This is a genomic window from Mesorhizobium sp. WSM4983 (assembly GCF_029625765.1).
In the GTDB taxonomy this organism is placed as follows: Bacteria; Pseudomonadota; Alphaproteobacteria; order Rhizobiales; family Rhizobiaceae; genus Mesorhizobium.
Map to the genome: position 1 here is coordinate 386,643 of NZ_JARTVM010000004.1, position 55,518 is coordinate 442,160.

A 55,518-nucleotide genomic window follows, 5' to 3' on the forward strand; every position below is an offset into this window, starting at 1 on the left:
CTGGGCCGGCCGCAAGCGATTCGTCGATGTCGGTGGCCTCGACCTCGCCTATGTCGAGGTCGCCGGCTCGGAACCGCCGCTCGTCCTGGTGCACGGCTTCACCGACACCAGCCGCAGTTTCTCGTTGCTGGCGCCGCATCTTTCCGCGCGGCGGCTGGTCATGCCGGACCTGCGCGGCCATGGCGCCTCGCAGGCGGGCAGGGGCTTTGGCATCGCCGATTTCGCCGACGATGTCGCCGGGCTGATCCGCAACCTGCGGCTCGCCCGGCCGGTCGTTCTCGGCCATTCGCTGGGTGGCATGGTCGCCATGCAGGTGGCCGCGCGGCATCCGGAACTGGTCGGCGGGCTGGTCATCCTGGCCGGGGCGCTGAAGGCAGATTTCGCGCCGGACCATCCGTTGGTTGACGGGGTGGCGGAACTGCGCGACCCGATCTCGCCGACTGATCCGTTCTACGACTGGTGGCACGCCTGCGGGTCCGGCGTGCCGCGGGCCCTTCTTGCCGGCCTGGCGGCGGACGCTTCGGCGATGCCGGCGGCGCGCTGGCGCGCCATTCTCGAAGAAATCCGCCGGACGGATCTGACCGCGGCGGCGCGGGCCGTGCGGGTCCGGACGTTGATCATTGCCGGCGCCTGCGATCCGCTCTTCGGCGAAGCGCACCAGGAGGCTTTGGCCGAGGCGCTTGCCGGATCGCGTCTCGTCTGGGCGCAGGACTGCGGCCACAATCCGCACTGGGAAGACCCGGCCTTCGTCGCCAAGGCAATAGCCGACGTGCTGCCAGCCGAGTGACTACCGCAACAGCGATCGGGCCGTCGGCGTGAGGCGCAACGTCTCTGCCGGCTGCGTCGAAGCAGCCTGCATGGTTTGGCGAACCGCCTGCCATGCCGGAGAAGCGCCAAGGCCGGACCGATAGTTCGCATGGGCGTCGCCATCGTCGAAACCGATGACTGCGATGAAGACATTTTCGCCGGCTCGCACCGGCAGCCGCGAAAAAGTGTTTTCGGCATGCTCGCTGACGAAGGCGCCGAGCAGCCGGCCCCCGCTGGCCGTCAGTTGCGGAACCATTTCCGCCCGGAAACGCTCGGCAAAGCCGGTTTCCATGCCGTGGCGCAAATGATGAATCGAAATCTCAACAATGCCGTCTAAGTGAGGCTGCGCACTTTTGTTTTCGCCTTCGCTCACGGTCGACCGCTCCCGCCTCGACAGGTCGAAGCCGGCGTCCGGCCACGCGGGCTTCAGCAACAGCACGTCGTCGGAATCGATCATCGTCGCATTGGCGGCGTCGCGATGCTCGGCCCACACCGGGCCCTCATAGAAGGCGGTGAGCGCTTTCCTCCTGGCCTCCATGTCGGCGAAGCCGCGCAGCCAGACGAACATGTCGGGACGATCGAGGTCGCGGAACTGGCCGATAACGGTCATGCCCACGGCTTCCTGGCTCTCGATGAACTCCCGGTCGAACAGCGCGATAAGCGTTTCGCGATCGCCGGGTTTCAATGTGTATTGCCTGAGCTCCACGATCGGCGACGCAAGGCGGGAAGGTCTGTTCATGGCTAGACTCTCGAAAACAGGGTGTTCATCCTGTTTATAAACAGACCGGTTGTCCTGTTTTGTCAATATGCTACGTTCTTCCCCTTCTCTCCGACGGGGAAAGGTGGAGGTGGCGATGCGCAAGAAGCGCACCAACGATCCGCAGGGCATGCGGCGGCGCGTGCTCGACGTGGCGGAAGATTGCTTCCAGGCGCGCGGCTATCACGCCTCGAGCCTCGGCGACCTGATGGCGGCGGCCGGCGTCACCGGCGGCGCGCTGCACCATCATTTCCCGACCAAGAAGGCGCTGGCGCTGGCGGTGATCGAGGAGCGGGTGGCGGCCGCGGTTGAGGAGACCTGGATCGAGCCGGTGCGGGCGGCGCCTTCGGCGCGCAAGGGCGTGCGCGCCGTGTTCGAGGCGGTGGCGGCCGCGCTCGAGCAGCAGGGCTATGTGCGCGGCTGCCCGCTCAACAATCTGGCGCATGAGCTGTCGCTCGCCGATCCCGACTTCCGTATGGCGTTGGCCGATATCTTCGCCGGCTGGCGGCGGGTGATCGCCGACAAGGTGCGCGCCGATCAGGAGGCCGGCGGGGAGGGTGGAACCGATCCCGACCGCTTTGCCGCGCTGACGGTGGCGGCTTACTCCGGCGCCATGTCGATGGCCAAGGCCGAGCAGGATGCCGGTGTGTTGCGGCAGTGCCTGGAGGGTTTGGAGCGGGTCGAGCCCCCGCCATCACAGAACGGTTCGCCCGCCAGACGACGCCGCAGGGTGGTGCGGCAGCAGGCAATCCGCTGATGCCGGTATGAGGATCATCGTAAGTCCCTGACTGAAAGGCAGCCTTCACTCCCTCAGCGGCTTGATCGTCTCGAACCCCACTTCGCTCTGCGCGCTCGTCCCCTCGTCGTAGCGCCGCGCCAGCACCGCTTGCAGGTCGGGCGAATAGAGCGCGGTGAAGCTGTCGATCACCGTGCCGGAATCGCCGGTCAGCGTCTCTTTCACCGTCAGCACCGTGTATTTGCAGTCGCCCAGCTTGTAGGTGTCCTTGCCCTTGACGCTTAAAGCCAGTGTTTCGGTGCCCTTCGGCGCCTTCTTCGCCGAAAGCCGCACGAACTCGGTCTTGCTCTTGGCACCGGCCTTCAGCGGGAAGAGCTTTTTGAGGTCGCCGAGCGGGATCATTGACAGCCGGCCCGTGTCGCTATCGCGGAAAATCTCGATCAGCCCGGCGTAGCGATATTGCGTCTGCGGCGATTGCGACTGGTAGTTGTTGGCGACCGCGACCATGCCGCCCGGCGCCGGCCGGAACTCGCTGCGGATGCCGGGCTTCTCCAGCACGAAGCCGGCCTTGGCGGATTTGGCGTCCACGCAGTCGGCCGCCTCGGCGGTGCCGGCGAGGGCAAGCATGGAGAGGGCCACACAGGTCGTCACGGGTTTCATGCCTTCTCCCCTGGAAATGTGTTCTGGAAGGAATGACAGACCCTCTCTGCGCTGTCGACCCAAAGTGCCCTTCACGAATTCAACCAATGCTTGAAAAGAGCCGCCAATCTGGACGATCCGGCGCTGAAAATGTTCCAATGGCGCGATGATGAATCGCTTATCCTCAGCATTCTTGTCCCGGCGCGATTTCCTGGCCCGGGCGGCCGGCCTTGCCGCGACCTGCGCCCTGCCGGACACCACTTTCGCCCAGACCGGCCAGCCTATCCAGCCGATTGACGCCACCTTCCTGTTCATCGCCGATATCCATGCCTGCCGCATGGCGACCGGGCTCAGCCCGCATTGCGAGCAGGAGGGCAAGACCGACGCGGCATTGCTGCGCAATGTGGCCGTGCTCAACGCAATCGACGACAAAGAGTGGCCGGCCGAGATCAGCGGCGCTGCCACCGGCCTGCGCTCGGCCGGCACACGCATCGCCACGCCGCTCGGCCTCGTCACCGGCGGCGACATCACCGATGACGGCGGCGGCCAGATCACTGAGCCGAGCGAAGGCACACAGCTTCTGCAGTTCAGCCAGCGTTACCAGCAAGGGATCGGCCCTGATCGCGTGCATGTTCCGGTCTATGTCGGGCTCGGCAATCACGATCTCGACCAGAATGGACCGACGCGCCATGTCGACTGGTACCGTCGCGAGATGCGCGATTATGTCGAGGTCAACCATCGCCCCGGCGTCTTCTTCAAGCCGCCGGTGCCGGCGACCAATTACGATGTCGACACCGACTGCTATTCCTGGGACTGGGGCGGGCTGCACCTCGTCCAGACGCATCGCTTCGCCGGCGACACCGGCCATGACGCAATAGGCAGCCTGCCATGGCTGAAGCAGGATCTGGCGACCTATGCCGGCGACGGCCGTCCGGTGATTCTCTTCCAGCACTATGGTTGGGACACCTTCTCGGTCGAGCGCTGGGATCCAGTGAAGCGCACCTATGGCGACGACGGCGCCGGCCGCCCGCATTGGTGGGGCGACGCCGACCGCCAGGCGCTTGTCGCCACGCTGAAGGGTTATAATGTGATCGCCATTTTCCACGGCCATCAGCACGCAGTGCCGATGATCTACCGGCGCGACGGGCTCGACCTCGTCAAGCCGAAGGCGGCTTTCATGGGCGGCTTCGCGCTGGCGCGGGTGACCGATGACCACCTGGACGTGGTGCTGGGTGAGGCGGCCGGCGACCATGGCGAGGTCGTCTTCACCAACGCCTTCGCCAAAAGCTGGGCCACCTGAACGGAGAAAGCGCGCCAGGTAGAGTTGCGCCAGGCCCGTTGTTCGAGCTGTTCTGCGGTCTTGGCGCGGTCGACGCTCAAACGACGAGCAGGCCGGCGCGCGGGTCGGCCATTGCCCTCGCGGCTATGGGTCAGAGCGCCTTGCGAGCCTTGTCCTTCACGTCGCCATAGGCCTTGCGAACCCTGCCGGCAATTCTTTCGGACATGCCTTCCACCTGCAGGCGCCGGCTGCCGGTGGCCTTGCCGGCCGCCTGCTTCAGCCTGCCTTTTACCTGCTTGGCGATGCCGGCAACTTGATGCCTGTTCACCATATCCGCATCTCCTGGGCCTGGAATAGGAGCGGGATGCGCCAACCGCATCCGGCATGACAACGAACGGGCAATGCTTGAGTTCCGTGCAGCCTGGGCATGACAGGCAGCCCGTGCCGGGCGTTTCAGATCTGACCGCGGGGCCTGCTGGTCACATCGCCTTTTTGAGCATGGCTTTCATGTCGCCACAGGCCTTCTGCACCTGGCCTGCCGACTTGTCCGCCATGCCCCTGATTTCCATCGGCCGGTTGCCGGTGGCCTTGCCTATGGCTTGCCGGATCGAACCTTTGATCTGCTTCGCCAAGCCCACTATTTGGTCCATGTTCACCATCTCCGCATCTCCCGGAGATCCAATTCGCGAGGAGAAACGGGCCGGAGTGCTTCGCGGTTCCGTTGCGCCAAAGCACACCGGTCGAGGATAATTGACCGGCGACCGAATTCGGCATAATATGTAACCAAATGGATACGCATTATGCCGCAGGCTGAGCACGACCGTTCCGTCTTCCGCGCCATCGCCGATCCGACGCGGCGCGCCATCCTCGACCGGCTGCGGCAGGGCCCCGCGCCGGTCAACGAACTGGCGTCCGCCTTCTCGCAGAGTCGGCCGGCGATTTCCAAGCATCTGAGGATACTGCGCGAGCTCAACGTCGTTTCCGAGCAGCGGCACGGCCGCGAGCGCGTCTACCGGCTGGAGCCGGCGGAATTGAAGGATGTCGCCGACTGGATCCTGCCTTACCGAGACTTCTGGCAGCACAGCCTCGGCAATCTCAAATCCTACCTGGAGAATGAATGATGGCCAGCCAAGACAAGCCCCGCGCGATCGCCGACATTTCCGCCGGTACCATTCTTGCCACGGTGACGATCGCCGTGCCGCCGGAGCGCGTCTTCCGCGCCATTACCGCTGAGGACCAGATCCCGCTCTGGTGGGGCGCCGACAACATGTACCGGACGACGAAGCACACGGCCGATGTCCGGCCGGGCGGCGCCTGGCGCTCGGAAGGCAAGGGTGCGGACGGGCAGGACTTCCATGTCGCCGGCGAGTATCTCGAGGTCGAGCCGCCGCATCGTCTGGTGATGACCTGGAAGGCGCCCTGGGACGGCGATAACCTCACCACCGTCACCTATACGCTCGAAGCCGTCGAGAACGGCACCCGGCTGACGCTGCGCCATGACGGCTTCGGATCGCGACGGGACTCCTGCCGCGATCACGGTTCCGGTTGGGAGCGCGTGCTGGGCTGGTTGGACGAATTCCTTGCCAAGGAGACCGATGCCAGGTCGGCTTCGGTCTTCCATTGCCGGCTGATCCCGCCGCGTCCGGATTTCGCCTTCACCCTGACGGAGGAGGAGAGGGCGCTGATGAATGCGCATGCCGACTATCTGCGCGGCCTGCTTCGTGAAGGCAGAATGATGATTGCCGGCCCAGTCGCCGATCCAGCCGGACCGTGGGGGCTTCTGATCCTGCAGGTCGGCACGGAAGCCGAGGCCAAGGCCGTGACCGAAGGCGACCCGGTGGCGCTTTCCGGCCGCGGCTTCCGCTATGAAATCCTGCCGATGATGAGCACGATCATGTAAGGCGAATGGAAAACGCCTCTCGCGCTTTTTCAGGGCGCGGGAGGCGTCTTTTGTCATCAGCTTTTCTCGATACTCGTGAACTGCCGACAACAGGGACAAAACCGCCAGCCGGCAAAAGGGTTCCCGGCAAAACAAAATTTTTTGCTCGGCCGGATGCGACGCATTTCCCGGCTCCGTGCTAAAGGCACTTGCCAGCATGAGGATAGCCTTGCCGCACGACCGACCCTGCCCGACCCTGCTTGACGCATCAGCCGCCTTCGACTGTCAGAGCTGCGGCGCCTGCTGCGCCTATTCGGCGGACTGGCCGCGCTTTTCGACCGAAGAGGATGCCGAGCTCGACCGCATCCCCGACGAGCTGGTCGCGACCGACCTGTCAGGCATGCGCTGCGAGGACGGCCGCTGCGCCGCGCTTCGCGGCGAGGTGGGCAAGCAGACGGCCTGCGCGATTTACGAAGCCCGCCCGCATGTCTGCCGCGCCTGCATGCCCGGCGGCGACGACTGCCTGATGGCAAGGGCCGCCCATGGGCTGGCGGTGGAGAGCGTTATCTCCCCCCTCGAGGGGGAGATGGCCGCGAAGCGGTCAGAGGGGGTCGTCTCACATAAATCGCCAACGTGATCGCGTCGGGAAAAGGCCGCGCTCTACACGAGGCGAGCCCCCTCTGTCGCCTTCGGCGACATCTCACCGCAAGGTGACCATAAGGGGGAGATTACTCTCTCCCCCGCTTGCCCACACTCGGACCTCCCGATACCTTCCGCGCCGGGCAGGGCCGTGGAGGAAACTGTGAGCATCGAATTCCTGTTGACGTCGCTGATTATCGTCGCTTCGCCCGGCACCGGCGTTCTCTACACGCTGAGCGCCGGCCTCTCGCGCGGCGCTCGCGCCGCGATCATCGCCGCTTTCGGCTGCACGCTGGGCATCATCCCGCACATGGCGGCGGCCATCACCGGCCTTGCCGCGGTGCTGCACACAAGCGCCGTCGCCTTCGAGACGCTGAAATATCTCGGCGTCGCCTATCTGCTCTACATGGCCTGGAACACGCTGAAGGAGAAGGGCGGTCTTGCTCTCGATCAGAACGTCGCGCCACGCTCTGCCCGAAAGGTGATCACCTCCGGCATCCTGATCAACATCTTGAACCCAAAACTGTCGATCTTCTTCTTCGCCTTCCTGCCGCAATTCGTCAGCACCACCGAGCCGCACGCTTTCGCCAAGATGCTGGAGCTGTCCGGCGTCTTCATGCTGATGACCTTCCTTGTCTTCGTCGTCTACGGCGTGTTCGCGGCTTCGGTGCGCAGCCATGTCGTGTCGCGGCCGATGGTGCTGACCTGGATGCGCCGCACCTTCGCCGGCGCCTTCGTCATGCTGGGGGCCAAGCTGGCGCTGGCGGATCGGTAAGCGAACCGTGATATAGCCCATCGCCTCGACTATCGCCCGTCCGCGACGCGGATCAGGTTGACGCAGGGATGGCCGAGCGCTGGCGCTGCTGATCTCCCTCCTTGAGGGGGAGATGTCGCCGAAGGCGACAGAGGGGGTCGCCGCGCGTTGGAGCGCCAGCGCCTTCGTTGCACGGGAGGCGTCGCCGGCGCCTTACGCGCGGCGACCCCCTCTGCCCTGCCGGGCATCTCCCCCTCAAGAGGGGAGATCGGCTGTTGCCCAGGCCTTCGCCAATCGCAACAGTATGGAAGCCCGCTTTTGGACCGGCTGCCGCATGCCAAACAAAAAGGGCGACATGTCTGCCGCCCTTTCCATATTCGCTATGGGACCGGACTTCTTAGAAATCCATGCCGCCACTCAAGCCCGCTTGCGGGCTTGAGCAATGTTAGTTGATGGGCGTGCTTTATGGAGTTCTGGTTGCGAATGATCTTGTTCGAAAAGTCTGCAACTTTTCGGGATCATTCGTCAATTAGAAGTCCATGCCGCCCATGCCGCCCATGCCGCCGCCAGGCATGCCGCCCGGCATACCGCCGGCGGCTTCCTTCTTCGGAGCCTCGGCGATCATGGCTTCGGTGGTGACCAGCAGGCCGGCGACCGAGGCCGCGTCCTGGAGAGCGGTGCGAACGACCTTGACCGGGTCGACGATGCCCATGCCAATCATGTCGCCATACTCGCCGGTCTGGGCGTTGAAGCCGTAGGTCGCAGCCTTGTTCTCGAGGATCTTGCCGGCAACGATCGAAGCCTCGGCACCGGCGTTGGCCGCGATCTGGCGGGCCGGAGCCTGCAGCGCGCGACGAACGATGGCGATGCCCGCGGCCTGGTCAGCATTGACGCCGGTCGCCTTGACGGCGTGCGAAGCGCGCAGCAGCGCGACGCCGCCGCCGGGGACGATGCCTTCTTCAACGGCCGCGCGGGTCGCGTTCAGAGCGTCGTCAACGCGGTCCTTCTTTTCCTTGACCTCGACCTCGGTCGCGCCGCCGACGCGGATCACCGCGACGCCGCCCGCGAGCTTGGCCAGACGCTCCTGCAGCTTCTCCTTGTCGTAGTCCGAGGTGGTCTCCTCGATCTGCTGCTTGATCTGGGCAACGCGGCCCTGGATCTCGGCCTTCTTGCCGGCGCCGTCGACGATGGTGGTGTTCTCCTTGGAGATCGACACCTTCTTGGCGCGGCCGAGCATGTTGAGGCCGACGTTCTCGAGCTTGATGCCGAGGTCTTCCGAGATGACCTGGCCACCGGTGAGGATGGCGATGTCTTCCAGCATGGCCTTGCGGCGATCACCGAAGCCCGGCGCCTTGACGGCGGCGATCTTCAGGCCGCCACGCAGCTTGTTGACGACCAGCGTGGCCAGAGCCTCGCCTTCGACGTCTTCCGAGATGATGAGCAGCGGCTTCGAGGTCTGAACGACGGCTTCCAGGACCGGCAGCATGGCCTGCAGGTTGGAGAGCTTCTTCTCGTGCAGCAGGATGTAGGCGTCTTCCAGATCGGCGACCATCTTGTCGGCGTTGGTGACGAAGTAGGGCGAGAGATAGCCGCGGTCGAACTGCATGCCTTCGACGACTTCCAGCTCGGTCTCGGCGGTCTTGGCTTCCTCGACGGTGATGACGCCTTCGTTACCGACCTTCTGCATCGCTTCCGCGATCATCTTGCCGACCGACTCGTCGCCATTGGCCGAGATCGTGCCGACCTGGGCGACTTCCTCGGAGGTCTTGATCTTCTTGGCAGCCTTGCCGAGAGCGGTAACGACTTCGGTGACGGCGAGGTCGATGCCGCGCTTCAGATCCATCGGGTTCATGCCGGCGGCAACGGCCTTGTTGCCTTCCTGGACGATGGCCTGGGCGAGAACGGTCGCGGTGGTCGTGCCGTCGCCGGCGATGTCGTTGGTCTTCGAAGCGACCTCACGCACCATCTGCGCGCCCATGTTCTCGAACTTGTCCTCGAGCTCGATCTCCTTGGCGACGGTGACGCCGTCCTTGGTGATGCGCGGGGCGCCGAACGACTTGTCGATGACGACGTTGCGGCCCTTCGGACCGAGGGTGACCTTCACCGCGTCGGCGAGGATGTTGACGCCGCGCAGCATGCGCTCGCGGGCATCACGGGAAAACTTTACGTCTTTTGCAGCCATTGTAAGCTCCTGGCAGGGGTTCGGGTCGAACCCGCAGATTCAAGATTCAGTTGACGGTGAGGCCGATGATCAGCCGATGATGCCCATGATGTCGGATTCCTTCATGATCAGAAGGTCCTCGCCATTGAGCTTGACTTCAGTGCCCGACCACTTGCCGAACAGCACACGGTCGCCGGCCTTGACGTCCAGCGGCACGAGCTTGCCGGCTTCGTCGCGAGCGCCGGAGCCGACGGCGATGATCTCGCCTTCCTGCGGCTTCTCCTTCGCCGTATCCGGGATGATAATCCCGCCGGCGGTCTTGGATTCGGATTCGACCCGGCGAACGACCACGCGGTCATGAAGCGGGCGGAACTTGGACTTTGCCATGTTGTCTTCCTCGAATGAGAACGGTGAGAACTGTTCCTCCATCCGGCGAGGCCGGATATAAGTTAGCACTCACCTAAGGCGAGTGCTAACGTGGCGCTGAGATAGGCTGATGGCATGCGAGAGTCAAGGCGCGCGGGGAGGGGCAATGGCGCAATTTTTCTCAGGCGGAGCGCTGGGCGGAAATGCGGTGGCTGCGCGAAGCCTGGGCGAGCAATCCAGCTCGTTTAGTCCAGGCGCTTCGGCGAGCGCAACACCAGCAGCGGGCAGCGTTCGGCCAGACCGTATGTGCCGCTAGAGGTCGGCCGGAGATCGTCGAAGAAGGTCCGGGCTTCCTCGATGAGCGCTGCCGCGGGGGCGAAACCGTAGACGGCGGACGAGTTCCGGTAGACGTCTATGGTTCCGATGACCGGCAGTACCCATCCGGTTCGGGCCGACAGCTCCTCGCGATCGGGAAACGCCCTGTCGAAGTGTTCGAGGATGGCTTTGACCGGGATCGTGTAATCCGGCGCGTCGCCGATCGCGGTCATGGCCACGCGCCATTTGAGCTCATGGAAAGTCGAGACGCCGCCGCTTAGCGCAAGATCGCGGACATCCTTCGGGTTGTCCGGTGTTTCGGGAGAGGCGTAAAGCCTGATGCCGGCGCGGCCGTCGGACCTGAGCGCGCGCGCGATCGACGCAAATAGGGTGCGCCTGAGGCCGGCGGCGGCGATGACCGAGAGACATCCGTCGCCGATCAGCGCCTCGACGCTTGCATCGGCGAACGGCAGATCGAACCAGTCGCCCTGCACCGCCTTGCGCGTATCGGTGTCGCCCGGCCAGATGCCGGCGATCATGTCCGAAGACTCGTCGACCGCCGTCATCGTGGCGCCGAGCCCGGCGAGCTCGGGTGTCACGCCGAGCATTACGACATCCGACGGGGCAAGGTCGAGCTCGCGGTCGTAGGTTTCGACAACCTCCGCCGGCGGCCGCAGGGGTGAGCCGAGCAACTGCCAATGTTTGCGAATTGCATTCCAATGCTCGGTCATGCAAACCCCAGCCCGGTAGCGCGTTGTATCCGATCGAATAGTGGACGACGCTTGATAGGCCAAGTGGGGAACAATGGCACGCATCGCCGTCATCACGCATGAGTTCGACCGCTTCCAAAGCCGGCGCGGGCTGCTATGGCGCCGGGACAGCCCGTACATGCTCTTCGATCTGCTGGAGGAACTGAAGCGCCGCGGCCATTCGGTGCAGGTCCTCAGCGGCACGTCGGCGAAGCCGGCCGCCGATATCGCGGTGCTGCATGTCGACGCCACGGTTACGTCGCCCGATTATGTCGAGTATGCCCGCGCCTTTCCCTTCTGCCTCAATCTCGGCGCCGCCGACATTTCCAAGCGCCGCATCAGCGGAACCGTCGTCGGCAAGGACGACGGCTGGAAGGGACAGGTTATCGTCAAGAGCAGCCTCAACCATCGGGGAACGCCGGAACAGCAACTGAATCGGCGCGCGCGGCGCGCCGGCAAGCCGATGCCCTTCCCCGGCGTCGCATCTTTCGACCAATACCAGATCCATGCCTCGCTCGCCGACGCTCCGGCCGAGCTGTTCGGACGCGAGGACCTCATTGTGGAAAAATTTGTTCCCGAGCCTGAGCCGGATGGCTTTGCCGCCCGTTTCTGGCTGTTCTGCGGCGAGCGCGAGCGCTGCACACGCCACGTCTCGCCGCAGAGCCTGGTCAAGGGCGACGACACGATCCGTCGCGAGGCGGTTCCCGTACCGGACGAGCTTCGCGCGCTAAGGCGCAAGCTCGGCTTCGACTACGGAAAGTTCGATTTCGTCATGCATGAGGGCAGGGCGGTGCTGCTCGATGCCAACAAAACGCCCGGACGCGCCCGCAATCTGTCGAGCTTCATCGCCGCCGGCAATGCCAATCTTGCCGACGGCTTCGAAGGGTTGATCCGCCAACACGCTTAGATATTCATGCCGCCCGAGACCTCGATGCGCTGGGCGTTGACCCAGCGATTGTCCTCCGACAGCAGCGAGGCGATCATCGGCCCGATATCGTCGGCGACGCCGGCGCGGCCGAGCGCCGTCATGCCAGCCACGACGCGGTTGATCTCGGCGTCGTCGCGCACATGGCCGCCGTTGAAGTCGGTGGCGATGGCGCCGGGCGCCACGGTGTTGGCGGTGATGCGGCGCTGGCTGAGCTCCTTGGCGAGGTAGCGCGTGAACACCTCGATGCCGCCCTTCATCATCGCATAGGCGGCCGAGCCCGGAACCGAGAAGCGCGCCAGCCCGCTCGACACGTTGACGATGCGGCCGCCATCGTTGATCAGCGGCAGCAGCGCCTGGGTTAGGAAGAACACGCCTTTGAGATGGATGTTCATCAGCGTGTCGAATTCCTCTTCCGTCGTCTCGGCGATCGGCTTGCGCAGGCCGGTCCCGGCATTGTTGACGAGATAATCGAAGCGGTCGCGCTGCCAGGTTCCCTGAAGCGTCTTTCTCAATGCCGCGGCGAAAGCCGGGAAGGTGGCAACGGCGCCGGCGTCGAGCTCGAGTGCCGCGGCGCGGCCGCCGGCGGCCTCGATCTCGGCGATCGCCGCCTTCGCCTCGTCGGCGCGCGAGCGGTAGGTGAGGATGACGTCGACGCCCTTGCGGGCGAGGTTGAGCGCGGTGTTGCGGCCGAGGCCGCGGCTGCCGCCGGTGATGAGGGCAATGGGGCGAGTGGTCATGGCAAATCTCCTTTTGGCGATGGAGATCCATATACTCGCGCGGATGACCGATATAATCTGGCTCGGACTGCCAACTCTATTCAGGATTTGCGAACAATCAGCGATGGACAGGTTCGACAGCATGCGGCTCTTCACCCGCGTCGTGGAACGGCGCAGCTTCACGGCGGCCGCCGCCGATCTCGGCTTGCCGCGCTCCAGCGCCACCGCCGCGATCAAGCAGTTGGAGGAGCGGTTGGGCGTGCAGTTGCTTCGCCGCACCACGCGCCACGTCACCACCACGCTCGACGGTGAAGCCTATTACCAGCGTTGCATCGGCATCCTCGCCGACATCGAGGATGCCGAGGGCGGCTTCGGCGCGCATGAGGTGCGCGGACGCCTCAGCGTCGACGTCAACGGCCACATGGCGCGCACTTTCCTGCTGCCGGAACTGCCGGCGCTGCTCGCCCGATATCCGGGCCTGACCGTGCATATCGGCGAAGGCGACCGCCTCGTCGACCTCGTGCGTGAAGGCGTCGATTGCGTCATCCGGGCCGGCACGCTTCCCGACAGCGACATGATCGTGCGGCGTCTCGGCATCGCGCGCGAAATCACCGTGGCCAGCCCCGCCTATCTCGAACGCCACGGCGTGCCGCGCACGCCGGACGACTTGGCTGGGCACATGATGATCGGCTTCGTGTCGTCGCGCACGAGGCAGGTGATGCCGCTGGAATTCACCGTCGACGGCATGGTTCGCGAGATCGTCCTGCCGTCGCGGGTCACGGTCGCCAATTCGGACACGAGTGCTGCGCTGGTCCGGCTGGGCTTCGGGCTGTTCCAGGCGCCAAGGCTCCGATATGCGGACGACCTCGAGGCAGGCCGGCTGGTCGAAGTGCTTCCCGATTTTCCGCCGACGCCCACGCCGATCTCGGTGCTCTATCCGCCGAGCCGGCAGTTGTCGCCACGGGTCAGGGTGTTTGTCGATTGGCTGGTGGAGATCCTGGGGCCGAAGCTGGATGCGGGGTAAGTTGGCTCGCGGAGGGGATCGTATCCAGCGGTCGTCATCCTAGGGCGGAGCAAGGAGCGAAGCGACGCGCGCAGACCCTAGGATCCATGCCGTGACGCTAAGGCGTTGCAAGGATTGCAGAATTCTCCGCCGTTGCGCTCTATGACGGAGTCGCGGCATGGATCCTCGGGTCAAGCCCGAGGATGACGACCGTTAGGGCATGCCTGCAAAAACAGCCGCAACTGCGCGTGGATGATCGACTGGTAATCCTCGATCGTGCGCCGGCCTTCCGCCTCGTCCTGCGTCAGCGCCAGCCGCACGACGCCGCCGGCGAGCTGAAAGATCAGGAACACCACGCGCCCGAACGCCTCGCGCTGCTTAAGCTTCAGCATCGGCGCCACACGGTCGCAGAACATCTTCGCCTGATGCCGCGTCTCGGCGATGTCGAGATGCTGCAGCGCCTTGTCGGCCTGGATCGCGTTCTGCAGATCCTGGATCGCCGGATCCGCCGCGACACGGCCGTAGTAATCGTCGAGCAGCCGATCGGCTGCAGCGGTCACGTCATCCACTCCCCGGATATCGGCGATGATCGCGCCGAAGCGAGCCCGGCTCTCCTCCGAGAAACGCTCGTAGAGCATCGCCAAGATCGCCGACTTGCTTGGAAAATAATGGTAGACCGTGGCGATCGGCCCGCCCGCCAGCGCGCCGACTTCCTTCATCGTGACCGCGTCTATGCCCTTCTCGCCGATCAGCCGCATGGTCGTAGCGAGGATCGCGTCGATGCGCTCGCGGCTGCGCTCCTGCTTGGGCCTGCGTCTGGGTTCCGTCGCCGTTTGCCTAGTTTGCCTCATCTCGCGCGGGCAGTCGTTGATTCTCGGTTGACAGGAAACTGATCAAGTATCAGTTTCGTGAATGCTGACAACTTGTCAGCTTTTTCACCGGGCTGCAAGGGAGGGCGCCTCGTGACTGCAACCGATGCCGCGCATGCGGAAAATGGCGACTGGCTGGTCGGCAACCCGACCGGCCTGCAACTCGCCGCGGCGCTCTGGATCGGCTCGGTCGGCCTGCTCATCCTGGGCTTGCAGCCGGTGCTGCTCGGCGCGCTCTACAGCGAAGGTCATGTCACCGGTGACGAGCTGGCACTGGTCGCCACCGCCGAGATGATCGCGATCGCCATCGGCTCGGCGATCGTGGCGATGCTCCTCCCGGCCCGCAACATGCGCTGGAAGAGCGCCGCACTTTTGGTGCTGCTGGCGCTCGCCAATTTCTGGACCGCCTATGCGATGAGTTCCAATGCGCTGATCGGGGCGCGCACGCTCGCCGGGCTTGCTGAGGGTGGCTTGGTCGCCGTGGCGACCGAATTGATCGCCCGCTCGCGCCGGGCCGAGCGCATCGGCGGCTATTTCGTCACGCTGCAGACCTTGGCGCAATGCGCGCTGGCGCTGCTGCTCGCGCTTTATGCCGTGCCTGCCGCGGGCGCGGCCGGCGGCTTCGTCGCGCTTGGCGTTGTCTGCCTGTTGTCGCTCGTCGTCGCGTGGATCGTGCCGGACGACTACGCCGACCTGCCGAAGGACGAGCATTTTGCCAATGTGCTCACCGTGCCGGCGATCACGGCGCTGCTGTCGATCTTCTGCTACTTCATGTTCTTCGGCGCCGTCTGGGCATTTCTGGAGCCGCTCGGCGCCGAGTTCGGCATAGACGGCCGCACCGTCGGCCTGATGGTCTCGGCAAGCCTCGCCGCGCAGGTCATGGGCGCCATGACCGCCACCGTCTTCGAAGCGCGCATCGACTTCCGCTTCGCCATCACCGTCATCGGCGCCATCGCGACGATCAGCTCGGTGCTGCTCGCTTCCGGCCCTGGGCTTTCGGTCTTCTGGTCGGTGGCGCTGGTGATGGGCTTCATCCTGCTCTTCATCGTGCCCTACCAGATCCGGCTGGCGATCACCGCCGACGAGACGCGCAACGCGGTACTGCTTGTGCCGGCGGCGCAGCTCTTCGGCCTCGCCATCGGCCCGGTGGCCGCCTCGCTGCTGATCGACGGCCAAAATTTCCGGCCGGTGCCGGAATTCGCCGCGGCAAGCGCGTTGGCCAGCGTGGCGCTGCTCGGCGTCTTCGTGTTGGTTGCGCGCCGCCGCGTTCCAGCCTGAGCGGGAGGTGACGATGGCAAACGCCTGGAGCAACTGGTCGGGTTTCGTGAACGCCGCGCCGAAGCTGATCGCCACGCCAGCCGATGTCGGCGAACTGGCCGATCTGGTGCGTTCCGCGCCCGGTCCGCTGCGCGTCGCCGGCGCCGGCCATTCCTTCACGCCGCTGGTGCAGTCCGACGGCACCATCATCTCGCTGGCGAAGATCGAGGGGCTGGTTTCGCATCACGCCGCAGCCAATCGGGCACGCCTGAGGGCGGGGACAAGGCTTGGCGCGCTGATGCACATCCTGCAGGACATCGGCCAGGGCCTGCCCAATATGGGCGACATCGACAAGCAAGCGATCGGCGGCGCGCTGGGCACCGCGACGCATGGTTCCGGCCCGACGCTCGGCGCCTATCATACGCAGCTCGAGACGGTGCAGTTCGTCGACGGGCAAGGCAAGCTGCGCGAATACCGCCGGGCGGGCGACCAGGATATGATCCATGCCACCGGCGTCGCGCTCGGCGCTTTCGGCGTGCTCACCGAAGTGACGATGAACAACATCCCGACCTACCGGCTGCGGCGCCGCAAATGGGTGTTGCCGATCGGCGAAATGCTGCGCGACTTCGAGACGATGATGGGCGCACACCGTTCGGCAGAGTTCTATTACATCCCGTTTTCCGGCTATGCGCAGTTCATCGCCAGCGATCTCAGCGACGCAACGCCGGCGTCGCGGCCGACCGAGGATGACGAGGAGGGCCTGGCGACGTTGCGCAAGCTGCGCACCGTGCTGCGCCGGCTGCCGGCGCTCCGCCGGGCGCTGATCAAGGGTGCGGTCAAGAAGGTGCCGGCCGAGGACTATGTGCAGGACTGGCTCAACGTCTACGCCAGCGACCGTCGCACCAAATTCAACGAGATGGAGTACCACCTGCCTTACGAGGACGGTCCCCGGGCGCTGGCCGAGATCATCGCGCTGACCGAAAAGCATTTCCCGGAAGTCTATTTCCCGATGGAGGTGCGTTCGGTCGCCCCGGACGAATTCTGGCTCTCGCCCTTCCACAGGAGGCTGACCTGCTCGATCGCCATCCATCACGACGCGGCGAACGATCCGCTGCCCTTCATGCGCGCGGCCGAGCCGATCTTCCGCAAATATGGCGGGCGGCCGCATTGGGGGAAGATGCACAGCTTGACGGCGGCGGATTTCAAGAAACTCTATCCGCGCTGGGATGACGCAATGGCGGTGCGCCGCGACATCGATCCTGGGAACCGCTTCGTGTCGCCCTATATGGCCGGCCTGTTCGGCATCCAACAATGAGCGCCTATTTCGCCGAGCTGTCGAAGGCGCTCAAGGCCGCCGAAATCTTTCGGCCCTGCCTGGTGCTCGACCGCGACCGGCTGGACGCCAACATCGCGCTGGTGAAGCAGAGGCTGGCGCCGGGTCTTGCCGTGCGCCTCGTCGACAAGTCGCTGCCTTGCCTGCCGCTGCTTTCGCATATCTCCAAGTCGCTCGAAACCGGCCGCTTCATGACCTTCCATCCGCCGGTGACGCAGGCGGTGCTCGACGCCTTTCCCGCGGGCGATCTCCTCTATGGCAAGCCGATGCCGGTAGGTGCGGCGAAAGCGGCGCTGGCTAGAGGCGACGCCGGCGGGTGGTCGCGCGTCTGCTGGCTGATCGACACGCCGGAGCGCCTGTCCGAATACGGTGCGCTCGCCGCAGCGTTCGGCACCGAACTCCGCTTCGCCTTCGAGGTCGATGTCGGCCTGCATCGCGGCGGCTTTTCCGGTCCTGCCGAGATCAGGGCGCTGGCCATACCGAAGGACCTGCGCTGCGAAGGCATCATGGCCTATGAAGCGCATGCGCCGGAAATTCCCGGGCTGTTCGGCGGCGCGGCCGGCGCGCTGAAAAAGGCCGCGGCGAAGGCTGCCGAGTTCGTCGCGGCCCTCGATGCGGACCAGCGCCGCATCCTCAACATCGGCGGTTCCAAGACGGCGCTGCTGCATGGCGGCGGCGTGGCCAACGAAGTGTCGATCGGCTCGGCCTTCGTGCTGCCCAGCGATTTCGATACGCCCGGCCTCGACGGCTTCCGGCCGGCCGCTCTCATTGCGACGCCGACTCTGAAGGCGCTCGATCCGGTGCTCCCCGGCCCGGCGGCTATCTCCCGCACGCTGCAGGCGCTCGGCCTCTTCCCGAAGAAGGCCTGCTATCTCTATGGCGGCAAGTGGATGGCCGAACCGGTGTTCCCCGAAGGCATGAAGCCGAACGGCCTGATCGGGCTGTCGTCCAACCAGCAATTCATGGGGCTGCCGGCGGGCGCGGAGGTGAAGCCCGGTGACTACGCCTTCCTGCGGCCGACGCAGAGCGAGGCGGTGCTGCAGCATTTCGGCTCGCTCGCGGTGTTTGCCGGTGGGCGCATCGTCGAGTTCTGGCCGGTACTGCCGAGGGGGTAACGGGCGCCCCAACTGTCTTCGTCGCGATCCTTCGCGCCCCCTCTGTCCCGTCGGCCTAAATTTATTTGACTAAGTCAACTAATTGGTCGATCCTGTCCGCGACAGGAGGAACTCCCCATGACCATCCACGATCACCCCGGCAACAAGCGCATCGATGCCGTGCGCGCCTTCAACCGCTTCTACACCCGCCAGATCGGCCTGCTCGACGAAGGCCTCCTGAAGAGCCCGTTCTCGCTGACCGAGGCGCGCGTGCTTTACGAGCTTGCCCATCGCGACGGGCTGGTCGCCAGCGACCTGGTGCGCGACCTCGATCTCGACCCCGGCTATGTCAGCCGGCTGCTGAAAAAATTCGAGGAGCGCGGCCTGGTCGAGCGCGCCGCCACGGAGGCCGACGCGCGGCGGTCCTCGATCGCGCTGACGCCCGCGGGCAGGGAGGCGTTCGCGCCACTCAACCAGGATTCGCACGACCAGGTGCGCGCGCTGCTCGATCGCCTGGCGCCGACCGATCAGGAGCGGCTGGTCAAGGCGATGCGCACGGTGCAGGACCTGCTCGGCGACAAACCCCAACCCAAAGTGCCTTATATCCTGCGGCCGCTGCAGGTCGGCGACATCGGCTGGATCACGCATCGCCAGGGCCTCATCTACGCGCAGGACTATGGCTGGGACGAAACCTATGAGGCGCTGGTTGCCGAGATCCTCGGCGAGTTCGTCAAGAACTTCGTTCCGCAATGGGAGAGCAGCTGGATCGCCGAGCGCGAAGGCGAGGTGGTCGGCTCGGTTTTCGTCATGCGCAAGTCGCCCAAGGTGGCGAAGCTCAGGCTGCTCTATGTCGAGCCGTCGGCGCGCGGCCTCGGCATCGGCCGACGGCTGGTAGACGAGTGCATCGCGTTCTCGCGCGCCAAGGGCTACAAGACGCTGACGCTGTGGACGAACGACATTCTTGGCTCGGCCCGCCGCATCTACCAGGCGGCGGGCTTCAAGCTGGCCGAGGAAGAGCGCCACCATTCCTTCGGCAAGGATTTGGTCGGCCAGACGTGGAATTTGGAACTGTAGCGCCTTTTCCTTCTCCCCTTGTGGGAGAAGGTGGATCTCGGCGCGCAGCGCCGAGACGGATGAGGGGTGTTCCAGGGAACGCCGGCGTCTCACTCCGCTGGAACACTCCTCATCCATCGCCTTCGGCGAGACCTTCTCCCGCAAGGGGAGAAGGAGGAAGGCGTCTCAACCTTTGATCGGCACCCAGATCTCCAGCCCGCCATTGCCGCTGCGCGGATCGAATTCGGGGCCGTAACGCTCGAAGTCCGGGGCGTCGGCGATCTCATGCCCGGATGCAGGCAGCCACCTGTTCCAGATGGTATTGACCGTGCGTCGGATGGTCGAGATGTGCTCGCGATGCGCAAACACGGCGTATTTCTGCGCCGGCACTCGAACCCGGCAAAAATCCTTCGGCAGATCGGAGAACTCCGACACCTCGACGCCGGCGACATAGTCGAAATTGCCGGCATCGTCGGCATTGGTGCAAACGCCGTAGGCGACGCCGGGCACCTCGCCGGGAATGTTGCCGATATAGGGTCCGAAGCGCTGCCACAGCATTGGGATGCCGGCGCTGGTCTCGCAGCTGTAGCGCTCGCCGAGCCCGGCGATGAGAAACGCCCGGCTGGTCTCGAAGAGCGGCGGCTCGAGCGCGGTGAGAAGCGAACTGTCCATGAGGATGGGCTGCACGAGGTCGAGGTTTTGGGTCGAGCCTCCAGCGCGCACCAGTTCCGGCGTGGTGCCGAACTGGTCGCGGAAGGCCCGCGTGAAAGCCTCATGCGAGCCGTAGCCGGCATCGAGCGCGACCGCCAGGATATCGCTCGCGCCGCCCGCGAGCTTGCGCGCCGCTTCGCTGAGCCGCCGCGCCCGCATATAGCCCATGACCGACCGCCCGGTGGCGGCGCCGAAGGCGCGCGTCACATGGAAGCGGGACACGCCGCTGCTTGCCGCGACATCGTCGAGCGAAATCGCATCCGGCAGATGGCTTTCGACAAACCACAGCGCTTTCTCGGTCGGGTTCATGGCTCCTCGCATTTGGCGCGGCCACACTAGTCGGCGCGCCGACGGGCAGTTTGATCGAAATTGCGCAGTGCGCAATAATAGCCACGCGCATGCCGGGTTGAGTGGGATCGACTTGGCATTAGCGGCACGCGGAAGGGGTGTCCCGATGACGACGGCGACGGCCGATCAGGTGTTCCGATTTGGCGGGTTCACGCTCGACCTCGCCAAGGGAACGCTGCGCGGCATCAACGAGCCGCTGTTCCTGCGGCCGAAAGCCTACGCGCTGCTTTCGCATCTCGCCCGCAATATGGGCCGCGTCGTGCCGAAGTCGGAGCTGATGGATGTCGTCTGGCCCGGCGTCTATGTCACCGAGGATTCGCTCACCCAGTCGGTGCGCGAGATCCGCAAGGTGCTGGGCGAGGACATGGTGCGCACCGTCTCCAAGCGCGGCTATATGCTTGCCGCGGAAGCCGAAGCGGCGCCCGAGATCAGCAGCCAGCCGATCGTGGCGGTGGTGCGCTTCCGCAACGAGAGCGGCGATCCGGCCGACGAGGCGATGGTCGACGGCTTTGCCGAGGATCTCATCAACGGCGTGGCGCGCTTTGGCACCGTGACGGTGCTGGCGCGCAATTCAAGTTTTTCCTTCGCCTCTTTCGGCCGCGCGGAGTGGCCGCAGATCCGCGCTCGCATCGGCGCCGATTATCTGGTGGAGGGCTCGCTGCGCCGCCAGGGCGAGCATGTCGTAGTGGCCGTCAGCCTCGTCGACATCGCGAGCGCCAGCCAGCTCTGGGGCGACCGCTACCAGTCACAGGGCGCCGGCCTGTTCGCGATCGAGCGCGACATCGTCGAGCAGATCGTCAGCCGCCTGGTCACGCGGGTCACCAACGCCGGCCTCGAGCAGGCCTCGCGCAAGCCGGTGACCAGCCTTGCCGCGTACGAGCTCCTGCTGCGCGGCTTCGCGCTGCTGCGCGATCCCGCTCAGACCGACCAACGCGGCGCCGAGGCCTTGTTCGAGGCGGCGATCGCAAAAGATCCGAATTACGGGCTTGCCTATTCTTATCTCGCTTTGGCGCGCTCCCTGGACGGCGAGTTCGGGCGCGCCAGCGATGCTGTCCTGGAAAATGCGCGCGACCTTGCCGACAAAGGGCTGGCCCTGTCGCCCGACCAGCCGACCGGCCACCGCGTGCAGTCGCTGATCCGCCTCTATATGCGCGATCACGAGGCGGCCGAGCATCACATGCGCATCGCCTTGCAGCTCAACCCGTACGACGCCGACAGCATCGAGCAGATGGGCATGCTGCTCACCATGCGCGGCCGGCCGCTCGAAGCGCTGACCTGGCTGGCGCGCGGCATTCGCATCGATCCGCTGCATCCGCACTGGTACCAGTTCGACCGCGCCCTGGCGCTCTACATGATGGGCGAATATCGGCAGGCGGCGGAAGCGCTGGAGCTCGCGACGCGGCCGGCGCCCTGGATCAGGACGAGGCTGGCCGCCTGCTATGCCCAGATGGGCGACAGGGACAAGGCGCGGCGGCAGATCGCCCTCATCGAGGAGGGCGCTTCCTTCTCGCCGCTCGACTATGCGCTGCACGGCGTGCCGTTCGAAAATCCGGCCGATGCCGAGCATCTCTGCGAAGGCGTCAGGCTTGCCCTCGGCTAAATGCATGTCGCCCCGGAAGTGTGCAGCGGTTCTGGGATATCAAAACAAAAACTTAAGCGCGTCGCCCGAATCCGTTTCAGCGCGACGCGCTTTGGGCTGTGCCCGAGCCGCCTCAATCGACGACGACCACGATGTAGCGGCCTTGATAGGGCCGGTAGTAGGTCCGGCCGCAGCGCCAGACGTCGAAGCCGTTGACCTTGGTGCGAACGCAGCCTGCCGGCAGCGTGGCGACCCAGGCGGTGGTGTGCCTCAGCACACGCCATGTCGTGGCGCGCCGAGCGACGCCCGCGGCGCTGTGCGGTGTCCAGGGCGCCCCGATGCGGGCTTCGGCGGTACCGACCAGCGACAGGGCCGGCACGGCCGTGCCGACAATCTCGACGGCAGCGAGGCCGATGGCGAGCAACGCAGCGGCCGAGCGCATTTTCCTGAAAGATTTCACAGGCATTTTCGTTTCTCCTGAGGTTGGTGTTCAGTTCTAGTGGGAGGATGAAGCGGCCAGCCGGGTCGAACCCGTCAGCGCCGCCAGGTGAGCAACCACGAACAGCCAGTGCGCCGCGGTTGTTACGTAGCCGACGACGAGCACGTCGGCGGCGATGAAGAACTGCCAGAACAGAAGGTTGGCCGTTCCGAGCAGCACATGCACGGCAGCCAGCACGGCGTGCCAGTTGCGGGAGTAGGCGATGCGCCAGAGCGTCACGCCGATGATCAGGGCCAGCCCGTGCGCCTCGATGAAGCCGATGCCGGTGCCGGGTGCGTTGTTGAGCAGCACGGCTTCAGCCCCGCGCCCGAAGAACGAGCCGGCAATGTCGGTGGCGAGCCCGCCTGCGGAAGCAAGGACCAGGAAGCCGGCATTCACGCGAACGAGAAGATTTCCAAAGAAGGGTGTCATGATCGTTCCTTTCCGTTTTGGGTGATAAAGGTCGCCACGGCGGCGTTGGCCGCCGTGGCTGCTGGGAGGGCGCCGCTCAGGCCACCAGCGGCTGGGGCTCGGCTGCGGCCGCGGTCGGTTCGGCCGCGGGGGTGCTCTCAGCCGGCGCCTTGATGCCGAACCAGGTGACGTAGAGCGTCGGCAGGAAAACCAGCGTCAGCACGGTCGCCACCAAGAGGCCGCCCATCACCGCATAGGCCATCGGCCCCCAGAACACCGTCGGCGCGATCGGGATCATGCCGAGGATGGCGGCCGCCGCCGTGAGCAGGATCGGCCGCAACCGATGCGTGGTGGCGCTGATCACCGCTGCCCATGGTTCCTCGCCGGCGGCGATGTGCTGGTCGATCTGCGCGATCAGGATCACCGAGTTGCGGATCACCATGCCGATCAGCGACATCACGCCGAGGATCGCGACGAAGCCCATCGGAGCGCCCGAGAGGAGCAGCGCGCCGGCGACGCCGATGATCGCAAGCGGAGCGGTGAGCAGCACCAGCACCAGGCGCTGGAAGCTCATCAGCTGCACCATCAGGACGGTGGCCATGATGAACAGCATCAGCGGGAACACCACGAAGATCGAGGCCTGGGCCTTGGCGCTGTCCTCGATCACGCCACCCTGCTCGACGCTGTAGCGCGCCGGCAGTTCCGCCTTGAAGGCGGCGATGGCGCTCTCCAGCCGCCGCGTGACCAGCGTGGCATTTTCGCCCGGCGCGACATCGGCCTGGACGGTCACGGTCGGCAGCCGGCCGCGGCGCCAGATCAGCGGCGGCTCGGTCTGGTAGGTGAGCTTCGCCACCTGCTCGAGCGGCACCCGCCGTCCGCCGGACGCGCTGATCGTCAGGCCGCGCAGCGTGTCGATGCTGGCACGTTCGGTTTCCACCGCGCGGGCAACGATGTCGACGAGGTAGATGTCGTCGCGCATCTGCGTGATCTTCGAGCCGGAGAGCACCGCGTTGATGGTCTCCGATAGCTGCTGCGAGGAGATGCCCAGCGCGCGCGCCCGGTCCTGGTCGACATCGACCTTGATGACCTTGGCCGGCTCGTTCCAGTCGTAGTTGATGTTGCGCACCGAGGCGTCGCTGCCCAGCACCTGGGCGAACTGCTGCGCGAGGCCGCGCGTCTTGTCCGGATCCGGACCGCTGACACGGAACTTCAGCGGCCAGCCGACCGGCGGGCCGAGCTCCAGCGGCGTGACGCGGGCCATGACGTCGTCGAAGCCGGTCGACAGCTGCTTCTCCAGCCGGTCGATCACCGCCTGGCGCACGGCATGGCCCTTGGTCACGACCACCGCCTGGGCGAAGAAGTCGTTGGCGAGCTGTGCGTCGAGCGGCAGGTAGAAGCGCACCGCGCCCTGGCCGACATAGAAGCTCCAGTGGTCGATATCTGGATCGGCGGCGAGCAGCTTCTCGACGCGCTCGACCACGGCACCCGTCGACTTGATCGAAGCGGTGCGCGGCAAGGTGAGGTCGAGCATCACCTCGGGCCGGTCGGACTTCGGGAAGAACTCCTGGCCGACGAAGCCCATCGCCACGACGGAGAGCGCGAACAGTCCGGCCGTCGCCGACAGCACCAGCCACTTCGCCCGCATCGCCATCTCGAGCAGCGCCTGGAAACCGCGGCCGATGCGCGAGGGCTGATGGCTGCCACCATGACCCTTGATGCGATCGGGCAGCAGGAAGACGCCGGTGAGCGGCGTGAACAGCACCGCGACCACCCACGAGACGACGAGCGCGATCGCCACGACAGCGAACAGCGAGAAGCAGTATTCGCCGGCGCCGCTCTTGGCGAAGCCGACCGGCACGAAGCCGGCGATCGTCACCAGCGTCCCGGTGAGCATCGGGAAGGCGGTGGAGGTGTAGGCATAGGTGGCGGCCGAGATCTTGTCGTAGCCTTCCTCCATGCGCGAGATCATCATCTCGACCGCGATCATGGCATCGTCGACCAGCAGGCCGAGCGCGATGATCAGCGCGCCGAGCGAGATGCGCTGCAGCGAGATGCCGAAATACTCCATGGTGACGAAGGTGATCGCCAGCACCAGCGGGATGGCGACCGCTACGACGACGCCGGGACGCCAGCCGAGCGCCAGCAGCGAGACGGCGAGCACGATGGCGATCGCCTCGCCGAGGCTCTTGGTGAATTCGCCGACGGATTCTTCCACCACATGCGACTGGTCGGCGACCAGGCCGAGCTCGGCGCCGAGGGGCAGCTCGGCCTGCATCTCATGCATCTTCTCCTTGACGGTCTCGCCCAGCGCCAGCGCGTCGCCGCCCGAAGTCATCGAGATGGCGATGCCGACCGCAGGCTTGCCGTTGAAGCGGAACGTCGGCTGCGGCGGGTCGGAATAGGCGCGCTTGACCTCGGCGACGTCGCCCAGCCGGAAGTAATGGCCGTTGGCGTAGAAGTTGATGGCCTTGAGGCTTTCCTCGGAGGTGAAGCTGCCGGAGACGCGGATGGCGATGCGCTCGGGGCCGGCATCGACCGTGCCGCTCGGCGTCAGCGCGTTCTGCGCCTGCAGCGCCTGCGACAGCGTGCCGACATCGAGGCCGAGCGCCGCCACCTTCTGCGTCGAGAATTCGAGATAGATCTTCTCGTCCTGCTGGCCGATGAGGTCGACCTTGGCGACGTCCTTCACCGTCAGCAGCCCGGCGCGCAGGCTGGTGCCGAGATCCTTCAACTCGCGATGGCTGAGGCTGTCGGAGGTGAGCGCGTAGATCAGCGAATAAGTGTCGCCGAACTCGTCATTGTAGAACGGGCCCTGCACGCCGGACGGCAGCGTCGGCTTGATGTCGTCGAGCTTCTTGCGCACCTGGTACCAGAGCGGCTGCACCTGGTCGGCGGCCACCGTGTCCTTGAGGTTGACGAAGACGACGGATTCGCCGGGCTTGGTGTAGCTCTTGACGTAGTCGAGGTCCGGCAGCTCCTCGAGCTTCTTCTCGATGCGATCGGTGATCTGCTCCACCGTGTCGCTGGTGCTGGCGCCCGGCCACATCGTCTTCACCACCATGGTCTTGATGGTGAAGGGCGGGTCCTCCTCGCGGCCGAGGCCGCCATAGGCGTAGAGGCCGGCAAGGGCGGCCGCGATCATCAGGTAGACGATGAAGCTGCGGTGCCGCAGCGCCCATTCGGAAAGATTGAAGCTGGTCATGATGCGGTTCCTTTTCAGGGCGCGCGCAAGCGCGCTCCGCCGGCGCCTGCCGGCTGGCCAAAACAAATGACGGTTTGGGTTCGGTCAGCGCCCGCCGCTTGGCGGGCACTGTCGCAATTCAGGCCAGGCTGTGCATGGTGCCCGGCACACGGTAAGGAGCGCGCTCGGCGGTTCTCGGCCTGATGGCGAGGCCCGCGAGATAGCGCTGAAAGGCGGCTGCCTCCTGGACTGGCGAGGCGAGCGCGACATGGCCGTCCGGCCTCACCAGATAGGCTGCGTCTCGCTGCAGGCCGGCCTTCTCGGCTGCGTCTGTCCAGGCGAACGCATGCACTGCAATTCCTGTCGGTGCGAGCATCGCCCGAAAATCGCAATTGACCTCGCCATAGACATGGACCTGCCAGTCGAGCGAGCGCAGCGGCTCGAAATTGTCGCCGCCCGCGCCCATGACGTTGCCGGCGACATACGGCAGGCGGTCGCCGCCGCTGACCTTGCCCGCCATGCCCGAGCTGATCGGCCCGGCGCGGTACTCGATCGCCGTCTGCGAGATCACGCCGAAGAATGCGCGCGACCCGAACGATGTGTGGAGCCCGATGTTCATGACCTTCGGCATCACGTAACGCCGGAACAGGCCGACCAGTCGCGAGCGGTTGGTGATGAAGCGGAACACCTTGTCGGTGCTTTCGATCAGCTTGTGGGCAAAGGCGATGCGCTCCGGCTCGTAGCTGTCGAGCAGGCGCGGATCGGCACGGCCCTGCACCACGGCGCCTAGCTTCCACGCGAGGTTCACAGCATCGCCCATGCCGGTGTTCATGCCCTGGCCGCCGGCCGGGCTATGGATGTGTCCGGCATCGCCGACGAGGAACACGCGGCCGGCGCGGAAGCGCTCGGCGACGCGATGATGGACGCGATAGGTCGAGAACCAGTTGACCTCCTCGACCGTGACGCCGGTGTCGCGCTCGACATCGGCGCGGATCGCCTCGAAGCTGATCGTCTCGTCGGCCTCATGCGCCTTCGGCACGATGCCAATGAGGCGCAGCGAGCCCGACTGCCGGACCGGCATCACGATAGCGAAGCCATAGGTGCTGATGGTCGTGTCCATGCCATTGCGGGTGACGTTGCCCGTGCCCTTCACGTCGGCGACGTAGAAGGCCTGCTCGTAGGTACCGCCCGGAAAGCCGATGTTCAGCCCATGGCGCACCGTGCTGCGGGCGCCGTCGCAACCGGCAAGATAGGCTGCGCTGACGGTCTCGGTCTTGCCGTTCCGCGAAAGCGTCGCGATGACCGCGTCACCCTTGTCCTGGAAGGCAACGAGCTCCGTACCGCGCTCGACCTCGACGCCGGCGCGTTCCAGATGCGTGATCAGCACGCGTTCATGGATATCCTGCGGCAGCGCGAAGGCGAAGGAGTAGGGGCTGATGCCGCGGCCGAAATCGGAAAGCGGCAGCCGCGCTGCGACGCCGGCCGGCGTATGTAACGTAAGCCGTTCCAGCCGGATGCCCTCGGCAAGGATGTCCTCGACGATGCCGATCTGGCGATGGAACTCCAGCGTGCGCGCCTGGACGGCGAGCGCGCGCGAGGTTTCGCCTGGACCGGTGGCCTTGTCGAAGATGCGGACCGGGACCCCGAGCCTGGTCAGCCAGAGAGCGAGCGTCAGCCCGGTCGGGCCGGCGCCGGCGATCAGGACCTTTGTCTTGGACATGGTCATTTTTCCTCTCCTTCAACGATACGCACTTTTTCGCGTTCCCGCAGCCGGTTCACGCCGGCGGTGACGACCAGATCGCCCTTGGCGAGGCCGCCGCTGACCACGACACGGTCGGTCTCGTAGCGGGCAACCGTGACCGGCTTGAGCTCCACCGCCGACGAGGCGGACACGACCCACACGGCCGGCTCGCCGTCCTTGTCGAACAGCGCGCTGCCCGGCAGCACCATGACCGGCGCGCCGCCCATCTCGGCGCGGCCGGAAACACTTGCGCCGAAGCGCATCTCGTTGGGCGCATTCTCGATCGAGACCTTTACCTGGAAGGTGCGGGTCGCGGCGTCGGCCATAGGCGCGATCTCGCGGATGCTGCCGATCGCGGTGATCGCCGGATTGCTGAGCAGCGAGACAGTCACTTTTGGCGGGTGCTTCGTATCGGGTGCGTTGGCGAAGACCGCTTCGGCGATCGAGAACACGGCGTCGCGGCTCTCCGGATCGGCAACCCGCACCACCATCTGTCCGACATTGACCGACTGACCGGCTTCGGCTCCGGTGGCGGTGACGATGCCGTCGAATTCAGCATGCAGCTCGGTATAGCCGAGCTGGTCCTTGGCCATGTCGAAGGCGATGTTCGCCGACTTGAGCTTGGCCTGCGCCGAACGCAGATTCTTCAGTGTCGCGTCATAATTGGCGCGGGTGGTAAAACCCTTGGCGAGCAGCGCGCCGATGCGGGCCTCCGCGGCTTTTGCCTCGACAAGCACGGCCTGCGCCGCCGCGACATCGGCCTCGGCGCTGGCGAGCCGGTTGCGATAGTCCTGGTCTTCGATGCGGGCGAGCACCTCGCCCTTCTTCACCGTCGAGCCGATCTCGGCGACGCGTTCGAGCAGCTTGCCCGACACGCGGAAGCCGAGGTCGCTTTCTAGCCTCGGCCGTATCTCGCCGATGGCGATGCGGGTATCCGCGCTGAGCATCGGGACGGCTGCGATGGCCTTGACAAGCTTTGTCTCGGCTGCGGCGGGCTTCACGTTCGAGGCCTCGCTTCTGGCGCCGTGCCAGACCATGGCGCCACCGCAGGCAAGAACGGCGATCGATCCAGCGACAAGGCGGCGCCGCAGCGGCCTGTTATGAAAAAGTGCAATCATGTTGTCTCCATGACCAAGGTTGCGGCCGCGCTGGGAGGATGCGGCGACCGGGAAATCAGTTGGCTGGAGAGGGAGATCGGGCTTTGCGGCCTGTCTTTTCGCCAGCCCGATCTTCTTGGCGCTTCCGGCTCCGGAAATCCCGAACGGTTTCTGAAAATTTTCCGATGTTTGGGTGAGGCGGCCTTGGAATGGCGCAGGGAAGACGCCGATGCGCGGACGCTCAGACCGTCCAGAAATAGCGCACCAGGTGGAAGAAGATCGGCGCGGCGAAGACCAGGCTGTCGGTGCGGTCGAGCATGCCGCCATGGCCCTCGATCAGATGCCCCCAATCCTTGACGCCCTGGTCGCGCTTGATGGCGGAAGCGACCAACCCGCCGAGAAACCCCATCGTGCAGGCGACGAAGGCGACGGCCGAGGCCTGCAATGGCGAGAACGGCGTGATGAAGGCGAGCAGCGCGCCGAGCAGGCTCGAGGCGACGAGCCCGCCGATCAACCCCTCCCAGGTCTTCGACGGCGAGACCTTTGGCGAGAAGCGGTGCTTTCCGAACAGCTTGCCGAAGATGTACTGCAGCACGTCGCTGCCCTGCACGACGATGATCAGGAAGGCGACGAGCAGCAGGTTGCGACCCTCGAAGCCGGGCACGTTCAGCGTCAGCAGCGCAGGGACGTGGCTTACGCAATAGACCGCAATCATGATCGCCCATTGCTGCGCCGACACGCGCTCCAGGAAGCGCTCGGTATCGCCATGCAGCGCCGTGATCGCCGGCATCAGCAGGAAGCAGTAGACCGGGATGAAGATCACGAACAGTCCATACCAGGCCGTCCACACCAGCCAGTATTGGACCGGAATGACGATGCCGAACATGCCGAGCAGAACCCAATGGTCGCTGCGGCGGCTGTGCGTCAAGGTCACGAACTCGCGCAGCGCCGCGAACGAGATCAGCGCGAACAGGATGGTCATGCCGTAGCGGCCGAAGAAGAAGGCGACCGTCATCAGCGCCACCATGACCCACCAGGCATTGATGCGCTGGGTGAGGTTGGTGAGCGTCGCGCTGAGCGGCTTCGGCGCGCGCGCCGACAGCATGGCGGCGGTGGCGCTGGCGGTGGTCAGCACCACGAAAAGGCCGATGATCAGGATACTGATTTCGTGGCGCATCATTCGTCTCGATCAGGGCGGGGATTGTGCGCCAGAAGTTCGGCCCGGGCGCGTTCGAGGAAGGCGCGGCGTTCCTCGCCCGGCGCTACCGCCACCGGCGCGCCGAAGACCACGCGGCAAAGCAGCGGCACCGGCAGGAACTGGCCCTTGGGCAACACGCGCGACATGTTCTCGATCCAGCACGGGATCAGCTCCACTTCCGGCCGCGCCATCGACAGATTGTAGAGCCCGGAGCGGAACGGCAGCAGCTCGTCGCTCATGTTGCGCGTGCCTTCCGGGAAAATGATCAGCGAATGACCCCGGTCGAGAACGGAAAGCATGACGGAGATCGGGTTCTCTTCCGGGCTCGTCCACTGCCGGCTGATCAGCACGGAGGACAGCATGTCCTCGGCGATGAAGCGGCGCAGGCGCGACTTTCGCCAATATTCGGCGGCGGCGATCGCATGAGTGGTGGCGCGTTCTCTTTCGCTGAGGCAAGCCGACAAAAGGATGAAATCGCCATGGCTGGTGTGGTTGGCGAAATAGATGCGCTGCCGGTCCGATGGCTGGCAGCCGCTCCAGATCGGACGCACGCCGGTCACCGCCCGGGCCAGCGCCGACAGGCCGACCGAAGTCGCCGTCTGCAGCAGCGTGAAGGTCCGGAGCGACAGCTTGTTCATCCCGGCATCCAGAATCCGGCTGTCAGGAACGCGATGACGAAGATCGCGAAGGCGATGCGCTGCCGGGCAAGCAGGCGGCGCGTTCCGGCGATGCGGTCCTCGAGCGGGCGCGGAGACGAGGAGACAGGCTTGAGCCGCATGCGCGCCAGCACGTCGTCGACCGCGGCGCATCCCGAACGCTCATTGTCATGGCTCGCCATCAGCCGGAACAACAGCGCGTCGAAGGCGAGAAGCGCCGAAAACCCAAGCACCACGACGGCGCTTGCCGCGGCGACCAGCAGCGCCAGCACCGCGATCGGCGCCTGGAGCGCGCCGCGCGCCGAAGCGACCAAAGGCGCGAAGCCGTCGCAGACGAGCACGATCGCGGCCGGCCATGCGGCGTGCTTGATCAGCATCGCGGCAAAGGCGGCTGTCCGCTGCTGATAGGCTTCGTCCGTCATGCCGGCTCGTCCAGTCCGATCCGAAGATGCACCGGTCGTCCAGACGCGGCGAGCTGCTTGCGCGCCTGGGACGGCGTGTGCGAGCGGCCGCTCGCGACGAGCCATCCGGCGATGACGGTGGCACTGCGCTGGAAGCCGAGCGCGCAGCAGACCAGCACCGTGCCATGCCGGCGCGCCGGTTCGATCGCCGCCACCGCTTGGTCGAGCGTGTCCGCCGGCGGCGACAGCAGATCGAGCATGCCGAAGCTTTGCCAGCGGCCCGGCGCGTCGCGCGGCCGCTCAAGCTCGGCGGCGAGATCTATCACCGTGCCGAAGCCGTCAGCCTCGGCGGCGCTAGGGAACCGCCCAAGGAAGATGCCGTCGCTGACCGCCACGACCGGCGGCAGCTTGCGCGTCCATGCCCAGACATTGACCCTGGCGCCTAGGCGATAAGGCCAAAGCAGGATGCGGCTTGCCAGCGACACACGGCCATCCGCCGTCTTCTGGAACACTTTCGCGCCGGCCCCGGCATAGGCCAAGGCGACGATGGCCAGCGCCAGCGAAGGCCATAGAAGCAACAAGGCGAGGGCGGAGAAGAAGGCGCCGACCACAGCGCCCGTTAGCGCCAGAGCGGCGCCCAGCGCGTAGCATAGCGCAAGCCGCCATGCCCTGCCGTCGGCAGCCGGGCGGAAACCGGCGAACGGCAGCTCGCCCCGTGCCGGAAAGAGCCACAGGGCAAAGAAGCCGAGCAGCGCGCCGGTCGGGATGTCGATGAAATGATGCTGCCAGGTGGTCAGCACCGAGGCGCCGATCAGAAAGCACCAGCCGTGCCAGAGCCCCAGCAAAGGACCGGCGAGGCGCTGGCGCCAATGATCCCAGATGATCACCAACAGCGCGATATGCAGCGACGGCGCCTGGTTGAACGGCTTGTCGAAGCCGCCGAGGACCGCAAACAGGAAACCCGGCAGGCCGCTCGTTTCCGGCCGCACGAATGTGGCGGTCAGCGGAAACAGGATGAAGCAGGCGACGGCGACGATCTGCGCGGTGAGGTATCGGCCGGCCAGCCGGTCGACGCCCTGGCGGCTGTCGTTGAGCAGGAGCGACAGTCCGTAGAACAGGTTGATCGACCAGTAGGGCACGATGGTCCAGGCGACGAACGGTACATGGTGTTCCCAGGAGAACACGATGCTGCCGACATGATCGCGCGTCGAGGCGAGCCAATTGGCGAAGCCGTAGGTCGAATAGAAGAACGGCGCGAGGAAAGCGAGCCACAGCGCTGCGCGCAGGACGACACGCCCATAGGGCTCGGCGCTGGGTGAAAGTGGCGGGGGCTCGGCACTGGAAGGCATGCGGCGGTGGTCCTAAAGCCGCCTTGCCAGCGAGACGGTGAAGATGCCCCATTGGTCGATGCGCTGGTCGAGCTTCTCGAAGCCTGCCGCCTCGACCAGCTGATCCATCTCGCCTTGCGTGCGCCGCCGCATCACCCAGGCCTGGCCGCCGCGATGCGAGGTCAGGCTGCGCGCGATCATTTCGAGCTGCGGGTGCCAGGGCTGGTTGGTGTAGATAAGCAGGCTGCCCGGTTGCATGGCGCGGGCAAGGCCGCCGAGCGAGCGCGCAATCAGCGCATTGTCGGAGAAGAGCTCGTAAAGGCCGGAGACGATGGCGAGGTCCGGCGCCGGATCGAGCGCGGCGAGCCCATCGCCGTCGAAGGCGTCGGCGCGCTGGAACGACACGCTGGCCGGCAATTGCCGCTCGGCGATCAGCTTGCGGCCGAGCTCGACATTGAGGTCGGAATAGTCGCGCAGCCGAACGCTGGTCGGTTGCTCCCGGCTCATGTCGATCGCATCGAGGACGTAGCGGCCGTGACCAGACGCAATGTCCAGGATGTTGGTCGGCCGCCCAGCGGCCTTCAGCATTGCCAGCGCCGAGCCGATCAGCTCTTCGATGTGAAGCTTGCGCTGGCGGATGCCGCGCCAACCGATGGCGTCGAGGAAGGTCCGGTCGACCATGCGGCCGATCGGCCCCAGGCCGCGCGGCTCGTTCTCATAGACATAGTCGAGCGTCGAACCGGAATCGAAGCCGGTGGTAACGCCGACCTTCATGCCTTGCGAGAACCAACTGCCGATGCGGATGAAGGCGCGGCTCGTCGCCCAGTAGAGGCCCCTGGGCGAAAGCAGATCGAGCGGCGAGGCGAGGCGGTCGGCCTCGTCGCGCGTGTAGCCGGCGATGTCCGCCTGCTTCAGGTCTACAGCTTCCGCGGGTGCCGCGAACTGCGCTTCGAGGAACGGCCGGATCAGGTCGAGCGCCTTGGCGCGGTCGCGCTCGCCCAGCGTATCGTGGAAGAAGCCCGGCAGCACGTGGCGCTCCTTCGCGCGGCTGTCGAGATTGACGAAGAACTCGTGCTGCGGCGCGTGCCGCACCACCCAGTCGCTGCCCGACAGAAGAAGCTGCGTCGGCACGGTGATGGCGCGCGCATCGGCAACGATGCGCGCCGCGTGCTGATAGAGCTCGACCAGGATGTTCGAGGCGATCGGCCTTGTGATCAGCTTGTCGTTTTCGAAGGAAGCAATGCGCACAGGGTCATGAGTGAGAAGGTTCGCCTTGACGTAGGAATTGACGAAGAAGCGCCCCTTGATCTTTTGCCACAGCGCGATGCCTTCCTTGGCGAAAGGGACATAGAGTTTCACCGAGAAGGCGGGCGAGGCGAGCACCATGGCGCGCAGCTTGGGCGCATAGTCGTGCACCCACGCGGCCGCCAGCACCGCGCCGAAGGACTGCGCGATCAACGCGATGTCCTGCGCGGCAAAACCGTCCCTGGCGGCGATCTCGCGAATGAAACAGTCGATATCGCGCACCAGCGCGGCGAAAGACGGAGCATAGCCGCGCTCACCGGCAGAGCGGCCGTTGCCGCGCGCATCCCAGGCATAGAAGGCGTAGTCGGGCAGGCTGAGTTCGTCGACGAGATGCGCCATGCGGCCGCCATGCTCGTGTCCGCGATGGAAGAGCACGACCGCGCCCTTGGCCGTGGCCTGCATCGCCGGCCAGTAGCGGTAAAAGATCTGCGTGCCGTCATGGCTGCGGAAGGTGCGTTCCTGCGCCTGCCGCGCAAGGCTTTCCGCCGGCGCGCTGGCAACCTGTTCGTGAAGCATGGTGGTTCCCCCGGACGGCATGGCGAGTCTCGGTGCTCAGCCGGTGCTGCCAATAAGACCGGCGCGTATCCGGTTTATGGCGGTCAGCAGCGAAAGCGTAGCCATGGCCGGAAACACAAATGGCGCGATTGCCTCAGGCCAGAGCCCGGCGGCGGCGAGCACGGCGACCACGCCGAGCGCCAGCGCCCTGTCGCTCTTGCCGAACGGCCCGGCATAGTTTCGCCCGATCCCGGCGGCGATGCCGAGCACGCCGGCGAACTCGGTGAGCGCCGCGGCGATGGCAAAGGCGACGACACCCCAGGCGCCGAATTGGGGAAGGGCGGCAAACGGCAGGATCAGCGCAAGGTCGGAGACGACATCGCAGATCTCGTTGAGGTACATGCCGAGCGTCGAGGCCTGGCCATGTTCCCGCGCCAGCATGCCGTCAATCGCGTTGAGCGCCATGCGAAGGAAAAGCACAAGGGGGATGAGGAAGAGCAGCGGGCTCCAATCGGGGAGGATCGCGATCGCCGATCCAGCCGCGATGGACAGCAGCGCAGCCGCGACCGTTATGCCGTTGGCCGCCACACCCATCGCCGCCAGCCTGTTGACCAGCGGCCGCAGCCTGTCCTGGAAAGCCGGCTTCAGCGCATAGAGCGTCGGCATTGCGATGATCCCCCGATCCTCGCCGTCAGATGTATCACAAACATGCCGAACGGCACCAGCACAGCTGCTAAAACACTGTGAATCCCAGACAGTTGGCACCATGCCATGCACCCATTGCCTGAAGACGACGCCGGAGCCGGCGCTCTGTGGCGCTCTCATGACCGCCTTGGCGAGCTTCGACCATGCAGCCCTGGCATGGCCGCATGCGGTTGCCGGCTTCTGGAACAACGCAGCCACTTGAATAGTAAGCACGCTTATTATATATGCCGCTCATGGTTTCAGATGGCATCGACAGATTGGGATTTTTGATCCACGACGTGCAGCGCCTCATGCGCAAGCGCTTCGAGGCGCGCGCCAGCGGGTTGGGCCTTTCCTCCGCGCAATGGCGGCTTCTCGTCCGCGTCGCCAAGGAGGCCGGTGTCGCGCAGGCGCGGCTCGCCGAACTGCTCGAGATCGAGCCGATCAGTGTCTCGCGCCTCGTCGACCGGATGGAGGAGGGCGGCTGGATCGAGCGTCGCGCCGATGCGGCCGACCGGCGTGTGCGCATGATCTTCCCGACCGAAAAGGCCAACGCGGCCTACGCCGATGTCAAAAGCCTCGCCGGCGAGGTCTATGAGGAATCGCTCACCGGCGTATCGCTGGAGGACCGTCGCATCCTGATCCGGGTGCTCGACACCATCGTGCAGAATTTGACCGACGGCGAGACGTCGTCCCTCGAAAAGATCAAGAATACGGAAGGGCGGGCAGCATGAACGCGGCAGCCAAGAAAGCAGACGACAACGTCACCAAGCTCGAGATCGAGGCGCCGGCGAAGCCGGAGGCTGCGCCGGTCTCCGCGGCAGCGGAGCCGCAGGCCGCACCGGCAGCACCGAAGAAGAAGCGCCGCACCGGCCGCTTCCTTTTGATGGTCGCCCTGCCGCTGGCGCTGCTCGCGGGCGGTGCCTATGTCTGGGTCACCGGCGGTCGCTACCAGGAGACCGAGAACGCCAACCTGCAGCAGGCCCGGATTTCGATCGCCTCCGATACGGCCGGCCGCATCGTCCAGGTCGGCATTGCCGACAACCAGACGGTCAAGGCGGGCGACCTTCTCTTCGTCATCGACCCCGCGCCTTACAAGATCGCGCTGGCCCAGGCCGACGCGGCTGTTGCCGCCGCGCGGCTCAATGTCGAGCAACTGCGCGCCGCCTACAGCCAGGCGATGGCGCAGCAGAAGTCGGCCAAGAGCGAGGTCGACTATGCGCAGTCGCAATATGACCGCGCCGCCGATCTCGCTGAGAAGGGCATCAATGCCAAGTCGTCGCTGGACGAGGCCCGCAACGACCTCGACAAGGCCAAGCAGCAGCTTGCGGTCGCCGAGCAGGGCATTGTCAGCGCCAAGGCGGCGCTTGGCGGCAACCCCGACATCGAGACCGACAAGCATCCGAGCGTGATGTCGGCGCTCGCCGCGCGCGACAAGGCCGCCTACAACCTCTCGCAGACCACCGTGAAGGCGCCGGCCGAGGGCGTCGTCTACCAGGCCTCGTCCTTCAAGGTCGGCCAGTATGTCTCCGTCGGCACGCCGCTGTTCGCGCTGGTCGAGACCGACGACACCTGGATCGACGCCAACTTCAAGGAGACGCAGCTCACCAATATGAAGCCGGGCCAGAAGGCCGAGATCGTGGTCGACACCTATCCGGGCCGGACCTTCGAGGCGACCGTCAAGGCGATCGGCGCCGGCACGGGCGCCGAGTTCTCGCTACTGCCCGCCCAGAACGCCACCGGCAACTGGGTCAAGGTCACCCAGCGCATTCCCGTGCGCCTGGAACTGACCGACCCCGACGCCAAGATGGCGCTGCGCACCGGGATGAGCGCGACGGTCACCGTCGATACCGGCGTCGCGCGTGGCCTGCCGTCGATCTTCGGTCATGCCACGGCCGGCGAGCACGCGCAGTAACGCAAAGTGAAGCCCGCGGGGCATGAGCGGGCGCAAGGGGATGGTCTGAGGGGAGGGGTGTGAAAGCCGAGCGTTTGAGGCTAGCCGCGTCGCGGGTCGATCCCAGGCAGAGGCTTTCGACACGGATCGGTCGGTCCTCAGGTTTCCGGGCGGCAGGCATCCGCTCCAACAGAGACTTTCGGTCGATGTAACCCCCACATCGATCCTCGCGTCCCACCGCGACGAGGGTCTCAAAGCAAGGCCTCGCCGCCCGGAAACCCAATGTACCCGTTTTTGTTACCTGCTGGAAGTTCAGCACCATGAGCACGCCCGAACCCTTCAAGGAAGTACCGCACCGCGGCCTGATCACGGTCGCGCTGATGCTGGCGACGGTCATGCAGGCGCTCGACACCACGATCGCCAATGTCGCGCTGCCGACCATGACCGGCGACCTCGGTGCCTCGCCTGACAACATCAACTGGGTGCTGACCTCCTATATCGTCGCCGCCGCCATCATGACGCCGGTCACCGGCTGGCTCGCCGACCGCCTCGGCCGCAAGGAGCTGTTCCTGGCCTCCGTCGTCGGCTTCACCATCTTCTCCATGCTTTGCGGCATGGCGTGGAGCCTCGAGACGATGGTGCTCTTCCGCCTGCTGCAGGGTGTGTTCGGTGCGGCGATCGTGCCGCTGTCGCAGACCTTCCTGCTCGATATCAATCCCCGCGAACGCCATGGCCAGGCCATGGCCATCTGGGGCGCCGGCATCATGCTGGGGCCGATCCTCGGCCCGACGCTCGGCGGCTGGCTGACCGAGAATTTCAACTGGCGCTGGGTGTTCTTCATCAACCTGCCGGTCGGCATCCTCGCCTTCATCGGCATGGCCGCCTATCTGCCTGTCGTCGCCAAGCGCGTGCGCAGCTTCGATTTCTTCGGCTTCGCCATGATCTCGCTCGGCGTCGGCGCGCTGCAGCTGATGCTCGACCGCGGCGGCGAGGTCGACTGGTTCTCCTCGACAGAGATCTGGATTGAGCTTGCGCTGTCGATCATCGGCTTCTGGGTGTTCATCATCCACACGGTGACGTCCGAACGCCCCTTCATCGATCCGAAAATCTTCCTCGACCGCAATTTCGTGACCGGGCTCGGCTTCATCTTCGTCATGGGCGTGCTGATCCTGGCTTCGATGTCGCTGCTCCCGCCGATGCTTGCCAACATCTTCGGCTACCCGACCGTCACCATCGGTGTCGTGCTCGGCCCGCGCGGTATCGGCACGATGATTTCGATGCTGTTCGTCGGCCGCATCATGCACAGGATCGACGCGCGTATTCTGGTCGCGATCGGATTCCTGCTCACCGCGCAGTCGCTCTACACCATGGCAAGCTTCACGCCGCAGATGGACAACTGGCTGATCATCTCTTCGGGCGTTATCCAGGGCCTCGGTATGGGCATGGTGTTCGTGCCGCTCTCGGCGGTGGCCTTCGCCACGCTCGACGCGCGCTACCGCACCGACGCCACCTCGCTGTTCAGCCTTGTGCGCAATCTCGGCTCGTCGATCGGCGTCTCGGTGGTTGCGGCGCTGATGGTGCAGAACACGCAGGTCAACCACAGCGAGCTCGGGGCGTTCATCAACCCCTACAACCCCAACCTGTGGGCAACCTCGCCCGCGGCGGCGAGCGGTGATCCCATGGCCCTTTCGCAAGTCGACAGGCTGGTCAACGTCCAGGCGATGATGATCTCCTACATCAACGACTTCAAACTCCTGATGGTGATGACGCTGCTTGCCGTCCCGTTCGTCATCCTGCTGCGCAAGCCGAAGGCAGCGCCGACCGGCGGCGCGCCGGCGGCGCACATGGACTGATTTTCATCGCGCCGCCTCTGCGATGCGTAATCTCCCCCCTTGAGGGGGAGATGTCGCCGAAAGGCGACAGAGGGGGTCGCCGCGCATGGAACGCCAACCTTCATCTGCACATGCAAGCCGAGCCCGGTCGAACCGACCTTCTCTGCCTGCTGGCCATCTCCCCCTCAAGGGGAGAGATTACGCGTCGCTCCTGTCCCCTCTCTCCGCTACCTCCCCAGCACCAGTGCCCAGTAGCGCAGGCTGGGATCGCGGCCGTCGCGCACGTAAGCCAACCCGAAGCGGCTGAAGTCCGGGTCGAGCATGTTGCGCCGGTGGCCGTCCGAATGCATCCAGATGTCGAACAGCTTTTGCAGGTCGAAACGTCCCTCGGCGATGTTTTCGCCCGCGGCGCCACGCACGCCGTTGCCCTTCATGCGCGAGGCGAAATCCTTGCCCCAGCCGGTCGTGTGGCTCATGCGGGCGCGCGATGCCATGTAGCCGGCCTGCTGCAGCGCCGCCTGTTCGAGCTGCGCGTCCGGGATGAGCGCCGGCAGTCCGGCCGATGTGCGGATAGTGCTCAACGTGCCTGTGGCGGAAGACGACACGCCGGCGGCTTCGCCGGTCGGCAGCGGGACGCTGGTGCAGGCGGCAATGCCGCCGAGCGCCGCAAGGCCGACGGTCTTGAGCAATGTGCGTCTGTCGAGATGGGGGGAATCGGTGGTCAGGCTGGTCATCCGGCCTCTGATACCGGCGATCGTGGCTTTTGCCGGGCAGCCGATGAAAATCGCGTTATGCGGCGACATCCTCAGGGAGATCGGATATCATCCCGGCGTTCTAGAAGTGGCAGCCACGGGCGGGCCACCCAGGCGGTGACCGCCCCCCGAGCGATACGGAGGACGGTTATGGCTGGTTTTCATGTCATGGCGGACGCGCAAGGGCTGCATGTGCAGCCCACGGTGCGCCACATCACCACGTCGGATCTATGGGACGCGCTAAGGCTCGGCGCCGAGGATTTCTGGGCCAAGCCCTCGCACTACGTGTTCCTGTGCCTGATCTATCCGGTCGTCGGCCTGATCCTGACGCGGTGGACCTCCGGCTCCAGTGCCATCCAGCTCGTCTATCCGCTGATGTCGGGCTTTGCATTGATCGGTCCCTTTGCTGCGATCGGCCTCTACGAGATCAGTCGCCGGCGCGAGCTCGGCATGAGCAGCCGCTGGCACCATGCGCTCGACGTGCGCCGTTCGCCGGCGCTGCCCTCGATCGCCGCGATCGGCGTCCTGCTTTTCGCGCTGTTCCTTCTGTGGCTGTTCACCGCGCAGTCGATCTACACCAGCCTGTTCGGCGCAGAGCCGCCGGCCTCCGTCGGAACTTTCCTGCGCGACGTGCTGACGACCGGCAAGGGCTGGACGCTGATCCTGCTCGGCAACGGTGCCGGCCTCGTCTTCGCGATCGTGGTGCTCGCCACCACCGTGATTGCCTTCCCGCTGCTGCTCGACCGCGATGTCGGCGCGGTCTCGGCGATCGAGACCTCGGCGCGCGCCGTGATAGTCAACCCGCTGCAGATGGCGCTCTGGGGCCTGACGGTCGCGGTGCTGCTGGTGATCGGCTCGATCCCACTGTTTGCCGGCCTTGCCGTCGTCATGCCGGTCCTCGGCCACGCGACTTGGCATCTCTATCGCAAGGTGGTGGAGCCGCAGGATATCCGGCCCATCCGCCGGCCGATGTAGGCCGCGCCGGCTCGAACAAAGCAGACGGCCCGAAGCGGTTTACCGAGCCTGTTTCATGAAGATGTTCTTGAGGTCGCTCAAGATGGCGGCTTTCGTGGCCGGGCTTTGGGCTGTCGGCTGCCTTGATACTACGCGTGCCAACGCTGACGAGTTGGCGCACTTTGAAAGCGCGGCCGTGAAGCCGACGCGGTTTCAGCAGCGCATTGCGCAACAAAACGGGCGAGCGCTCCAGGCCATTCCCGGCACGCCATTGAATGGGTATCTGACGCGACCGCCGGGTGAGGGGCCGTTCCCGGCGGTCGTCGTTCTCCATGGATGTTCGGGCCTATTCCCAACTGTAGAGAAAACCTGGTCGCAGCGGCTGTCTTCCTGGGGTTATGTCGTACTCGTCGTCGACAGCTTCAGCACGCGCGGTATTCGCGAGACGTGTGATCACGGCCTGCTCGCCGATGGCAGCCTGTTTGCTGATCGCGTCTATGACGCCTACGGCGCCTTGGAGTACCTGTCGAAATTGAGTTTCGTCGACCCGCAGCGCACAGCGTTGATGGGGTTCTCCGCCGGCGGGATCACAACGCTTGAGGCCGTGCAATCCGGTGGCGCCGAACAGCTTATGGAGCGTAAATTCAAAGCTGCGATTGCCTACTATCCGAATTGTTCGGCTACGAATGGCGACGTGGCGGTGCCGACCTTGATCCTGATCGGCGAGCTCGACGATTGGACCCCCGCCAAAAATTGCCGGGAAATGATGGCGCAGCGCAGCGGCAAGGGCAGCGCCGTGCAGCTTGATGTCTTCAAGGGCGCTCGCCACGCCTTTGCCTCCCCGTCATTCAAGACGGGCACCGAGCAGTATGGCCACCGGGTGGAGTACAACGCAGCTGCGGCCGAAAAATCGGCAAGCGACGTCCACACGTTTTTGAAGCAGGCCTTCAGCGGACAACAGCCATAGCCCTGATCATCCAATCTCAGCGCTGCGCCTCGGTCGCCATCTTCAAAGCCAGCGCCGTCAGCACGGTGCCCATCATCCAGCGCTGGACGACCAGCCAGAACGGCCGTCCGGCGAGGAAGGTGGCGATCGAGCCAGCCGTCACCGCGATGATGGCGTTGACGGTCAGGCTGATCGAGATCTGCGTCACGCCGAGCACCAGAAGCTGCGACAGCACATGGCCCTTGGCCGGGTTGATGAACTGCGGCAAGAGCGACAGATAGAGCACCGCCACCTTCGGATTGAGCAGGTTGGTCATCAGCCCCATGACGAACAGCTTGCGCGGCCTGTCCTTCGGCAGCTCGCGCACCTGGAATGGCGAGCGGCCGCCGGGCCTTAGCGCCTGCCAGGCGAGCCACAGCAAATAAAGCGCGCCGGCAAAGCGCAGCGCGTCATAGGCATAAGGCACGGCGAAGATGAGCGCGGTGATGCCAAAGGCCGCGGACACCACATAGAACAGGAAGCCCAGCGCCACGCCGCCCAGCGAGATCAGCCCGGCCCTCGGCCCTTGCGACAGCGAGCGCGAGATCAGATAGATCATGTTCGGGCCGGGTGTGAGCACCATGCCGAGGCAGATCAGCGCGAAAGTCAAATGGTTGGCGGCGTCGGGCATGGCTCGATCTCCAGCACCTGCGGCAGGGAAGGTCCGATGCCGGCGGGGACGGACATGTGCCTTGTGCCGCGCACGAGCGCAAGGGACTTGCCGGCGCCGTTCGTTGCGCCAGGTCGAGCAGCGCCGCAGGCTTTGGTAGCCTCTCTACTCACCGACGATCGAGGCTGCCGGACGAGGCGAGGTTATAGGATCGGCATGACGAAGGACGATCTTCCACGCGCCTTTCTCCCGCCGAAATATAGTGGTGGTTCGAAGTGAGATCGGAACAAGCTTGTCGCTGCCGCCGACCTTGGATCGGACCCGCTCGATCTCGATGATGTAACCCAAGTCGGTCGTTGCGTACTCGGAAATACGGTCAAAGCCGATAACCTCTCCGTCTCGGTAGTTGGTAGCGGCACGGTCCATCGTTTCGGCAGCCTTCTTCCATCCTTTTGCCGGCGGGCCGAATGGATTGGCGATGACGACGTCATCCCGTTGTGAGAAGAGACTTTTCAATGGTTCGGGATTGCCCTTGACGAAGGCATCCAGGGCTAAATGATCCTGCTCGATGAGTTTCGCGAGGTCTGACAGCATCTCAGCATCCTCCGATAAAGGGGAAAGAGAATACTATCTGAAATCAAGCCCCTGATCCTGCCTTTTCGCTTCTTGGCGCGCCGGCGTCAGTTTATATCCTTATCCCACCACGCGCAAATTCGATAGCTCGTTCGCAATCTCCTTGAAATTGTCGGACAGCGTCGCGCCGGTTGCATTCCAGAAAAGCTTGGCGGGCTTGCTGGGGTCGGCGGGATCCTTGCGGAAGCGGGAGTCGGATGAGCAGGTCTTCAGGGCGTCCATCGCCTGCTTGTCGCCGGCGTCGGTCGCGGACATGTCGAGCGCAACCGTCATCACCATGATGTTGGCCGCCTTGGCGTGGTCGCAGAGCTTGGCCATCTGCTCGTTGAGCGCGTTGGTGTAATTGCCCGAGGAATAGTTGAACTGGCCGATGTCGCTGGAGGTGCCGCCGAACAGGCGGGTGACCGAGGTGCCTTTGTAGCCGACGCCGGTATAGCCGTAGGCCGCATAGGTCGATTTGTTGCCGGCCGGATCGGAGTTCACCGTCGAATAGGTGTTCTCGCCGTCGGTGAGCACGATGACGACCTTGTCGTTGCCGCGTTCGGTCTCCGGCCGCCCTTCGGTGAAGGGCGCCGTGCTGGACACGGTGCGCCAGCCCCAGGCCATGCCTTCCGGCACGTTGGTGTTGCCGTTGGGCTGCATCAGGTCGACAGCCGCCTTGATCGCGGCCAGCCCGTCCGCGGTGGTGACGTCGGTGAGCGGCGTGACCGGCGTCGTGGTGCAGCTGTAGTTGGGACCGGCGCCCGTTGCCAGCACCGGCGCATTGATCGGCCGCGGCATGAAATACTTGGCCATATTGGATTGGCGCGTCTTGCCGGTGGTGCTCGACGGATCGTCGTTCCACCAGCTGTTGGCGGCGCCGTAGGTCACCGGGTTCGGCTCGTCGGGATCTTGCGTCACCTTCCAGTGGTTGCCGGGTTCGTCGGGCGCGAACATCGGCACGAACATGGTCGCCGGGTCGCCGACCCCGATGCCGGTGTTGTTCGGCCCGCCGGACGCAGGCGTATCGTCGACATTGTAAGGGTAGGGACGCACTTCGACGCAGCCCTGCCAGCTCGCGAACGGGCCGTAGGTGTCGTTGTAGTCGTATTCGTTGTGGCTGCGCTTGCAGGTGTTGTTGGACCGGTATTCGTCGCAGACGACGCGCTTGCTGCCGACGATGCGCTCGTGGCTGGTGACCACCTTCATGTCGCGATAGAGCGAAAAGCGGGTCAGTGCCTGGCCTTCCTCGGTCCCCCAGCCGGTGCCGTTCTTGTACCAGATGCCGTTGATCTTCTGGGCGTGCTTGTCGGCGGCGTTGAGCGTCGACCAGTCGAAATTCTCGTTGGCGACCGGCGACAGCCCGTAGACATCCATCCAGGAGGCGTTGTCGTTATCGGGCCCGACATTGACCGAAGCCGCGAAGGGCACCAGGCTGAACTGGACCGGCTTGTCGATCTGCTTGATCTGCGCCGCCTGCTGCGCAAGCGTGTCGACCAACTGCTTGGCGGCCTGTTTGAGCAGGTCGATGCGCTTCTGCCCCGTGCCGGATCCTTTCGTCGACATCGAGCCCGAATTGTCGAGCACCATCGCCACTTCCAGTGTGTTCTTCAAGCGCACCTGTGACTTCATCTCGATCTCAACGGGCTTTTTCGCGTCGACTTCGTCGACGCCGACGAGCATTGCCGAAGCCGGATGGAAATAGGGATGGTAGGTAAGCGTGGCGCTCATTGTCAGCAAGCCGCCGCCGGCCTGGCTGGTGGGCAGGGTGATGTTGAGCGCTACGTCCGCGGGGTCGATGGTGTTGAGGTTGGCGTTGAAGAAGTCGACGGCATAGGCCTTGATCTGGTCGTCGGTGGCGCCTTCCGCCAACCGCCTTGCGGCGGCAAAATTCGCCGCATCGAGCGCGTTGAGCACCATCTGTTTCTGACGGTTGAGTTCGGTGAAGTCGACCGCGATTGCGAGGGCGCCCATCAGCGGCACCATGGCGATCGCCGTCATCAGGGCATAGTTGCCGCGCCGGTCGCTGCAAAAGCGAAGCCAGAATTCGCGCATCTTCAGCAAGCGGTTCTCTTTCGGATCAGCTGACGATGCGCAGGTTCGACAATTCGTTGCCGATCGCCTTGAAGTCGTCCGAAAGCGTGGCGCCGGTCGAGTTCCAGAATAGCTTCGCCGGCTTGCTCGGGTCGGCAGGGTCTCTGCGGAAGCGGGAGTCGGAAGCGCAAGCCTTTAGCGCAGCCATGGCCTTCTTCTCGTCCGCCTTGGTGTCAACCAAATCGAGCGAGACCGTCATCACGATGATCCCGGCCGCCTTGGCATTGGCGCATAGCGTCTGCATCTGTTCGTCAAGCGCGGCGGTGTAGTTGCCGTCCGTATAGGTGGTCTTAGGCACCGCGGTGCTCGTATTCATGAACAGGCGCGTGACGCTTGCCAGTGCGGAATTGACTTTGCCTGTATAGCCATAGGCCGCATAGGTGGAACGGTTGTTGGCGTAACTGGCGTCGCTGATCGCGCTGTAGGTATTGGCGCCGTCGGTCAGCACGATTGCGACCTTGTCGTTGCCCTTTTCGTTGTTTGGCCGACCTTCGGTGAAGGGCTCGTTGCTTGAGACTGTCCGCCAGCCCCAGGCGAGCCCCTCGGGTACGTTCGTATTGCCAGTTGGCGCCATAGCATTGATGGCGTCAGTCAGTTGCTGCTTCTGCGCACTCACCGTGACGTCCTTGAGGGGCGTGATTGGACTGGTGGTGCAGGCTGCGTTCGGGCCGTCACCGGCACCGGCCGAAGTCGAACCGTAAGGCTTCACCAGAAAGTACTTCCGCATGTCCGATTGCCGCTGAACCGCGGTTGGGTTTAATGAATAAGGCCAGTCTGCCCACCAATTGTTCTCGTAGCCGTAGCTCAAGCTGTTGACATCATTCGTGCCGTCGCGGTTGAAGTCGCGCCACAGCGTGCCGGGCTCGTCCGGAGCGAACATGGGCACAAAGAGCGTCGCAGGATTGGACGTGGTCGGCGTCGTGTCGTCGTCGTTGTAGGGATAAGGCCTCGCTTCGACGCACCCCTGCCAACTCGCATAGCGGCTGGTAGTGTAGACATATTGCGGGTCAGTCCAATGTCCGTCGGTGCATTTGCCCTTTTTGTTGTACGCGTCGCAGATGTACTGCTTTGAGTTCGGCACCTCTTCGCGACCCGATTCCACGGTCATGTCGGCATAAAGGCTGAAGCGGGTCAGGGGCTCACCCTTGGTATCGCCCCAACCGTCACCGCGTTTGTACCAGGCGCCATTGACCTTCTCGGCGTACTTGTTCGGATCGTTGGCGGCGCTCATCGTCGTCCAGTCGAAATTCTCGTGCTGGACCGGGGAGATACCATCTTGATCCATCCAGCTGTCGCCGTCATGCGTCGGCCCGACATTGACCGAGGCAGAGAACGGAACCAGCGAGAACTGCACTGGCTTGGAGATCTGCTTCATCTGCTGGGCCTGCAGCGCCAGCGTGTCGACCAACTGCTTGGCGGCGGCTTTTAGCAGGTCAATACGCTTCTGCCCGGTTCCCGAGCCCAGGGTCGACATCGATCCGGAATTATCCAGCACGAGCGCCACTTCCAGCGTGTTCTTAAGTCGGATTTCCGACCTCGCCGAAACATTGACTACGTGGTCGCCCGCAGTCCCGCCGAGCAGCATCGCCGCCGCCGGCAGGAAATAGGGGTGATATTTCAGGGACGCCTCCAGGACCAGGGTGCCGCCGCCGGCATTGTTGTTGGGCAGCGTGACGGTCAGCGTCGTGTTGGCCGGAGACACGTGCCTGAGATTGGCCTCGAAGAACTGCTTGGCGTAGGCCTTCGCGTCCGCGTCGCTCGCTCCGCTGACGATCTGTTGCGCTGTCGCGACCCCAGCAGCATCTAGGGCGTTGAGCGTCTCCTGCTTCTCTCTAACCAGTTCCGTAAAATCGACGGCCAGTGCCACGGCACCCATCAGCGGCACCATCGTGATGACTGTCAACAGGGCGTAGTTGCCCCGCTTGTCGCCTATAAATCTGCCGATCATTGCGCTCAGCCCCCGCAAAAGACCCATACCGGTATACGACCATGGTCCTAGTTCGGTGCTACCATGGTCATAGATCCTTAAATTTCAGCTTGCCCGAAACGTTCAAGCACGCACCGCCATTTTGACGGCGTGTTAACCCTGCGCTTCCGAACGGGCGTGGTCGCGGCTCGTCCCGGCGGCGATGGCGAAAGCTGGTGACAGGATGGAGCGCTTCGGTTATGCGGGACCGGCCGTGGCGGCCTCCGAACCAAAAGGATGGCTGTCGCGGCTTTGCCTAGACCAGTCTCAGGATAACGGCATGGCGGACTCGCCAAACATCATCGCTTCGCTCACCGATCTGACGGAAAACTACGCGGCCATCCTGTGCGACGTATGGGGCGTGGTGCACAATGGCGAATGGCACTTCCCCGTCGCCGCGGAGGCGCTTGCTCGGGCGCGCGCGGCAAAAGTGCCGGTGGTGCTGATCACCAATTCGCCGCGGCGCAGCGACGACGTCGTTGCGCAGATGCATACGATAGGCGTTCCGGCAGATGCCTACGACCGTGTCGTCACCTCGGGCGACGTCACGCGCGACTTGATCGCCGAGGGTCCGAGGAAGATCTTCCACATCGGGCCCGAGCGCGACTTCACCCTCTATGACGGCTTGGACGTCGAACTCGTGGAGGAATTCGAAGCCTCCGGCGTCGTCTGCACCGGGTTCTATGACGACGAGGTGGAGAAGCCCGCCGAATACGCGGAACTGCTGCAGCGGCTGCGTGCCCGCAACCTGCCCTTCATCTGCGCCAACCCCGACATCCTTGTCGAGCGCGGCGAGCGCACCATCTGGTGTGCCGGCGCGCTGGCGCGCGACTACGCGCAGCTTGGCGGCCGCACGCTGATCGCCGGCAAGCCTTTCGCGCCGATCTACAACCTCGCCATGAAGGAGGTCGCCGGGCTGCTCGGCCACGCGGCCGAGCGCAAACAGGTTCTCGCCATCGGCGATGGCATGATGACCGACGTCAAGGGTGCCGCCGACAACGGGTTCGACGTGCTCTATGTCTCGGGCGGGATTCATGCGCGCGACTATGGCGACCCGCTGCGGCCGGATCCCGAAAGGCTGGCGGGATTCCTCACGACGCACGGTTATCGCCCGGTCGCCGTCATCCCGCGGCTGCAATAGGCGGGAAGCCGGACCATGACGGGCGCCCCGACATCACGCAGGTCGACATGACGCACGATTTCGAACGGATTTCGGCGGTCACGCCGTTGCCCGGCCATCTGCGCGGCGGCGTCGTGGCGATCGGCAATTTCGACGGCGTCCACCGCGGCCATCTGTCGGTGCTGGAACGGGCGCTCGCCGAAGCCGGGCGCCGCGGCGTGCCGGCCCTGGTGCTTACCTTCGAGCCGCACCCGCGCAAGGTATTCAGGCCGGACGTGCCGCTCTTCGTGCTGACGCCGCCGCCGATGAAGGCGCGGCTCCTGGCCAGGCTTGGCTTTGCCGCCCTCGTCGAGCAGCCGTTCACGCGCGACTTCGCCGCGCTCTCGGCCGAGGCATTCGTGACCGATGTGCTGGAAAACAGGCTGGGCGTCAGCCATGCCGTCACCGGTTTCGACTTCCACTTCGGCAAGGACCGCCAGGGCGGCCCGGCTTTCCTGATGGCTGCCGGCGAACGCCACGGCTTCGGCGTCACGCTGGTCGACGCCTTCCGCGACGAAGGTGCCGAGGTGGTCTCGTCCAGCCGCATCCGCGCCCTGCTTTGCGAAGGCAAGGTCGGGGAAGCAGCCGGCCTGCTCGGCTATCGCTTCACCGTCGAGAGCGAGGTGATCGCCGGCCAGCAGCTCGGCCGCACGCTTGGCTTTCCAACCGCCAATATGAAGCTTTCGCCGGAAGCCACTCTGAAGGAAGGCATTTACGCCGTCCGCTTGCGCCGCGCCGATGGCACGCTCCATGACGGCGTCGCCAGCTTCGGCCGCCGGCCGACCGTCGACGATAATGGCGCGCCGCTGCTCGAAACCTATGTCTTCGACTTCTCCGGCGATCTCTATGGCGAGATCTGCCAGGTGTCGTTCTTCGGCTATCTGCGCCCCGAGCTCAAATTCGATGGGCTTGATGCGCTGGTCGCGCAGATGAAGCGCGACGAGGCCGAGGCGAGGGCGCTGCTCGCAGGTGTGCGTCCGCTATCGGAGCTGGACGCCGCCATCTGTTTCTGAGGTCTGGAAGGCGCGGTGGCGAAGAGAAGCGTCAAAGCGCCTGCGTCCGGCTAGCAGATTGCAAACCTTGGCGATTGGCGAAACGCCCTCTCATGTCGTCATCCCAGGGTCTTCGCGACGGAGCCTCTGTTTCGCCTGGGATGACGATGTTGGGCAGGCTTCGGCCGATCGCGAAGGTCGAGTAACCTACCGCTTGAGCGCCAGCCCGGTGGCAATGAAGCTCCAGCCTTGGAAGACCAGGTCGACGGCCAGGAACATGCCGAGCACCCACAGGCTGTTGACCGGCCAGCCCATGGCGATGATCAGGCCAAGCAGGATGGTGATGATCGCGGCTGCCAGCAGCCATCCCCAGCCTTGCTGCGGCCGGTGGTTCCAGGCGACCCAGGCCCTCAGCAGCCCGGAAGCAATGAGCGCGACGGCGAGCAGAAACGTCAGCACCGCCGAGGCGAGCAGTGGGTTGTAGAAGGCGAAAAAGCCGGCGACGGCATAGAGCAGGCCACTGAGCAACCAGTAGAAGAAGCGCCCCCAGGTCTTGACGCCGAAAGCATGGATGATCTCGATGACGCCCGCCATCAGCATCAGCCAGCCGACGACATAGACCGAAGCGACGGTGGCGATGAAGAGATTGCCGAAGGCGATGCCGCCGAAAATCAGCAGCAGCACGCCGAGCGCCACGAACCATCCCCATTTGTCGCGCGTGCGTCCGATCGCGTCTTCCAGGGTATTGCCTTGCAAGCTCATGGCTTCGTCTCCCTGCAGAGTTCGCCGCGCATCCTGCGGTTGAAGGAAGGTAATCCCGATGTGATCACCCGTCCAGCGCGGTGGCTATTGCCAAGATGCACCGAAGCTGGTGTCATTTGACTTTGCGCAATGGAGGTACGGCGATGAAGCGATCCTATGGGCTCGCCCTGTTTTCCTCGGCTCTCGCCCTGTCCACTGTCGCTTCGCCTCCCGCCTTCGCGGCGCAGCCCGGCGATCCGCCGGACGGCATCGCCAAGATCGAGACGGTGGTCGTCATCTTCGCAGAGAACCGCGCCTTCGATAATCTCTATGGCCATTTTCCGGGTGCCGAGGGCATCGACAAGGCGAGCAAGGAAAGCTTGCAGCAGCGCGACCGTGACGGCTCGGTCCTGTCAGAGCTGCCGCCGGTCTGGGACGGGCTGACCGCCAAGGGCGTCACGCCGCCGGTGACGCAGGCAATGACCGAGCACCTTCCGAACGAACCGTTCACGGTGAACGACCCGAAAGGGTTCAACGTGCCGCTCAGCGTCGTGACGCATGATCTGTGGCATCGCTTTTACCAGAACCAGATGCAGATCAACGGTGGCAAGAACGACATGTTCGTCGCCTGGGGCGATTCAGGCGCGATGCCGATGAGCAACTGGGACGCCTCCAAGACCGATATGTGGGCCATTGCGCAAAAATACGTGCTCGCTGACCATTTCTTCATGGGCGGCTTCGGCGGCTCCTTCTTCAATCACCAGTGGCTGATCTGCGCCTGCGCGCCGTACTACGCGAATGCCGACAAGAGCCCGGCCAAGCCGTCGATCGCGGTGACGGACGCTAGCGGCACAGCGCTGAAGATCGCCGACAATTCGCCGAAATCGGCGCGCGACGGGATCCCGAAATTCGTCTCCGACGGCAACCTGACGCCGGATTTCTACGCGGTGAACACCATGCAGCCGCCATATCAGCCGAGCGGCAACGATCCGGCGCCCGGCGGCGATCGGCTGCTCGCGGATCCTACCAAGCCCACCACGCTGCCGCCGCAGACGGAACCGACCATCGGCGACATGCTCAGCCTCAAGCACATAAGCTGGGCGTGGTATTCCGGAGCCTGGCAGTACACGCTCGACCACGGCAACAAAACACCGATCCCGAACTTCCAATATCATCATCAGCCGTTCAACTATTACGCCAATTACGCTCCGGGCACCGAGGCCAGGCGCGAACATCTGCGCGACGCCGGGTTGACTGGCGCGAGCTTCATCCAGGCCATCGACGACGGCGCCCTGCCGCAGGTCTCTTTCTATAAGCCGCAGGGCAATCTCAACGAGCACTCCGGCTATGCCGACATCCAGGCCGGCGACCGCCATATCGCCGACGTCGTGGCTCATCTGGAAAAGAGCCCGCAATGGCCGCACATGCTGGTCGTCGTCACCTATGATGAGAACGGCGGCATCTGGGATCACGTCGCACCGCCAAAGGGCGACCGCTGGGGACCGGGCACGCGCATTCCCGCGATCATCATTTCGCCTTTCGCCAAGCGCGGCTATGTCGATCATACCCCTTATGACACGACGTCGATCCTGCGCTTCATCACCGAGCGTTTCGAATTGCCGGTCCTGCACGGCATCGTGGTTCGCGACAAGGCCGTAGCCGCGCATGGCGAGCCGCCGCTCGGCGATCTTACCGGCGGGCTTGACCTGAATTGAGGGCGCGTTTTCGGAGGACCAACATGGACGCCGACCGGATCGTCGCGCTGGTCACGGCTGCCGGCATCGAGCTCACCGACCGCCGCCGCAACGCCAAAGGTGATGGTTGGTCGCTTAGCTTCTCCAGCGGCGCCACCGTTGAGGTTGGTGACGACGGATCGGCACGCGTCGCGGGGAAGGGCTCGAAGGCCGTGGCCAAGCTGCTGGACATGTCGCATGCGCCGCGCGGCAGCTGAGCCGGGCGGCCGATCTCCATGCTGGCGGTCCGCGCCGTCTCTGTTACGGATCTTAAGTCAAAATTTACCGCACTGACGCCATGCCTTCTGCGCTGCCCGGTGTTCCTGCCGGCCTGTTTCGCGTAAGGGTTGACGATGCGTATTGTCGGGACGATTCCGCTGGTTCTCGCCTCTGGCCTGATGGCCGTCACCTCTGCCCAGGCCGGCGAGGGGGGCTGGATTTCCGGCGACTGGTACCTGACGCTCGGCGCCACCGGTCTCGTTGCCCCGAATTTCGAGGGCGGCAAGAAATATATGCTGAGCGCCCAGCCCATCATCTCGCTCGGCAAGGCAGGGCCGGAGGCGCGTTTCACCTCGCGCAACGACAACATCTCGCTGGCGCTGATCGACGACGGCAGCGTGCGCGCCGGCTTGACCGGCAAGTTCCTGTTCTCGCGTTCCAGCAAGGACGAATTGCAAGGCCTCGACCCTGTGCGCTGGGGCGGCGAGGTCGGCGGCTTCTTCGAATTCTATCCGCTGGATTGGGTACGGGCTCGGGCGGAGCTCAGACACGGCATCCGCGCCCATAACGGCTTCGTCGCCGACATCGCGGCGGACGCCTTCTACGACGTCACCCCGACCGTCCGCATTTCCGGCGGCCCCCGTGTCTCCTTCGCCTCGGCCGGCTATTTCGACGCCTATTACGGCGTCAACGCCACGGAAGCTGCGGCCTCGGGCCTCAGCGAATACCATCCGGGCGGCGGGCTGAAGTCGACCGGGCTCGGCGGCGCGATCACCTGGAAAGTGACCGAGCCGATGACGGCCAGCGTCTTCACCGAATATTCCCGCCTGATGGGGCCGGCGGCCGATTCCAGTCTGGTCAAGGAGCGCGGCGACCGCGATCAGTGGACCGTTGGCGTGTCGACCACCTACCGTTTCAATTTCTCGATGTAAGTCAAAATACCGGCGCTTTGGCTTGAAATCCGCGCTTTATTCCTGCCGCGGCATCCGCTAAAAGCCACGCCATGACGAGCTTTTCGCGCCTTTTTGCGATCGCGATACGAATTACGGGCCCGGTGTTCCGGGTGGCCTGAGCGCCGCCGGAGCCGCCGGGACTTTTGCGCGCGGCCCCCTCGCGCTTTTTCCAGATCATGATAGTTCAACGCCCGAGCTATTTTGCCAACGGGCAATGCACATGGCAGACCAATGACCGACACCCCCGTGACCGATACTGCTGAAACCATCGACTATTCCAAAACGCTTTACCTGCCGCAGACCAATTTCCCGATGCGCGCCGGCCTGCCCGAGAAGGAGCCCGGCCTGGTCAGGCGCTGGCAGGACATGGAGCTTTACCGCAAGCTGCGCGATGAAGCCGCCGGTCGAGAGAAATTCGTGCTGCATGACGGCCCGCCCTACGCCAATGGCAACATCCATATCGGCCACGCCCTCAACAAGATCCTTAAGGACGTCATCAACCGCTCCTTCCAGATGCGCGGCTACGACGCCAATTACGTGCCGGGCTGGGACTGCCACGGCCTGCCGATCGAGTGGAAGATCGAGGAACAGTACCGGGCTAAGGGCAAGAACAAGGACGAGGTGCCGGTCAACGAGTTCCGAAGGGAATGCCGCGACTTCGCCGCCCACTGGATCAAGGTGCAGGGCGACGAGTTCCAGCGGCTCGGCGTCATCGGCGATTTCGACAATCCCTATACGACCATGGCCTATCACGCCGAGGCGCGGATCGCCGGCGAGCTTTTGAAATTCGCCATGTCCGGCCAGCTCTATCGCGGCTCGAAGCCGGTGATGTGGAGCGTGGTCGAGCGCACCGCGCTCGCCGAGGCCGAGGTCGAATACCAGGACTATGAGAGCGACACGATCTGGGCGAAGTTCCCGGTGGCGAGCCTTGCCCGGCCGGTCGACGCCGCCGATGCCGCGCCGGCGCTGAATGGGACGGCACTCGACCTGCTGGAGGCGCATGTCGTCATCTGGACGACGACGCCCTGGACGCTGCCCGGCAATCGCGCTGTCAGCTTTTCGCCGCGCGTCGCCTATGGCCTCTACGAAGTGACCGCGGCCGAGAACAGCTTCGGGCCGCAGCCCGGCGAGAAGCTGATCTTCGCCGATGCGCTGGCGGAGGACGCCGCTTCCAAAGCCAAGGTCACCTTGAACCGGCTTCACAACGTCTCCCCTGAACAGCTTGCAAGTCTTACGCTTTCGCATCCTTTCAGAGGACTGGGCGGCGGCTACGAGTTCCCCGTGCCGATGATCGCCGGCGAGCACGTCACCGACGATGCCGGCACCGGCTTCGTGCACACCGCGCCCAGCCACGGCCGCGAGGACTTCGATGCCTGGATGGATGCGGTGGCCGAACTCATCAAGCGCGGCGTCGACACCTCGATCCCGTTCCCGGTCGACGATGCCGGCTTCTTCACCAAGGACGCGCCGGGCTTCGGTCCGGACCACGAGGGCGGCCCCGCGCGCGTCATCGACGACAACGGCAAGAAGGGCAACGCGAACCAGGCGGTGATCGAGGAACTGATCAAGCGCAACGCGCTGTTCGCGCGCGGCCGGCTGAAGCACAGCTATCCGCATTCCTGGCGCTCGAAGAAGCCCGTCATCTTCCGCAACACGCCGCAATGGTTCGTCTATATGGACAAGGACCTCGGCGACGGCGCGACGCTGCGCAGCCGCGCGCTGCAGGCGATCGACGACACGCGCTTCGTGCCGGCGGCCGGCCAGAACCGCATCCGCGCCATGATCGAGGAGCGCCCCGACTGGGTGCTGTCGCGCCAGCGTGCCTGGGGCGTGCCGATCGCCGTCTTCGCCGATGCCGACGGCAATGTGCTGAAGGACGAGGCGGTCAACCAGCGCATCATGGACGCCTTCGAGCAGGAGGGCGCCGACGCATGGTTCGCGCCGGGCGCCAAGGAGCGCTTCCTCGGCAACCACGACGCCTCGAAATGGCACCAGGTGACGGACATCCTCGACGTCTGGTTCGATTCCGGCTCGACGCATGTCTTCACGCTGGAGGATCGGCCCGACCTCAAATGGCCGGCCGACGTCTATCTCGAAGGCTCGGACCAGCATCGCGGCTGGTTCCACTCCTCGCTGCTCGAAAGCTGCGGGACGAGGGGCAGGGCGCCTTACGAGACGGTCATCACCCATGGCTTCACCATGGACGAGGAAGGCCGCAAGATGTCGAAGTCGCTCGGCAACACGGTCGTGCCGCAGGACGTGATAAAACAGTCCGGCGCCGATATCCTGCGGCTCTGGGTGGTGACGACCGACTACTGGGAAGACCAGCGGCTCGGCAAGAACGTGCTGCAGACCAATATCGACGCCTACCGCAAGCTGAGGAACACCATTCGCTGGATGCTGGGCACGCTCGCCCATGACGATGGCGAGGACGTGCCGCTGGACAAGATGCCGGAGCTGGAGCGGCTGATGCTGCACCGGCTGTCCGAACTCGACGAGGCGGTGCGCCAGGGCTACGACGCCTTCGAGTTCAAGCGCATCACCCGCGCGCTGCTCGACTTCATGGTGGTGGAGCTTTCGGCCTTCTATTTCGACATCCGCAAGGACGCGCTCTACTGCGACGCGCCGTCCAGCTTGCGCCGCAAGGCGGCAGTGCAGGTCGTGCGCCATCTCTTCGAATGCCTGGTGAAGTGGCTGGCACCGATGCTGCCTTTCACGATGGAAGAGGCCTGGCTCGACCGTCACCCCGAAGCCGCCTCGGTGCATCTCGACCAGTTCCCGGCCATTCCCGATAACTGGAGGAACGAGGCGCTGGCCGAGAAATGGCGCAAGGTCCGGCAGGTGCGCCGCGTCGTCACCGGCGCGCTCGAGATCGCGCGCGCCGATAAACTGATCGGCTCCTCGCTGGAAGCCGTGCCGGTGGTCACCATCGACGATGCGGCGCTGGAAGCAGCCGTCGCCGATGTCGACATGGCCGAGATGGCGATCACCAGCGATCTGGTCATCAGCCATGGCAAGGCGCCGCAAGGCGCTTTCACGCTGGATGACGTCAAGGGCGTCGCGGTCGTCGTCGAG

At 64.9% G+C, this 55,518-nt stretch carries 53 protein-coding genes (2 of these 53 running past the window's edge); 25 read left to right on the forward strand and 28 right to left on the reverse strand.

The features are described from left to right. Positions 1 to 787, forward strand: the 3' portion of a protein-coding gene (locus P9254_RS15960) for an alpha/beta fold hydrolase (RefSeq protein WP_278056925.1). It extends 50 nt beyond the left edge of the window; the window shows 787 of its 837 coding nt (coding positions 51–837); the start codon falls outside the window, past its left edge; it ends in the stop codon at positions 785 to 787. Here the strand turns inward: P9254_RS15960 and P9254_RS15965 are convergent, their stop codons facing one another. Next, positions 788 to 1,546 (reverse strand): NIPSNAP family protein, encoded by a 759-nt coding sequence (locus P9254_RS15965; RefSeq protein WP_127403617.1) that lies wholly within the window; start codon positions 1,544 to 1,546, stop codon positions 788 to 790. It abuts the gene before it with no gap. Positions 1,547 to 1,661: 115 nt separating this feature from the next. Here P9254_RS15965 and P9254_RS15970 point away from each other — a divergent pair, with 115 nt between their 5' ends. Further along, positions 1,662 to 2,321: a TetR/AcrR family transcriptional regulator gene (locus tag P9254_RS15970; protein WP_278056926.1), complete on the forward strand. Its 660-nt coding sequence runs from the start codon at positions 1,662 to 1,664 to the stop codon at positions 2,319 to 2,321. Positions 2,322 to 2,366: 45 nt separating this feature from the next. Here P9254_RS15970 and P9254_RS15975 read toward each other — a convergent pair whose 3' ends face one another. After that, entirely contained in the window at positions 2,367 to 2,960 is a 594-nt protein-coding gene (locus P9254_RS15975) for a hypothetical protein (RefSeq protein ID WP_278056927.1), read from the reverse strand. Positions 2,961 to 3,105: 145 nt separating this feature from the next. Here P9254_RS15975 and P9254_RS15980 point away from each other — a divergent pair, with 145 nt between their 5' ends. Then, positions 3,106 to 4,239 carry a metallophosphoesterase gene (locus tag P9254_RS15980; protein ID WP_278056928.1) on the forward strand — a complete coding sequence of 378 codons (1,134 nt, stop codon included), beginning with the start codon at positions 3,106 to 3,108 and terminating at the stop codon, positions 4,237 to 4,239. 130 nt (positions 4,240 to 4,369) lie between these two features. Here the strand turns inward: P9254_RS15980 and P9254_RS15985 are convergent, their stop codons facing one another. Both P9254_RS15985 and P9254_RS15990 read right to left on the reverse strand, forming a co-directional pair. Next, positions 4,370 to 4,549, reverse strand: a complete 180-nt coding sequence (locus P9254_RS15985; protein WP_095784086.1) for a CsbD family protein — start codon at positions 4,547 to 4,549, stop codon at positions 4,370 to 4,372. A 148-nt stretch (positions 4,550 to 4,697) separates the two neighbouring features. Continuing rightward, positions 4,698 to 4,877, reverse strand: coding sequence for a CsbD family protein (locus P9254_RS15990; RefSeq protein WP_082953881.1), 180 nt, complete (start codon positions 4,875 to 4,877; stop codon positions 4,698 to 4,700). A gap of 141 nt (positions 4,878 to 5,018) precedes the next feature. Between P9254_RS15990 and P9254_RS15995 the strand changes: the two genes are divergently transcribed. From P9254_RS15995 to P9254_RS16010, 4 genes are all read left to right on the forward strand, one after another. Continuing rightward, positions 5,019 to 5,339 (forward strand): ArsR/SmtB family transcription factor, encoded by a 321-nt coding sequence (locus P9254_RS15995; RefSeq protein WP_095784085.1) that lies wholly within the window; start codon positions 5,019 to 5,021, stop codon positions 5,337 to 5,339. Then, positions 5,336 to 6,118: an SRPBCC domain-containing protein gene (locus P9254_RS16000; RefSeq protein WP_278056929.1), complete on the forward strand. Its 783-nt coding sequence runs from the start codon at positions 5,336 to 5,338 to the stop codon at positions 6,116 to 6,118. The genes P9254_RS15995 and P9254_RS16000 overlap by 4 nt, the downstream gene beginning before the upstream one ends. 196 nt (positions 6,119 to 6,314) lie before the next feature. Then, on the forward strand, positions 6,315 to 6,734 hold the full coding sequence (locus P9254_RS16005; RefSeq protein WP_082980649.1) for a YkgJ family cysteine cluster protein: 420 nt from the start codon (positions 6,315 to 6,317) through the stop codon (positions 6,732 to 6,734). A 165-nt stretch (positions 6,735 to 6,899) separates the two neighbouring features. Further along, positions 6,900 to 7,511 (forward strand): LysE family translocator, encoded by a 612-nt coding sequence (locus P9254_RS16010; protein ID WP_067001143.1) that lies wholly within the window; start codon positions 6,900 to 6,902, stop codon positions 7,509 to 7,511. Positions 7,512 to 8,019: 508 nt separating this feature from the next. Here the strand turns inward: P9254_RS16010 and groL are convergent. From groL to P9254_RS16025, 3 genes are all read right to left on the reverse strand, one after another. Continuing rightward, positions 8,020 to 9,672, reverse strand: coding sequence for a chaperonin GroEL (groL, locus tag P9254_RS16015; protein WP_067324836.1), 1,653 nt, complete (start codon positions 9,670 to 9,672; stop codon positions 8,020 to 8,022). Between the two features lie 69 nt (positions 9,673 to 9,741). Further along, on the reverse strand, positions 9,742 to 10,038 hold the full coding sequence (groES, locus tag P9254_RS16020; RefSeq protein ID WP_095801333.1) for a co-chaperone GroES: 297 nt from the start codon (positions 10,036 to 10,038) through the stop codon (positions 9,742 to 9,744). 224 nt (positions 10,039 to 10,262) lie between these two features. After that, a complete protein-coding gene (locus P9254_RS16025) occupies positions 10,263 to 11,063 on the reverse strand; it encodes a class I SAM-dependent methyltransferase (protein ID WP_278056930.1) in 801 nt (266 codons plus the stop codon). 73 nt (positions 11,064 to 11,136) lie between these two features. Between P9254_RS16025 and P9254_RS16030 the strand changes: the two genes are divergently transcribed. Beyond that, complete coding sequence (locus P9254_RS16030) at positions 11,137 to 11,988, forward strand: hypothetical protein (protein WP_278056931.1); 852 nt, start codon at positions 11,137 to 11,139, stop codon at positions 11,986 to 11,988. Here the strand turns inward: P9254_RS16030 and P9254_RS16035 are convergent. Continuing rightward, entirely contained in the window at positions 11,985 to 12,746 is a 762-nt protein-coding gene (locus P9254_RS16035) for an SDR family NAD(P)-dependent oxidoreductase (RefSeq protein WP_095778351.1), read from the reverse strand. The two genes, P9254_RS16030 and P9254_RS16035, sit on opposite strands and share 4 nt — an antisense overlap. A 103-nt stretch (positions 12,747 to 12,849) precedes the next feature. Here P9254_RS16035 and P9254_RS16040 point away from each other — a divergent pair, with 103 nt between their 5' ends. Next, a complete protein-coding gene (locus P9254_RS16040) occupies positions 12,850 to 13,749 on the forward strand; it encodes a LysR family transcriptional regulator (RefSeq protein WP_067324844.1) in 900 nt (299 codons plus the stop codon). A 170-nt stretch (positions 13,750 to 13,919) separates the two neighbouring features. Here the strand turns inward: P9254_RS16040 and P9254_RS16045 are convergent, their stop codons facing one another. Continuing rightward, complete coding sequence (locus tag P9254_RS16045) at positions 13,920 to 14,579, reverse strand: TetR/AcrR family transcriptional regulator (RefSeq protein WP_278056932.1); 660 nt, start codon at positions 14,577 to 14,579, stop codon at positions 13,920 to 13,922. A 111-nt stretch (positions 14,580 to 14,690) separates the two neighbouring features. On the opposite strand from P9254_RS16045, the gene P9254_RS16050 reads away from it, so the two are divergent. The 4 genes from P9254_RS16050 to P9254_RS16065 all read left to right on the forward strand — a co-directional run bounded on the left by P9254_RS16050 (position 14,691) and on the right by P9254_RS16065 (position 19,355). Further along, a complete protein-coding gene (locus P9254_RS16050) occupies positions 14,691 to 15,875 on the forward strand; it encodes an MFS transporter (RefSeq protein ID WP_278056933.1) in 1,185 nt (394 codons plus the stop codon). Between the two features lie 13 nt (positions 15,876 to 15,888). Continuing rightward, the gene (locus P9254_RS16055; RefSeq protein WP_278056934.1) at positions 15,889 to 17,169 is read left to right on the forward strand and encodes a D-arabinono-1,4-lactone oxidase; all 1,281 of its coding nucleotides are present in this window, start codon (positions 15,889 to 15,891) and stop codon (positions 17,167 to 17,169) included. Further along, entirely contained in the window at positions 17,166 to 18,302 is a 1,137-nt protein-coding gene (locus P9254_RS16060; protein WP_278056935.1) for an alanine racemase, read from the forward strand. Before P9254_RS16055 ends, P9254_RS16060 begins: the two co-directional genes overlap by 4 nt. A gap of 117 nt (positions 18,303 to 18,419) precedes the next feature. Then, positions 18,420 to 19,355: a bifunctional helix-turn-helix transcriptional regulator/GNAT family N-acetyltransferase gene (locus P9254_RS16065; protein ID WP_067324852.1), complete on the forward strand. Its 936-nt coding sequence runs from the start codon at positions 18,420 to 18,422 to the stop codon at positions 19,353 to 19,355. Positions 19,356 to 19,520: 165 nt separating this feature from the next. Here the strand turns inward: P9254_RS16065 and P9254_RS16070 are convergent, their stop codons facing one another. After that, complete coding sequence (locus P9254_RS16070; protein ID WP_278056936.1) at positions 19,521 to 20,354, reverse strand: AraC family transcriptional regulator; 834 nt, start codon at positions 20,352 to 20,354, stop codon at positions 19,521 to 19,523. Between the two features lie 145 nt (positions 20,355 to 20,499). Here P9254_RS16070 and P9254_RS16075 point away from each other — a divergent pair, with 145 nt between their 5' ends. Next, positions 20,500 to 21,993 (forward strand): winged helix-turn-helix domain-containing tetratricopeptide repeat protein, encoded by a 1,494-nt coding sequence (locus P9254_RS16075; RefSeq protein ID WP_095801147.1) that lies wholly within the window; start codon positions 20,500 to 20,502, stop codon positions 21,991 to 21,993. Positions 21,994 to 22,105: 112 nt separating this feature from the next. Here P9254_RS16075 and P9254_RS16080 read toward each other — a convergent pair whose 3' ends face one another. The 11 genes from P9254_RS16080 to P9254_RS16130 all read right to left on the reverse strand — a co-directional run bounded on the left by P9254_RS16080 (position 22,106) and on the right by P9254_RS16130 (position 34,929). Continuing rightward, positions 22,106 to 22,438, reverse strand: a complete 333-nt coding sequence (locus P9254_RS16080) for a hypothetical protein (RefSeq protein ID WP_127242041.1) — start codon at positions 22,436 to 22,438, stop codon at positions 22,106 to 22,108. 30 nt (positions 22,439 to 22,468) lie between these two features. Next, a complete protein-coding gene (locus P9254_RS16085) occupies positions 22,469 to 22,882 on the reverse strand; it encodes a hypothetical protein (protein ID WP_067324856.1) in 414 nt (137 codons plus the stop codon). Between the two features lie 76 nt (positions 22,883 to 22,958). Further along, positions 22,959 to 26,063, reverse strand: coding sequence for an efflux RND transporter permease subunit (locus P9254_RS16090; protein ID WP_278056938.1), 3,105 nt, complete (start codon positions 26,061 to 26,063; stop codon positions 22,959 to 22,961). A 118-nt stretch (positions 26,064 to 26,181) separates the two neighbouring features. After that, positions 26,182 to 27,762 carry an FAD-dependent monooxygenase gene (locus P9254_RS16095; protein ID WP_278056939.1) on the reverse strand — a complete coding sequence of 527 codons (1,581 nt, stop codon included), beginning with the start codon at positions 27,760 to 27,762 and terminating at the stop codon, positions 26,182 to 26,184. A gap of 2 nt (positions 27,763 to 27,764) precedes the next feature. Further along, positions 27,765 to 28,901: an efflux RND transporter periplasmic adaptor subunit gene (locus P9254_RS16100; RefSeq protein ID WP_278056941.1), complete on the reverse strand. Its 1,137-nt coding sequence runs from the start codon at positions 28,899 to 28,901 to the stop codon at positions 27,765 to 27,767. Positions 28,902 to 29,121: 220 nt separating this feature from the next. Further along, positions 29,122 to 30,057 carry a phosphatidate cytidylyltransferase gene (locus P9254_RS16105; RefSeq protein ID WP_278056943.1) on the reverse strand — a complete coding sequence of 312 codons (936 nt, stop codon included), beginning with the start codon at positions 30,055 to 30,057 and terminating at the stop codon, positions 29,122 to 29,124. Beyond that, entirely contained in the window at positions 30,057 to 30,716 is a 660-nt protein-coding gene (locus P9254_RS16110; RefSeq protein WP_278056945.1) for a lysophospholipid acyltransferase family protein, read from the reverse strand. The genes P9254_RS16105 and P9254_RS16110 overlap by 1 nt, the downstream gene beginning before the upstream one ends. After that, positions 30,713 to 31,156: a hypothetical protein gene (locus P9254_RS16115; protein ID WP_278056947.1), complete on the reverse strand. Its 444-nt coding sequence runs from the start codon at positions 31,154 to 31,156 to the stop codon at positions 30,713 to 30,715. The genes P9254_RS16110 and P9254_RS16115 overlap by 4 nt, the downstream gene beginning before the upstream one ends. Further along, positions 31,153 to 32,484, reverse strand: coding sequence for a phosphatase PAP2/dual specificity phosphatase family protein (locus P9254_RS16120; protein ID WP_278056949.1), 1,332 nt, complete (start codon positions 32,482 to 32,484; stop codon positions 31,153 to 31,155). Before P9254_RS16120 ends, P9254_RS16115 begins: the two co-directional genes overlap by 4 nt. A 12-nt stretch (positions 32,485 to 32,496) precedes the next feature. Continuing rightward, the gene (locus P9254_RS16125; RefSeq protein WP_278056950.1) at positions 32,497 to 34,284 is read right to left on the reverse strand and encodes a bifunctional alpha/beta hydrolase/class I SAM-dependent methyltransferase; all 1,788 of its coding nucleotides are present in this window, start codon (positions 34,282 to 34,284) and stop codon (positions 32,497 to 32,499) included. 36 nt (positions 34,285 to 34,320) lie between these two features. Beyond that, complete coding sequence (locus tag P9254_RS16130) at positions 34,321 to 34,929, reverse strand: CDP-alcohol phosphatidyltransferase family protein (RefSeq protein WP_278056952.1); 609 nt, start codon at positions 34,927 to 34,929, stop codon at positions 34,321 to 34,323. 272 nt (positions 34,930 to 35,201) lie between these two features. Between P9254_RS16130 and P9254_RS16135 the strand changes: the two genes are divergently transcribed. From P9254_RS16135 to P9254_RS16145, 3 genes are all read left to right on the forward strand, one after another. Beyond that, entirely contained in the window at positions 35,202 to 35,681 is a 480-nt protein-coding gene (locus P9254_RS16135; RefSeq protein ID WP_095801336.1) for a MarR family winged helix-turn-helix transcriptional regulator, read from the forward strand. Then, positions 35,678 to 36,862 carry an HlyD family secretion protein gene (locus tag P9254_RS16140; protein ID WP_278056954.1) on the forward strand — a complete coding sequence of 395 codons (1,185 nt, stop codon included), beginning with the start codon at positions 35,678 to 35,680 and terminating at the stop codon, positions 36,860 to 36,862. The genes P9254_RS16135 and P9254_RS16140 overlap by 4 nt, the downstream gene beginning before the upstream one ends. A gap of 299 nt (positions 36,863 to 37,161) precedes the next feature. Continuing rightward, complete coding sequence (locus P9254_RS16145) at positions 37,162 to 38,694, forward strand: DHA2 family efflux MFS transporter permease subunit (protein WP_278056955.1); 1,533 nt, start codon at positions 37,162 to 37,164, stop codon at positions 38,692 to 38,694. Positions 38,695 to 38,900: 206 nt separating this feature from the next. On the opposite strand, the gene P9254_RS16150 is transcribed toward P9254_RS16145, so the two are convergent. Continuing rightward, the gene (locus P9254_RS16150; protein ID WP_278056957.1) at positions 38,901 to 39,407 is read right to left on the reverse strand and encodes a CAP domain-containing protein; all 507 of its coding nucleotides are present in this window, start codon (positions 39,405 to 39,407) and stop codon (positions 38,901 to 38,903) included. Between the two features lie 168 nt (positions 39,408 to 39,575). Between P9254_RS16150 and P9254_RS16155 the strand changes: the two genes are divergently transcribed. Then, the gene (locus P9254_RS16155; RefSeq protein ID WP_278056959.1) at positions 39,576 to 40,400 is read left to right on the forward strand and encodes a DUF2189 domain-containing protein; all 825 of its coding nucleotides are present in this window, start codon (positions 39,576 to 39,578) and stop codon (positions 40,398 to 40,400) included. 55 nt (positions 40,401 to 40,455) lie between these two features. Continuing rightward, a complete protein-coding gene (locus P9254_RS16160) occupies positions 40,456 to 41,346 on the forward strand; it encodes a dienelactone hydrolase family protein (RefSeq protein ID WP_278056961.1) in 891 nt (296 codons plus the stop codon). Positions 41,347 to 41,362: 16 nt separating this feature from the next. On the opposite strand, the gene P9254_RS16165 is transcribed toward P9254_RS16160, so the two are convergent. The 4 genes from P9254_RS16165 to P9254_RS16180 all read right to left on the reverse strand — a co-directional run bounded on the left by P9254_RS16165 (position 41,363) and on the right by P9254_RS16180 (position 46,628). Continuing rightward, on the reverse strand, positions 41,363 to 41,995 hold the full coding sequence (locus P9254_RS16165; protein ID WP_095778371.1) for a LysE family translocator: 633 nt from the start codon (positions 41,993 to 41,995) through the stop codon (positions 41,363 to 41,365). Positions 41,996 to 42,139: 144 nt separating this feature from the next. Further along, the gene (locus P9254_RS16170; RefSeq protein WP_278056964.1) at positions 42,140 to 42,568 is read right to left on the reverse strand and encodes a YybH family protein; all 429 of its coding nucleotides are present in this window, start codon (positions 42,566 to 42,568) and stop codon (positions 42,140 to 42,142) included. A 99-nt stretch (positions 42,569 to 42,667) separates the two neighbouring features. After that, positions 42,668 to 44,641 carry a pilus assembly protein gene (locus tag P9254_RS16175; RefSeq protein WP_278056995.1) on the reverse strand — a complete coding sequence of 658 codons (1,974 nt, stop codon included), beginning with the start codon at positions 44,639 to 44,641 and terminating at the stop codon, positions 42,668 to 42,670. 25 nt (positions 44,642 to 44,666) lie between these two features. Beyond that, entirely contained in the window at positions 44,667 to 46,628 is a 1,962-nt protein-coding gene (locus P9254_RS16180; protein WP_278056966.1) for a pilus assembly protein TadG-related protein, read from the reverse strand. A 298-nt stretch (positions 46,629 to 46,926) separates the two neighbouring features. Here P9254_RS16180 and P9254_RS16185 point away from each other — a divergent pair, with 298 nt between their 5' ends. Beyond that, the gene (locus P9254_RS16185) at positions 46,927 to 47,787 is read left to right on the forward strand and encodes a TIGR01459 family HAD-type hydrolase (RefSeq protein ID WP_278056968.1); all 861 of its coding nucleotides are present in this window, start codon (positions 46,927 to 46,929) and stop codon (positions 47,785 to 47,787) included. 47 nt (positions 47,788 to 47,834) lie between these two features. Further along, entirely contained in the window at positions 47,835 to 48,818 is a 984-nt protein-coding gene (locus P9254_RS16190; RefSeq protein ID WP_278056969.1) for a bifunctional riboflavin kinase/FAD synthetase, read from the forward strand. A 186-nt stretch (positions 48,819 to 49,004) separates the two neighbouring features. Here P9254_RS16190 and P9254_RS16195 read toward each other — a convergent pair whose 3' ends face one another. Then, entirely contained in the window at positions 49,005 to 49,559 is a 555-nt protein-coding gene (locus P9254_RS16195; RefSeq protein WP_066996639.1) for an HdeD family acid-resistance protein, read from the reverse strand. A 143-nt stretch (positions 49,560 to 49,702) separates the two neighbouring features. On the opposite strand from P9254_RS16195, the gene P9254_RS16200 reads away from it, so the two are divergent. The 3 genes from P9254_RS16200 (at position 49,703) to P9254_RS16210 (ending at position 52,422) form a co-directional block, all read left to right on the forward strand. Further along, positions 49,703 to 51,253 carry an acid phosphatase gene (locus P9254_RS16200; protein ID WP_278056971.1) on the forward strand — a complete coding sequence of 517 codons (1,551 nt, stop codon included), beginning with the start codon at positions 49,703 to 49,705 and terminating at the stop codon, positions 51,251 to 51,253. Between the two features lie 23 nt (positions 51,254 to 51,276). After that, positions 51,277 to 51,489, forward strand: a complete 213-nt coding sequence (locus tag P9254_RS16205; protein WP_066996644.1) for a hypothetical protein — start codon at positions 51,277 to 51,279, stop codon at positions 51,487 to 51,489. Positions 51,490 to 51,624: 135 nt separating this feature from the next. Then, on the forward strand, positions 51,625 to 52,422 hold the full coding sequence (locus P9254_RS16210; RefSeq protein WP_278056973.1) for a MipA/OmpV family protein: 798 nt from the start codon (positions 51,625 to 51,627) through the stop codon (positions 52,420 to 52,422). A gap of 1 nt (position 52,423) precedes the next feature. Here the strand turns inward: P9254_RS16210 and P9254_RS16215 are convergent, their stop codons facing one another. Then, entirely contained in the window at positions 52,424 to 52,621 is a 198-nt protein-coding gene (locus P9254_RS16215; RefSeq protein WP_067325119.1) for a hypothetical protein, read from the reverse strand. Between the two features lie 53 nt (positions 52,622 to 52,674). Between P9254_RS16215 and ileS the strand changes: the two genes are divergently transcribed. Beyond that, a protein-coding gene (gene ileS / locus P9254_RS16220; RefSeq protein WP_278056975.1) for an isoleucine--tRNA ligase crosses the window boundary here: on the forward strand, positions 52,675 to 55,518 show its 5' portion. 141 nt of this gene lie beyond the right edge of the window; only the first 2,844 of its 2,985 coding nucleotides appear in the window; it begins with the start codon at positions 52,675 to 52,677; the stop codon falls past the right edge of the window.

Excerpts from the sequence above, each read along its gene's own strand:
- P9254_RS15965 (WP_127403617.1), bottom strand. The coding sequence starts at position 1,546 with ATGAACAGACCTTCCCGCCTTGCGTCGCCGATCGTGGAGCTCAGGCAA.
- P9254_RS15970 (WP_278056926.1), top strand. The coding sequence starts at position 1,662 with ATGCGCAAGAAGCGCACCAACGATCCGCAGGGCATGCGGCGGCGCGTG.
- P9254_RS15975 (WP_278056927.1), bottom strand. The coding sequence starts at position 2,960 with ATGAAACCCGTGACGACCTGTGTGGCCCTCTCCATGCTTGCCCTCGCC.
- P9254_RS15980 (WP_278056928.1), top strand. The coding sequence starts at position 3,106 with ATGATGAATCGCTTATCCTCAGCATTCTTGTCCCGGCGCGATTTCCTG.
- P9254_RS15985 (WP_095784086.1), bottom strand. The coding sequence starts at position 4,549 with ATGGTGAACAGGCATCAAGTTGCCGGCATCGCCAAGCAGGTAAAAGGC.
- P9254_RS15990 (WP_082953881.1), bottom strand. The coding sequence starts at position 4,877 with ATGGTGAACATGGACCAAATAGTGGGCTTGGCGAAGCAGATCAAAGGT.
- P9254_RS15995 (WP_095784085.1), top strand. The coding sequence starts at position 5,019 with ATGCCGCAGGCTGAGCACGACCGTTCCGTCTTCCGCGCCATCGCCGAT.
- P9254_RS16000 (WP_278056929.1), top strand. The coding sequence starts at position 5,336 with ATGATGGCCAGCCAAGACAAGCCCCGCGCGATCGCCGACATTTCCGCC.
- P9254_RS16005 (WP_082980649.1), top strand. The coding sequence starts at position 6,315 with ATGAGGATAGCCTTGCCGCACGACCGACCCTGCCCGACCCTGCTTGAC.
- groL (WP_067324836.1), bottom strand. The coding sequence starts at position 9,672 with ATGGCTGCAAAAGACGTAAAGTTTTCCCGTGATGCCCGCGAGCGCATG.
- groES (WP_095801333.1), bottom strand. The coding sequence starts at position 10,038 with ATGGCAAAGTCCAAGTTCCGCCCGCTTCATGACCGCGTGGTCGTTCGC.
- P9254_RS16025 (WP_278056930.1), bottom strand. The coding sequence starts at position 11,063 with ATGACCGAGCATTGGAATGCAATTCGCAAACATTGGCAGTTGCTCGGC.
- P9254_RS16030 (WP_278056931.1), top strand. The coding sequence starts at position 11,137 with ATGGCACGCATCGCCGTCATCACGCATGAGTTCGACCGCTTCCAAAGC.
- P9254_RS16035 (WP_095778351.1), bottom strand. The coding sequence starts at position 12,746 with ATGACCACTCGCCCCATTGCCCTCATCACCGGCGGCAGCCGCGGCCTC.
- P9254_RS16040 (WP_067324844.1), top strand. The coding sequence starts at position 12,850 with ATGGACAGGTTCGACAGCATGCGGCTCTTCACCCGCGTCGTGGAACGG.
- P9254_RS16045 (WP_278056932.1), bottom strand. The coding sequence starts at position 14,579 with ATGAGGCAAACTAGGCAAACGGCGACGGAACCCAGACGCAGGCCCAAG.
- P9254_RS16055 (WP_278056934.1), top strand. The coding sequence starts at position 15,889 with ATGGCAAACGCCTGGAGCAACTGGTCGGGTTTCGTGAACGCCGCGCCG.
- P9254_RS16060 (WP_278056935.1), top strand. The coding sequence starts at position 17,166 with ATGAGCGCCTATTTCGCCGAGCTGTCGAAGGCGCTCAAGGCCGCCGAA.
- P9254_RS16065 (WP_067324852.1), top strand. The coding sequence starts at position 18,420 with ATGACCATCCACGATCACCCCGGCAACAAGCGCATCGATGCCGTGCGC.
- P9254_RS16070 (WP_278056936.1), bottom strand. The coding sequence starts at position 20,354 with ATGAACCCGACCGAGAAAGCGCTGTGGTTTGTCGAAAGCCATCTGCCG.
- P9254_RS16075 (WP_095801147.1), top strand. The coding sequence starts at position 20,500 with ATGACGACGGCGACGGCCGATCAGGTGTTCCGATTTGGCGGGTTCACG.
- P9254_RS16080 (WP_127242041.1), bottom strand. The coding sequence starts at position 22,438 with ATGCCTGTGAAATCTTTCAGGAAAATGCGCTCGGCCGCTGCGTTGCTC.
- P9254_RS16085 (WP_067324856.1), bottom strand. The coding sequence starts at position 22,882 with ATGACACCCTTCTTTGGAAATCTTCTCGTTCGCGTGAATGCCGGCTTC.
- P9254_RS16090 (WP_278056938.1), bottom strand. The coding sequence starts at position 26,063 with ATGACCAGCTTCAATCTTTCCGAATGGGCGCTGCGGCACCGCAGCTTC.
- P9254_RS16095 (WP_278056939.1), bottom strand. The coding sequence starts at position 27,762 with ATGTCCAAGACAAAGGTCCTGATCGCCGGCGCCGGCCCGACCGGGCTG.
- P9254_RS16100 (WP_278056941.1), bottom strand. The coding sequence starts at position 28,901 with ATGATTGCACTTTTTCATAACAGGCCGCTGCGGCGCCGCCTTGTCGCT.
- P9254_RS16105 (WP_278056943.1), bottom strand. The coding sequence starts at position 30,057 with ATGCGCCACGAAATCAGTATCCTGATCATCGGCCTTTTCGTGGTGCTG.
- P9254_RS16110 (WP_278056945.1), bottom strand. The coding sequence starts at position 30,716 with ATGAACAAGCTGTCGCTCCGGACCTTCACGCTGCTGCAGACGGCGACT.
- P9254_RS16115 (WP_278056947.1), bottom strand. The coding sequence starts at position 31,156 with ATGACGGACGAAGCCTATCAGCAGCGGACAGCCGCCTTTGCCGCGATG.
- P9254_RS16120 (WP_278056949.1), bottom strand. The coding sequence starts at position 32,484 with ATGCCTTCCAGTGCCGAGCCCCCGCCACTTTCACCCAGCGCCGAGCCC.
- P9254_RS16125 (WP_278056950.1), bottom strand. The coding sequence starts at position 34,284 with ATGCTTCACGAACAGGTTGCCAGCGCGCCGGCGGAAAGCCTTGCGCGG.
- P9254_RS16130 (WP_278056952.1), bottom strand. The coding sequence starts at position 34,929 with ATGCCGACGCTCTATGCGCTGAAGCCGGCTTTCCAGGACAGGCTGCGG.
- P9254_RS16135 (WP_095801336.1), top strand. The coding sequence starts at position 35,202 with ATGGTTTCAGATGGCATCGACAGATTGGGATTTTTGATCCACGACGTG.
- P9254_RS16140 (WP_278056954.1), top strand. The coding sequence starts at position 35,678 with ATGAACGCGGCAGCCAAGAAAGCAGACGACAACGTCACCAAGCTCGAG.
- P9254_RS16145 (WP_278056955.1), top strand. The coding sequence starts at position 37,162 with ATGAGCACGCCCGAACCCTTCAAGGAAGTACCGCACCGCGGCCTGATC.
- P9254_RS16150 (WP_278056957.1), bottom strand. The coding sequence starts at position 39,407 with ATGACCAGCCTGACCACCGATTCCCCCCATCTCGACAGACGCACATTG.
- P9254_RS16155 (WP_278056959.1), top strand. The coding sequence starts at position 39,576 with ATGGCTGGTTTTCATGTCATGGCGGACGCGCAAGGGCTGCATGTGCAG.
- P9254_RS16160 (WP_278056961.1), top strand. The coding sequence starts at position 40,456 with ATGAAGATGTTCTTGAGGTCGCTCAAGATGGCGGCTTTCGTGGCCGGG.
- P9254_RS16165 (WP_095778371.1), bottom strand. The coding sequence starts at position 41,995 with ATGCCCGACGCCGCCAACCATTTGACTTTCGCGCTGATCTGCCTCGGC.
- P9254_RS16170 (WP_278056964.1), bottom strand. The coding sequence starts at position 42,568 with ATGCTGTCAGACCTCGCGAAACTCATCGAGCAGGATCATTTAGCCCTG.
- P9254_RS16175 (WP_278056995.1), bottom strand. The coding sequence starts at position 44,641 with ATGCGCGAATTCTGGCTTCGCTTTTGCAGCGACCGGCGCGGCAACTAT.
- P9254_RS16180 (WP_278056966.1), bottom strand. The coding sequence starts at position 46,628 with ATGATCGGCAGATTTATAGGCGACAAGCGGGGCAACTACGCCCTGTTG.
- P9254_RS16185 (WP_278056968.1), top strand. The coding sequence starts at position 46,927 with ATGGCGGACTCGCCAAACATCATCGCTTCGCTCACCGATCTGACGGAA.
- P9254_RS16190 (WP_278056969.1), top strand. The coding sequence starts at position 47,835 with ATGACGCACGATTTCGAACGGATTTCGGCGGTCACGCCGTTGCCCGGC.
- P9254_RS16195 (WP_066996639.1), bottom strand. The coding sequence starts at position 49,559 with ATGAGCTTGCAAGGCAATACCCTGGAAGACGCGATCGGACGCACGCGC.
- P9254_RS16200 (WP_278056971.1), top strand. The coding sequence starts at position 49,703 with ATGAAGCGATCCTATGGGCTCGCCCTGTTTTCCTCGGCTCTCGCCCTG.
- P9254_RS16205 (WP_066996644.1), top strand. The coding sequence starts at position 51,277 with ATGGACGCCGACCGGATCGTCGCGCTGGTCACGGCTGCCGGCATCGAG.
- P9254_RS16210 (WP_278056973.1), top strand. The coding sequence starts at position 51,625 with ATGCGTATTGTCGGGACGATTCCGCTGGTTCTCGCCTCTGGCCTGATG.
- P9254_RS16215 (WP_067325119.1), bottom strand. The coding sequence starts at position 52,621 with ATGATCTGGAAAAAGCGCGAGGGGGCCGCGCGCAAAAGTCCCGGCGGC.